This is a genomic window from Achromobacter sp. MFA1 R4 (assembly GCF_900156745.1).
In the GTDB taxonomy this organism is placed as follows: Bacteria; Pseudomonadota; Gammaproteobacteria; order Burkholderiales; family Burkholderiaceae_B; genus Achromobacter.
This window is the reverse complement of record NZ_LT707065.1, coordinates 2,270,555-2,325,813: the sequence shown is the minus strand read 5'-3', so window position 1 is coordinate 2,325,813 and position 55,259 is coordinate 2,270,555. Positions and strand designations below refer to the sequence as shown.

General features: G+C 67.7%; 56 protein-coding genes and 1 riboswitch (1 of these 57 cut by a window edge). Of the genes, 35 read left to right on the top strand and 21 right to left on the bottom strand.

Annotated features, from left to right (window positions below; genetic code table 11):
• Window positions 1-58: 58 nt before the first annotated feature.
• Window positions 59-1,111 carry a LacI family DNA-binding transcriptional regulator gene (locus tag BXA00_RS10595; RefSeq protein WP_076518460.1) on the top strand — a complete coding sequence of 351 codons (1,053 nt, stop codon included), beginning with the start codon at window positions 59-61 and terminating at the stop codon, window positions 1,109-1,111.
• A gap of 211 nt (window positions 1,112-1,322) precedes the next feature.
• Window positions 1,323-2,321, top strand: coding sequence for a tripartite tricarboxylate transporter substrate-binding protein (locus BXA00_RS10590; RefSeq protein WP_076518459.1), 999 nt, complete (start codon window positions 1,323-1,325; stop codon window positions 2,319-2,321).
• 93 nt (window positions 2,322-2,414) lie between these two features.
• Here BXA00_RS10590 and metF read toward each other — a convergent pair whose 3' ends face one another.
• From metF to BXA00_RS10545, 9 genes are all read right to left on the bottom strand, one after another.
• Window positions 2,415-3,257: a methylenetetrahydrofolate reductase [NAD(P)H] gene (gene metF / locus BXA00_RS10585; RefSeq protein WP_076518458.1), complete on the bottom strand. Its 843-nt coding sequence runs from the start codon at window positions 3,255-3,257 to the stop codon at window positions 2,415-2,417.
• 134 nt (window positions 3,258-3,391) lie between these two features.
• Entirely contained in the window at window positions 3,392-3,727 is a 336-nt protein-coding gene (locus BXA00_RS10580) for a phage holin family protein (protein WP_076521895.1), read from the bottom strand.
• Between the two features lie 123 nt (window positions 3,728-3,850).
• Window positions 3,851-5,269: an adenosylhomocysteinase gene (ahcY, locus tag BXA00_RS10575; RefSeq protein WP_076518457.1), complete on the bottom strand. Its 1,419-nt coding sequence runs from the start codon at window positions 5,267-5,269 to the stop codon at window positions 3,851-3,853.
• A 100-nt stretch (window positions 5,270-5,369) separates the two neighbouring features.
• Window positions 5,370-5,504: riboswitch (S-adenosyl-L-homocysteine riboswitch) on the bottom strand.
• Window positions 5,505-5,565: 61 nt separating this feature from the next.
• A complete protein-coding gene (locus BXA00_RS10570) occupies window positions 5,566-6,612 on the bottom strand; it encodes a glycosyltransferase family 1 protein (RefSeq protein WP_076518456.1) in 1,047 nt (348 codons plus the stop codon).
• A 124-nt stretch (window positions 6,613-6,736) separates the two neighbouring features.
• The gene (locus BXA00_RS10565; protein ID WP_076518455.1) at window positions 6,737-6,973 is read right to left on the bottom strand and encodes a DUF1289 domain-containing protein; all 237 of its coding nucleotides are present in this window, start codon (window positions 6,971-6,973) and stop codon (window positions 6,737-6,739) included.
• 88 nt (window positions 6,974-7,061) lie between these two features.
• Window positions 7,062-7,949: an alpha/beta fold hydrolase gene (locus BXA00_RS10560; protein ID WP_076521894.1), complete on the bottom strand. Its 888-nt coding sequence runs from the start codon at window positions 7,947-7,949 to the stop codon at window positions 7,062-7,064.
• Between the two features lie 40 nt (window positions 7,950-7,989).
• Window positions 7,990-8,640: a 3-isopropylmalate dehydratase small subunit gene (gene leuD, locus BXA00_RS10555; RefSeq protein WP_076518454.1), complete on the bottom strand. Its 651-nt coding sequence runs from the start codon at window positions 8,638-8,640 to the stop codon at window positions 7,990-7,992.
• Entirely contained in the window at window positions 8,637-10,058 is a 1,422-nt protein-coding gene (leuC, locus tag BXA00_RS10550) for a 3-isopropylmalate dehydratase large subunit (protein WP_076518453.1), read from the bottom strand. The genes leuD and leuC overlap by 4 nt, the downstream gene beginning before the upstream one ends.
• A 98-nt stretch (window positions 10,059-10,156) precedes the next feature.
• The gene (locus tag BXA00_RS10545) at window positions 10,157-11,137 is read right to left on the bottom strand and encodes a tripartite tricarboxylate transporter substrate binding protein (protein WP_076518452.1); all 981 of its coding nucleotides are present in this window, start codon (window positions 11,135-11,137) and stop codon (window positions 10,157-10,159) included.
• Window positions 11,138-11,262: 125 nt separating this feature from the next.
• Here BXA00_RS10545 and BXA00_RS10540 point away from each other — a divergent pair, with 125 nt between their 5' ends.
• Window positions 11,263-12,186, top strand: a complete 924-nt coding sequence (locus tag BXA00_RS10540) for a LysR family transcriptional regulator (RefSeq protein WP_076518451.1) — start codon at window positions 11,263-11,265, stop codon at window positions 12,184-12,186.
• Window positions 12,187-12,190: 4 nt separating this feature from the next.
• Here the strand turns inward: BXA00_RS10540 and BXA00_RS10535 are convergent, their stop codons facing one another.
• The 3 genes from BXA00_RS10535 to BXA00_RS10525 all read right to left on the bottom strand — a co-directional run bounded on the left by BXA00_RS10535 (window position 12,191) and on the right by BXA00_RS10525 (window position 14,687).
• Complete coding sequence (locus BXA00_RS10535) at window positions 12,191-12,832, bottom strand: flavin reductase family protein (RefSeq protein WP_076518450.1); 642 nt, start codon at window positions 12,830-12,832, stop codon at window positions 12,191-12,193.
• Between the two features lies 1 nt (window position 12,833).
• Window positions 12,834-13,649 carry a GntR family transcriptional regulator gene (locus BXA00_RS10530; protein ID WP_076518449.1) on the bottom strand — a complete coding sequence of 272 codons (816 nt, stop codon included), beginning with the start codon at window positions 13,647-13,649 and terminating at the stop codon, window positions 12,834-12,836.
• 81 nt (window positions 13,650-13,730) lie between these two features.
• The gene (locus BXA00_RS10525; protein WP_076518448.1) at window positions 13,731-14,687 is read right to left on the bottom strand and encodes a polysaccharide deacetylase family protein; all 957 of its coding nucleotides are present in this window, start codon (window positions 14,685-14,687) and stop codon (window positions 13,731-13,733) included.
• 232 nt (window positions 14,688-14,919) lie between these two features.
• On the opposite strand from BXA00_RS10525, the gene BXA00_RS10520 reads away from it, so the two are divergent.
• Genes BXA00_RS10520 through BXA00_RS10510 form a run of 3 tightly spaced genes read left to right on the top strand, consistent with a single transcriptional unit; the run spans window position 14,920 to window position 19,505 of the window.
• Window positions 14,920-16,110, top strand: coding sequence for an ABC transporter substrate-binding protein (locus BXA00_RS10520; RefSeq protein ID WP_076518447.1), 1,191 nt, complete (start codon window positions 14,920-14,922; stop codon window positions 16,108-16,110).
• Between the two features lie 27 nt (window positions 16,111-16,137).
• On the top strand, window positions 16,138-17,016 hold the full coding sequence (locus BXA00_RS10515; protein ID WP_076518446.1) for a branched-chain amino acid ABC transporter permease: 879 nt from the start codon (window positions 16,138-16,140) through the stop codon (window positions 17,014-17,016).
• Window positions 17,016-19,505 (top strand): branched-chain amino acid ABC transporter ATP-binding protein/permease, encoded by a 2,490-nt coding sequence (locus BXA00_RS10510; protein ID WP_076518445.1) that lies wholly within the window; start codon window positions 17,016-17,018, stop codon window positions 19,503-19,505. The genes BXA00_RS10515 and BXA00_RS10510 overlap by 1 nt, the downstream gene beginning before the upstream one ends.
• A 102-nt stretch (window positions 19,506-19,607) precedes the next feature.
• On the opposite strand, the gene BXA00_RS10505 is transcribed toward BXA00_RS10510, so the two are convergent.
• Window positions 19,608-20,630, bottom strand: coding sequence for an Lrp/AsnC family transcriptional regulator (locus BXA00_RS10505; RefSeq protein ID WP_076518444.1), 1,023 nt, complete (start codon window positions 20,628-20,630; stop codon window positions 19,608-19,610).
• 80 nt (window positions 20,631-20,710) lie between these two features.
• Here BXA00_RS10505 and BXA00_RS10500 point away from each other — a divergent pair, with 80 nt between their 5' ends.
• On the top strand, window positions 20,711-22,015 hold the full coding sequence (locus BXA00_RS10500) for an MFS transporter (RefSeq protein WP_076518443.1): 1,305 nt from the start codon (window positions 20,711-20,713) through the stop codon (window positions 22,013-22,015).
• Between the two features lie 80 nt (window positions 22,016-22,095).
• A complete protein-coding gene (locus BXA00_RS10495) occupies window positions 22,096-23,523 on the top strand; it encodes an amidase (RefSeq protein WP_076518442.1) in 1,428 nt (475 codons plus the stop codon).
• A 122-nt stretch (window positions 23,524-23,645) separates the two neighbouring features.
• On the opposite strand, the gene metK is transcribed toward BXA00_RS10495, so the two are convergent.
• Window positions 23,646-24,809 (bottom strand): methionine adenosyltransferase, encoded by a 1,164-nt coding sequence (gene metK / locus BXA00_RS10490; protein ID WP_076518441.1) that lies wholly within the window; start codon window positions 24,807-24,809, stop codon window positions 23,646-23,648.
• 277 nt (window positions 24,810-25,086) lie between these two features.
• Between metK and BXA00_RS10485 the strand changes: the two genes are divergently transcribed.
• Genes BXA00_RS10485 through xerC form a run of 5 tightly spaced genes read left to right on the top strand, consistent with a single transcriptional unit; the run spans window position 25,087 to window position 29,525 of the window.
• Window positions 25,087-25,953, top strand: coding sequence for a lysophospholipid acyltransferase family protein (locus tag BXA00_RS10485; RefSeq protein ID WP_076518440.1), 867 nt, complete (start codon window positions 25,087-25,089; stop codon window positions 25,951-25,953).
• Between the two features lie 39 nt (window positions 25,954-25,992).
• Window positions 25,993-26,883: a lysophospholipid acyltransferase family protein gene (locus BXA00_RS10480; protein ID WP_076518439.1), complete on the top strand. Its 891-nt coding sequence runs from the start codon at window positions 25,993-25,995 to the stop codon at window positions 26,881-26,883.
• A 30-nt stretch (window positions 26,884-26,913) separates the two neighbouring features.
• Window positions 26,914-27,825 carry a diaminopimelate epimerase gene (gene dapF, locus BXA00_RS10475; protein WP_076518438.1) on the top strand — a complete coding sequence of 304 codons (912 nt, stop codon included), beginning with the start codon at window positions 26,914-26,916 and terminating at the stop codon, window positions 27,823-27,825.
• Between the two features lie 4 nt (window positions 27,826-27,829).
• Complete coding sequence (locus tag BXA00_RS10470) at window positions 27,830-28,507, top strand: DUF484 family protein (RefSeq protein ID WP_076518437.1); 678 nt, start codon at window positions 27,830-27,832, stop codon at window positions 28,505-28,507.
• A gap of 28 nt (window positions 28,508-28,535) precedes the next feature.
• Window positions 28,536-29,525, top strand: coding sequence for a tyrosine recombinase XerC (gene xerC / locus BXA00_RS10465; RefSeq protein WP_076518436.1), 990 nt, complete (start codon window positions 28,536-28,538; stop codon window positions 29,523-29,525).
• 81 nt (window positions 29,526-29,606) lie between these two features.
• On the opposite strand, the gene BXA00_RS10460 is transcribed toward xerC, so the two are convergent.
• Genes BXA00_RS10460 through BXA00_RS29080 form a run of 6 tightly spaced genes read right to left on the bottom strand, consistent with a single transcriptional unit; the run spans window position 29,607 to window position 34,159 of the window.
• Entirely contained in the window at window positions 29,607-30,737 is a 1,131-nt protein-coding gene (locus BXA00_RS10460; protein WP_076518435.1) for a nickel/cobalt transporter, read from the bottom strand.
• Window positions 30,728-31,411, bottom strand: a complete 684-nt coding sequence (locus tag BXA00_RS10455) for a DUF1007 family protein (RefSeq protein WP_076518434.1) — start codon at window positions 31,409-31,411, stop codon at window positions 30,728-30,730. The genes BXA00_RS10460 and BXA00_RS10455 overlap by 10 nt, the downstream gene beginning before the upstream one ends.
• The gene (locus tag BXA00_RS10450; RefSeq protein ID WP_076518433.1) at window positions 31,372-32,385 is read right to left on the bottom strand and encodes a metal ABC transporter substrate-binding protein; all 1,014 of its coding nucleotides are present in this window, start codon (window positions 32,383-32,385) and stop codon (window positions 31,372-31,374) included. Before BXA00_RS10450 ends, BXA00_RS10455 begins: the two co-directional genes overlap by 40 nt.
• A 21-nt stretch (window positions 32,386-32,406) precedes the next feature.
• Window positions 32,407-33,273: a metal ABC transporter permease gene (locus BXA00_RS10445; protein ID WP_076518432.1), complete on the bottom strand. Its 867-nt coding sequence runs from the start codon at window positions 33,271-33,273 to the stop codon at window positions 32,407-32,409.
• Window positions 33,270-33,992, bottom strand: coding sequence for a metal ABC transporter ATP-binding protein (locus BXA00_RS10440; protein WP_076518431.1), 723 nt, complete (start codon window positions 33,990-33,992; stop codon window positions 33,270-33,272). Before BXA00_RS10440 ends, BXA00_RS10445 begins: the two co-directional genes overlap by 4 nt.
• Window positions 33,989-34,159: a hypothetical protein gene (locus BXA00_RS29080; protein WP_172805870.1), complete on the bottom strand. Its 171-nt coding sequence runs from the start codon at window positions 34,157-34,159 to the stop codon at window positions 33,989-33,991. Before BXA00_RS29080 ends, BXA00_RS10440 begins: the two co-directional genes overlap by 4 nt.
• A 160-nt stretch (window positions 34,160-34,319) precedes the next feature.
• On the opposite strand from BXA00_RS29080, the gene BXA00_RS10435 reads away from it, so the two are divergent.
• From BXA00_RS10435 to hslU, 5 genes are all read left to right on the top strand, one after another.
• The gene (locus tag BXA00_RS10435) at window positions 34,320-34,823 is read left to right on the top strand and encodes a Fur family transcriptional regulator (protein WP_076518430.1); all 504 of its coding nucleotides are present in this window, start codon (window positions 34,320-34,322) and stop codon (window positions 34,821-34,823) included.
• Between the two features lie 330 nt (window positions 34,824-35,153).
• A complete protein-coding gene (locus BXA00_RS10430; protein WP_076518429.1) occupies window positions 35,154-36,281 on the top strand; it encodes a GTP-binding protein in 1,128 nt (375 codons plus the stop codon).
• Between the two features lie 125 nt (window positions 36,282-36,406).
• On the top strand, window positions 36,407-36,871 hold the full coding sequence (gene dksA, locus BXA00_RS10425) for an RNA polymerase-binding protein DksA (protein ID WP_056327244.1): 465 nt from the start codon (window positions 36,407-36,409) through the stop codon (window positions 36,869-36,871).
• Between the two features lie 125 nt (window positions 36,872-36,996).
• Window positions 36,997-37,536 carry an ATP-dependent protease subunit HslV gene (gene hslV, locus BXA00_RS10420; protein ID WP_056327243.1) on the top strand — a complete coding sequence of 180 codons (540 nt, stop codon included), beginning with the start codon at window positions 36,997-36,999 and terminating at the stop codon, window positions 37,534-37,536.
• Between the two features lie 70 nt (window positions 37,537-37,606).
• On the top strand, window positions 37,607-38,941 hold the full coding sequence (gene hslU, locus BXA00_RS10415) for an ATP-dependent protease ATPase subunit HslU (protein ID WP_076518428.1): 1,335 nt from the start codon (window positions 37,607-37,609) through the stop codon (window positions 38,939-38,941).
• A gap of 85 nt (window positions 38,942-39,026) precedes the next feature.
• On the opposite strand, the gene BXA00_RS10410 is transcribed toward hslU, so the two are convergent.
• A complete protein-coding gene (locus BXA00_RS10410) occupies window positions 39,027-39,332 on the bottom strand; it encodes a copper-binding protein (protein WP_076518427.1) in 306 nt (101 codons plus the stop codon).
• Between the two features lie 227 nt (window positions 39,333-39,559).
• On the opposite strand from BXA00_RS10410, the gene BXA00_RS10405 reads away from it, so the two are divergent.
• The 17 genes from BXA00_RS10405 to BXA00_RS10325 all read left to right on the top strand — a co-directional run.
• Window positions 39,560-40,120, top strand: coding sequence for a cob(I)yrinic acid a,c-diamide adenosyltransferase (locus BXA00_RS10405; protein WP_076518426.1), 561 nt, complete (start codon window positions 39,560-39,562; stop codon window positions 40,118-40,120).
• A gap of 167 nt (window positions 40,121-40,287) precedes the next feature.
• Window positions 40,288-41,349 carry a dTDP-glucose 4,6-dehydratase gene (gene rfbB / locus BXA00_RS10400; RefSeq protein ID WP_076518425.1) on the top strand — a complete coding sequence of 354 codons (1,062 nt, stop codon included), beginning with the start codon at window positions 40,288-40,290 and terminating at the stop codon, window positions 41,347-41,349.
• 191 nt (window positions 41,350-41,540) lie between these two features.
• The gene (locus BXA00_RS10395) at window positions 41,541-42,464 is read left to right on the top strand and encodes a glycosyltransferase family 2 protein (protein ID WP_076518424.1); all 924 of its coding nucleotides are present in this window, start codon (window positions 41,541-41,543) and stop codon (window positions 42,462-42,464) included.
• A 5-nt stretch (window positions 42,465-42,469) separates the two neighbouring features.
• Complete coding sequence (gene rfbD / locus BXA00_RS10390; protein ID WP_076518423.1) at window positions 42,470-43,366, top strand: dTDP-4-dehydrorhamnose reductase; 897 nt, start codon at window positions 42,470-42,472, stop codon at window positions 43,364-43,366.
• A complete protein-coding gene (rfbA, locus tag BXA00_RS10385) occupies window positions 43,363-44,244 on the top strand; it encodes a glucose-1-phosphate thymidylyltransferase RfbA (protein ID WP_076518422.1) in 882 nt (293 codons plus the stop codon). The genes rfbD and rfbA overlap by 4 nt, the downstream gene beginning before the upstream one ends.
• Window positions 44,244-44,789: a dTDP-4-dehydrorhamnose 3,5-epimerase gene (gene rfbC / locus BXA00_RS10380; RefSeq protein ID WP_076518421.1), complete on the top strand. Its 546-nt coding sequence runs from the start codon at window positions 44,244-44,246 to the stop codon at window positions 44,787-44,789. The genes rfbA and rfbC overlap by 1 nt, the downstream gene beginning before the upstream one ends.
• A complete protein-coding gene (locus tag BXA00_RS10375; protein WP_076518420.1) occupies window positions 44,776-45,819 on the top strand; it encodes a glycosyltransferase family 2 protein in 1,044 nt (347 codons plus the stop codon). Before rfbC ends, BXA00_RS10375 begins: the two co-directional genes overlap by 14 nt.
• Window positions 45,816-47,069, top strand: coding sequence for a glycosyltransferase family 4 protein (locus BXA00_RS10370; protein ID WP_076518419.1), 1,254 nt, complete (start codon window positions 45,816-45,818; stop codon window positions 47,067-47,069). The genes BXA00_RS10375 and BXA00_RS10370 overlap by 4 nt, the downstream gene beginning before the upstream one ends.
• The gene (locus BXA00_RS10365; protein WP_197685572.1) at window positions 47,057-48,007 is read left to right on the top strand and encodes an NAD-dependent epimerase/dehydratase family protein; all 951 of its coding nucleotides are present in this window, start codon (window positions 47,057-47,059) and stop codon (window positions 48,005-48,007) included. The genes BXA00_RS10370 and BXA00_RS10365 overlap by 13 nt, the downstream gene beginning before the upstream one ends.
• Window positions 48,008-48,009: 2 nt before the next feature.
• Window positions 48,010-49,050 (top strand): rhamnan synthesis F family protein, encoded by a 1,041-nt coding sequence (locus tag BXA00_RS10360; protein WP_076518418.1) that lies wholly within the window; start codon window positions 48,010-48,012, stop codon window positions 49,048-49,050.
• Between the two features lie 81 nt (window positions 49,051-49,131).
• Window positions 49,132-49,923, top strand: a complete 792-nt coding sequence (locus BXA00_RS10355; RefSeq protein ID WP_076518417.1) for an ABC transporter permease — start codon at window positions 49,132-49,134, stop codon at window positions 49,921-49,923.
• 27 nt (window positions 49,924-49,950) lie between these two features.
• Entirely contained in the window at window positions 49,951-50,694 is a 744-nt protein-coding gene (locus tag BXA00_RS10350) for an ABC transporter ATP-binding protein (protein ID WP_076518416.1), read from the top strand.
• A 49-nt stretch (window positions 50,695-50,743) separates the two neighbouring features.
• The gene (locus BXA00_RS10345; protein ID WP_083714237.1) at window positions 50,744-52,570 is read left to right on the top strand and encodes a DUF563 domain-containing protein; all 1,827 of its coding nucleotides are present in this window, start codon (window positions 50,744-50,746) and stop codon (window positions 52,568-52,570) included.
• Between the two features lie 67 nt (window positions 52,571-52,637).
• Window positions 52,638-53,078, top strand: a complete 441-nt coding sequence (locus tag BXA00_RS10340) for an FdtA/QdtA family cupin domain-containing protein (protein ID WP_076518414.1) — start codon at window positions 52,638-52,640, stop codon at window positions 53,076-53,078.
• Window positions 53,075-54,175 (top strand): DegT/DnrJ/EryC1/StrS aminotransferase family protein, encoded by a 1,101-nt coding sequence (locus tag BXA00_RS10335; protein ID WP_156902785.1) that lies wholly within the window; start codon window positions 53,075-53,077, stop codon window positions 54,173-54,175. The genes BXA00_RS10340 and BXA00_RS10335 overlap by 4 nt, the downstream gene beginning before the upstream one ends.
• An 11-nt stretch (window positions 54,176-54,186) precedes the next feature.
• Window positions 54,187-55,146 (top strand): glycosyltransferase, encoded by a 960-nt coding sequence (locus BXA00_RS10330; RefSeq protein ID WP_083714236.1) that lies wholly within the window; start codon window positions 54,187-54,189, stop codon window positions 55,144-55,146.
• A 65-nt stretch (window positions 55,147-55,211) separates the two neighbouring features.
• A protein-coding gene (locus tag BXA00_RS10325; RefSeq protein ID WP_083714235.1) for a CDP-glycerol glycerophosphotransferase family protein crosses the window boundary here: on the top strand, window positions 55,212-55,259 show its 5' portion. The gene runs 1,425 nt beyond the window's last position; the window shows 48 of its 1,473 coding nt (coding positions 1-48); it begins with the start codon at window positions 55,212-55,214; its stop codon lies beyond the right edge, outside the window.

Sequence of the window (55,259 nt, the reverse complement as noted above, 5' to 3'; positions counted from 1 at the left end):
TGGTTTATGATGGCCGCGCTGCCATCGCCCTGATGGTGTCTTGCGAGCCTGTTCCCGCATGCGCCCCACCATTTCCCTCATTGCCCGAGAAGCCGGCATGTCCACCGCCACCGTGGACCGGGTGCTGAACGACCGCGACGGCGTGCGCGGCAAGACGCGCGACCGCGTGCTGGCGATTGCCAACCGCCTGGGCTACTTCGTCCAGGGCGCCGATGCCACCCGGCAGGACGTGCGGGTCGATTTCGTTTTGCCCGCCGGCACCAACAGCTTCATGACCGCGTTGGGCCGGCACCTGCTCGAAGAAGCCGCCGCCCGCCCAGACGTGCAGGCCCGCCTGCATCTGATCGAGGGATTCGACGCCAATAAGCTCGCGAAAAAGCTCTATGAGCTGCGCGAGCAGACGCAGGCCGTTGGCCTGGTCGGGCTGGACCATCCCCAAGTGCGCGACGCCATCATGGCGCTGCGCGACAGCGGCGTGCATGTGAGCACCCTGGTGTCGGACATTCCGATTTCGGCGCGCCTGGGGTACGTGGGCATCGACAACCGCGCCGCGGGCCGCCTGGCCGCGCTGTTGCTGGGCCGGTTTCTGCCGCAGCACACCGAACGCAAGGTCGCGGTGTTCGTGGGGTCATTGGCCTATCGCGGCCACGAAGAGCGGGAGATGGGTTTTCGCTCGCTGCTGAGCGAAGAGTTTCCGCACCTGCGCATCGCCCACATCCTGGAGATCGGCGACGACCGCGACCGCGCCTTTGCCGTCACCCAGGATCTGCTGCGCAAAGATCCTCCGCACGCGATCTACAACATCGGCGCCGGCAATCAGGGCATCGCGCGGGCGCTGAAAGAGGCGCGGCCGGCTGAGGCGCGGCCGGCCGAGGCGCGCTCAAGTCAGGGCGCCTTCGCCCCACGCATTGTCTTCGTGGGCCACGACCTCACCGAAGCCACGCGCCGCCTGCTGCTCGATCGCACCATGGACGCCGTGATCGACCAGAACCCGCGCGTCGAGGCGCGCGAGATCGTCAAACTGCTGGTGGCCGCCGTGAAGGGCGCGCCCGAACCCAGCTACCTGCCGCGGCTGCAGGTGATCTTCCGGGAAAACATTCCCGAGCCGTGATGGCCGAGGACCGGGCAAGGACCCAGCCCGGGCCCTACATGCACGATTTGTAGCGCTTCTGTGGGCAAGTCCGCGTAAACCCGCCTTTCCGCGCGCCGAAGCCCGGCTTGCGAAACCGCGAATTCCCCTCCTCGCCCGTCTCGCGCCACACTGCTGATGCCTGCCCGCCCTGCGCGGCATCGCGGGCCGAAAAGACCACAAGGAGCGAGACATGTCCCACCGATACGCGCGCGCGTTCAAGCGCGCAGCCTGGCCCATGCTGGCCCTGTCCTGCCTGGCTGTTGGCAACGCCAGCGCGCAAGGGGCCTACCCGAATCATCCGATTTCCCTGGTGGTGCCGTTTGCGGCCGGCGGTCCGACCGACGTCGTGGCCCGCAGCCTGGGCGCGTCCATGGCCAAGACGCTGGGCCAGAGCATCGTCATCGAAAACCGCACCGGCGCGGGCGGCACGCTGGCTTCGCAACACGTGGCGCGCGCCGCGCCGGACGGCTACACCTTCCTGATCCACCACAACGGCATGGCGACCGCGCCTGCGCTGTACCGCAAGCTGCCGTTCAACCCGCTGACCGATTTTGCCTATGTCGGCCAGGTCGCGGACGTGCCCATGACCCTGCTGGGCCGCAAGGACCTGCCGGCCGACGGCATGGCGGCCTTCATCAAGTACGCCAAGGACAACGGCAACAAGATCAACCTGGCCAACGCGGGCCTGGGCGCCGTGTCCCAGCTTTGCGGCATGCTGCTGCAGGAGTCGCTGGGCGTGCAGTTCACGACCGTGCCCTACGCCGGCACCGCCCCCGCCATGACCGCCCTGCTGGGCGGACAGGTGGACGTGCTGTGCGACCAGACCACGCAGACCATCCCCCAGATCAAGGCCGAGCGCGTCAAGCTCTACGGCGTCACCACGCAGGAACGCATCAAGGCCCTGCCCGACGTGCCCACGCTGCGGGAAGGCGGCCTGAAGGACTTCGAGGTCAAGGTGTGGCACGGCGTCTATGCGCCCAAGGGCACGCCCCCCGAGGCCATCGACAAGTTCAATGCCGCGCTGCGCGCCGCGCTCAAGGACCCGGCCTTCACGCAGAAGATGGCCGAGCTGGGCGCCGAGATCGTGCCCGAGTCCAAGCAGACGCCGCAGGGCCTGCAGACGTGGCTCCAATCCGAAGTCGACAAATGGGGCGGTGTCATCCGCAAGGCGGGCGTGTACGCCGACTGAGTTTCACGCGCAAAAAAACAAGGCCGGCGACGTCGCCGGCCTTGCCATTTCTGCTTGCGGTATGCGGTGTGCGGCGCCGAACGCCGCCGCCCTTTACACCGACAGTTCCTTCCAGATCGCCAGCGGCGCCTCGGCGTGGTTCAGGGTGTAGAAGTGCAGGCCCGGCGCGCCGTTGTCCAGCAGCGTCTGGCACAGCTCGGTCACGACGTCCACGCCGAACGCGCGGATGGACGCCTTGTCGTCGCCGAATTCGGCCAGGCGCAGGCGGATCCAGCGCGGCACTTCCGCGCCGCACATTTCCGAGAAGCGCAGCAGTTGCGTGTGGTTCGTGATGGGCATGATGCCCGGCACGATCGGCACGTCCACGCCCTTGGCCCGCGCCCGGTCGACGAAGTCGAAATAGGCGTCGGCGTTGAAGAAATACTGCGTGATGGCGGCGTTGGCGCCGGCCTTCACCTTGGCCACGAAATGCGTCAGGTCGGCCGAAGGGTTGGTCGCCTGCGGATGCATCTCGGGATAGGCCGCCACTTCGATGTGGAACCAGTCGCCGGTTTCCTCGCGGATGAACGACACCAGTTCGTTGGCGTAGCGCAGTTCGCCGGCGTCGCCGCCCATGCCCGAAGGCAGGTCGCCGCGCAGCGCCACCACGCGCCGCACACCTTCGTTCTTGTAGGCCTGAAGGATGTCGCGCAGGTCCTGGCGCGACGCGCCCACGCACGACAGGTGCGGCGCCGCGTCGCAGCCCAGGTTGCGCAGCGTGCGCACGGCGTCCGCCGTGCCGGCGCGCGTGGAACCGCCCGCGCCGAACGTCACGCTGACGTACTTGGGCTGGATGGCCAGCATCTGCTTGGCCGCGCGCACCAGCCGCTCTTGACCGGCCAGGTCGCGCGGGGGGAAGAATTCCAGGCTGAAAGCGGGAGAGTTGGATTCGGACATATCAGTAATCGATGACGCTACGCGCCGCAAGCAACAGGCGTCTCACCCCTCGGGGTGCCGCGGAGCCGGCTTTGCCGGTCCGCAGGCACGCCCCCTTGAGGGGGAAGCGCGAAGCGCTTCGGGGGTGGGTCCCATCAGGGGATGAGTTTGGTCAGGAGGCCGGAAATGATGCTGTACAGGACTGCGCCGCCCACGGCCCACCAGAACCCGTTGACCTGGAAGCCCTTGAGCACGGAGCCCACGAACCAGAACAACAAGGCATTGATGACGATGAGGAACAGACCCAGGGTGACAATCGTGATGGGCAGCGTCAGCAGCACCAGGACCGGCTTGACCAGCATGTTCACCAGCCCCAGCACCAGCGCGGCGATGAGCGCCGACCCGAAGCTGGCCACCGTGATGCCCGGCAGCAGGTAGGCAACGGCCAGCAGGGCCACTGCGTTCAGGATCCAGACGAGTATCAGTGTCACCATGTTCGAACTCCTGTATTGACGCTCCGCGGACCCGTCGCCAACAGGCAAGGACGGGCGTGCCCCGCGGACCGGAAAACCCGCGCCGACATGGCGCGGCATTTCCCTATTGTGCTACATCGATCAATAGCGGTAGTGGTTAGGCTTGTAGGGGCCTTCGACCGGCACGCTGATGTAGTCGGCCTGATCCTGGCGCAGGGTCGTGAGCTTCACGCCCAGCTTCTTCAGGTGCAAGCGCGCGACCTTCTCGTCCAGGTGCTTGGGCAGCACGTAGACCTGGCCGGACTGGTAGGCGTCGTTGCGCGTGAACAGTTCGATCTGGGCGATCGTCTGGTTGGCGAACGAGGACGACATCACGAACGAGGGGTGGCCGGTGGCGCAACCCAGGTTCACGAGACGGCCCTGGGCCAGCAGGATGATGCGCTTGCCGTCCGGGAAGATGACGTGGTCGACCTGCGGCTTGATCTCTTCCCACTGGCAATCGGCCAGGCTGGCGACGTCGATTTCGTTGTCGAAGTGGCCGATGTTGCAGACGATGGCCTGGTCCTTCATGGCGTTCATGTGCTCGCGGGTGATCACATGGTAGTTGCCGGTGGCGGTGACGAAGATGTCGCCGTGGGCGGCGGCTTCTTCCATGGTCACGACCTTGAAGCCTTCCATGGCGGCTTGCAGCGCGCAGATCGGATCGATTTCGGTGACCCACACCTGGGCACGCAGCGCGACCAGCGCCTGGGCGCAGCCCTTGCCCACGTCGCCGTAGCCGGCCACGACGGCGATCTTGCCGGCGACCATCACGTCGGTGGCGCGCTTGATGCCGTCCACCAGCGATTCACGGCAGCCGTACAGGTTGTCGAACTTGGACTTGGTGACCGAGTCGTTCACGTTGATGGCGGCAAACGCCAGCTCGCCCTTCTGCGACATCTGGTAGAGGCGATGCACGCCGGTCGTGGTTTCTTCGGTCACGCCCTTGATCAGCGCCAGGCGGGTCGAGTACCACTTGGGATCGCGCTTGAGGGTTTCCTTGATGGCGGCGAACAGGACGCGCTCTTCTTCGCTGCCCGGGTTGGCCAGGACCGAGATGTCCTTTTCGGCCTTGGTGCCCAGGTGCAGCATCAACGTGGCGTCGCCGCCGTCGTCGAGGATCATGTTGGCGTTCTGGCCATTGGGCCATTCGAAGATCTTGTGGGTGTACTGCCAGTACTCTTCCAGGGTTTCACCCTTGACGGCGAAGACCGGCGTGCCGGACGCGGCGATGGCGGCGGCGGCGTGGTCCTGCGTGGAGAAGATGTTGCACGAGGCCCAGCGCACTTCGGCGCCCAGCGCCACCAGCGTCTCGATCAGCACGCCGGTCTGGATGGTCATGTGCAGGCTGCCGGCGATGCGCGCGCCCTTGAGCGGCTGCGACGCGGCGAATTCCTCGCGGATGGCCATCAGGCCGGGCATTTCGGTTTCGGCGATGGCGAGTTCGCGGCGGCCCCAGCCGGCCAGCGACATGTCGGCGACGAGGTAGTCGGAGAAGGATTTATCGGTCACAGCGTTCATGGTGTGTAGGCTCCACGTGAATATCGAACGGCGCACGATATGGCCGGACAACGCGAATACACCACGACAGTCGAGTGCTCGCCTTTCCCGCCATACGCGACAAAGGTGAGCGCCGTTGCTGTAGCGACGCGCGGGGCGCGGCGCTTGAACAAGGATTCCTGAGCCTGGCGAGCCGGGGTCCGCATGGGAAAGCCACATGGGGGACCGCAGGGTCGTCGCAACGCTCCTCAGGATTGCCGGGCATTGTACAAGGTTGGCGTGCGCCAGGGGTAGCGAAAACAGGGCTTCCGACGGTATCAGGGGGTGGGAGCCCAAACGCGCGCCGCGCCTTGCGGGTCGCCCTGGGTCAGCGGCACCAGTGAATCCAGCAGGTCCGCCGCCACCGAGTCCCAGCTGCGCGTCAGCGCCCGGGCGCGCACGGCGTCGCGGTCCAGCGCCAGCGCCGTCCGGCAGGCGCGTCCCAGGTCGTTGTCCAGGAACCCCGTCACGCCCTCCTCGACCACCGCCAGCGGCGCCTCGCTGCGAAAGGCCGCCACGGGCGTGCCGCAGGCCATGGCCTCCAGCATGACCAGGCCGAAGGTGTCGGTCAGGCTGGGAAACACGAACACGTCGGCCCCTGCATAAAAGCCGGGCAAAGCGCCGTCCTGCTGCATGCCCAGGAACACCGCGTCCGGGAAGCGCTTTTTCAGGCGGGCCTCGTCGGGCCCCGCGCCCACCACCACCTTGCTGCCCGGCAGGTCCAGGGACAGGAAGGCGTCCAGGTTCTTTTCCTTGGCCACGCGGCCCACGCTCAGCCAGACGGGCCGCGGCAGGTCCTGGAACGCCAGGCTGGGACCGGGCTGGAACTTGCGCGGATCGACCCCGCGCGACCAGACGCGCAGGTTCTGCAGCCCGCGCCGCACCAGGACGTCGCGGACCGTGGGCGTGGGCACCAGCACGCATTGCGACGGCCGGTGGAACCAGCGCAGGTAGCGCCACGGCAGCGCGGCGGGAATGCCCATGCGCGCCTGCAGGTAGTCCGGGAACATGGTGTGGAAGGACGTGGTGAAGCGCCAGCCCCGCCGCAGCGCCATCCGGCGCGCGGCCAGGCCCAAGGGGCCTTCCGTCGCGATGTGCAGCGCATCGGGAATGGTGTCGCCCAGGATGCGGCGCAGCTGGCGGCCGGGCTGCAGGCACAGCCGCAGGTCGGGCTCGGACGGCGCGGGAATGGTCCGGCTGCCCTGGGGGCTGACCACGATCAGCTCGTGCCCCCATTCGCCGAGGATCTGCTGCATGGTCGTCCAGGTGCGGACGACGCCGTTGACTTGCGGATGCCAGGCATCCGTGACCAGAACGATGCGCATGAGGGAGCCCGGAAGGTGGGCCCGGAAGTGGGCGATGGCGCTATTCAGCCTGCGCCATGTGACACGACCAAGACGGGGACGAGGTCCGCTTTCCGCGCGGCGGGAAATGCGCGATGCCGGGCGTTCAGTTGTTGCGCCGCGGATACCCCTGCGCCTTGATGCGGATCCAGACCTCGCGCTTTTCCGCTTCCGTCATGAACACCCAGTTGGCGACTTCCATGGCCGTGCGGCCGCAGCCGCGGCAGATGTCGTCGAACAGCGTGGAACACACGGCCACGCAGGGGGAATCCGAGGCCTTGAAGGCGCGTTGCGCGTCCTCGGCGTCGGGCAATTCGGAAAGATCGGCGAAGTAACGATTCATGGGCCGAAGGTTAACACCGGGGTTGCGTCCCTTTTTGCATATCCCTGGCGTCAGCCCAGGCTTGGCCCCCCTGTCACCGGCCGCCGCCTCAGCGCCAGCCGAAGAACGTTCCTGCGTCTGCCAGCAGCGCGTCAGGCGTTTCCTCCGCCAGATAATGCGCCCCGGGCAGCGGACCGCCCGTCACCTCGTCGGCCACCGCGCGCCACAGCGCCAGCACGTCGAAGTTGCGGCCCACGGCCCCGCGTTCGCCCCACAGCACGCGCACCGGCATGCGCAGGCGTTCGCCGAAGGCGCGTCCCGTCCGGTCGTGCTCCAGGTCGATCGTGGCGGAGGCGCGATAGTCCTCGCAAAGGCCCGTGGCCCAGCCCGGCTGGCGCGCCGCGCGTTCGTATTCGGCCATCGCCTCGGCGGAGAAATGCGCCAGCCCGCCGGGGCGCCCGCCCATCACCGACCGCAGGTAGAAAACGGGGTCGTGCTCGATCATCGTTTCGGGGACCGGTGCGGGCTGGATCAGCCAGAACCAATGGAAATAGGCCTGCGCGAAGGCGCGCGTCGTGCCCTCGTACATGTCCAGCGTGGGCGCGATGTCCAGCAGCATCATGCGGCTCACGGCGGCGGGATGATCGAGCGCCAGGCGATGCGCCACCCGGGCGCCCCGGTCATGCGCCAGCACCTCGAAGCGCGCATATCCCAGCCCGCGCATCAGGTCCACCATGTCCGCCGCCATCGTGCGCTTGGAATGCGCGGAGTGATCGGCGCTGGCGGCGGGCTTGCCGCTGTCTCCATAACCGCGCAGGTCGGCGGCCACGCAGGTGCGATGCCGCGTCAGCTCCGGCCACACCCGATGCCAGATGGCGTGGGTCTGCGGATGCCCGTGGAGCAGCAGCAGGGGCGGCCCCGCGCCGTCGATGCGGGCGGCGATGTCCATGCCGTTGGCCTGGAAGCGGCGCACGGGCAGGTCGAAAAAAGCGGTCATCTGCATGGTCTCCTGAAGTCGTCGCGCCGCACTGCCGGGATCAGGCGGCGTCCAGCCGGTCGCGCACCCGGCGCGCCACGTCCTTCATCCACGGAAAGCGCGCCCAATGCCGGGCCTCGAAACGCTCCACGTCGGACAGGTGCTGCAGCGTCGCGCCCACCATGTCCTGGCCCTGGGCGAACATGCGGCGATGCCGGTCGGGCAGGTCAAAGCCCGTACACCAACCATCCGCGGCGCGCACCTGGCCCGCCATCACGTCGATGCCGACCCGGTTGCCCTGCGCCACCGCCGTATTGGACACCCGCGCGAGCAAGGCGTCGACCGCCTCGGGCGGCAGGGTCACCAGCAAGAGGCCGTTGTTGAGCGCATTGAAGTAGAAGATCTCCCCGAAGCTGGAGGCGATCACGGCGCGGATGCCGAACTGCTGCAGGCCCCACACGGCGTGTTCGCGGCTGGAGCCGCAGCCGAAGTTGGGACCGGCCACCAGGATGGAGGCGCCCGCGTAGGCGGATTGGTTCAGCACGCAGTCGGGCCGGGGCGCGCCATGCTCGTCAAAGCGCAGGTCGTACAGCAGGCCCTGGTCCAGGCCCGCCTTGTCGATGATGCGCAGGAACTGCTTGGGCATGATCTGGTCGGTGTCCAGGTTGGAATACGGCAGCGGCGCGGCGACGCCTTCGATCATTGCGTTCATTTGGCATCTCCCCAGGTGCGCACATCCACGATGCGGCCGGCCAACGCGGCGGCGGCGGCCATGGCCGGGCTCATCAGGTGCGTGCGCCCTGCCCGCCCCTGCCGTCCCTCGAAATTCCGGTTGGTGGTCGACGCGCAGCGTTCGCCGGGACGCAGCACGTCGTCGTTCATGGCCAGGCACATGGAACAGCCGGGCTGGCGCCATTCAAAGCCCGCAGCGATCAGGTCGGCCGCCAGCCCCTCGGCTTCGGCCTGCGCGCGCACCGCGCCGGAACCCGGCACGACCATGGCGCGCACGCCGGGCGCGACCTTCCTGCCGCGCGCCAGCGCCGCCACCACGCGCAGATCCTCGATGCGGCCGTTGGTACAGGAACCGATGAACACGCGATCGATGGGCAGCCCGGCAATCGGCGCGCCCGCGGCCAGGCCGATGTAGTCCATGGCCTTTTCCAGCGCCAGCCGGGCCAGCGCGTCGGGTTCGTCGCGCGGATCGGGCACCGCGCCGTCGATCGGCATGGCCTGGTCCGGACTGGTGCCCCAGGTCACGAAGGGCGCGATCCGGCCCGCGTCAAAGACGTGCTCGACGTCGAAACGCGCGTCATCGTCGGAGCGCAGCGTGGCCCACCAGGCGCGGGCGTCTTCCAGCGCGTCGCCGCGCAGTTGCGGCGCGTGCGCCACCACATAGGCGTCGGTGACGGCGTCCGGGGCGATCAGCGCCGCGCGCGCGCCGGCCTCGACAGTCATGTTGCACAAGGTCATGCGGGCCTCGGCGGACAGCGCGGCCACCGCCTCGCCGCAGAACTCCACCGCATGCCCGCGCGCGCCCTGCGCGCCGATGCGATGCACGACGTAGATGACCAGGTCCTTGGCCGACACATGGGCGGGCAGCGCCCCGTCGATGCGGATCCGCATGTTGCGCGCCACGCGGTACACCAGCGTCTGCGTGGCCAGGATGTGCTCGACCTCGCTTGTTCCGATGCCAAAGCCCAGCGCCCCCAGCGCACCATAGGTGGTGGTGTGGCTGTCGCCGCACAGCACCACCATGCCCGGCAGGATCATGCCGTGTTCCGGCGCGATGACGTGCTCGATGCCCTGCAGCGGATCGGTGGTATCGAAAAGCGCGATGCGCTGCGCGTCGCAATTGCGCTTCAGGTTCAGGGCCTGCCGCGATGACGCATCGTCGGCAATCACGCGCAACGCCGCCGGGACCGGATGCGTGGGGATGATGTGGTCCACCACCGCCATCTGCTGACCGGGGCGCAAGACATCGCGGCCGCGCGCGGCCAGGCCGCTGAAGGCTTGCGGGCTGGTGTATTCGTTCATGATGTGCAGGTCGACGTAGAGCAACACGTGCTCGGCGTCGATCCGGGCCACTTCATGGCTGGCCACCAGTTTGTCGTATAGCGTCATGCCGGGCATGTCTGTGCTTCCTTGGTGTATGGGCGCCGCCCGCGGCGCGCGCGGGCGGCTTCCGGGTACTGCATCTGCATGGGCGTCGATGGGCGGATGGCAGCCGCTCAGTTCGCCTGGATTCCCGCATCCTTCACGATGCCGGCCCAGCGCGCCATCTCGGCGGCGACCATGGCGTCCGTCTTGGCGGGCGTGGAGATGAGGGGTTCATATCCCTCTTTCTGCATGCGTTGCGTGAGCGCGGCCGATTGCAGGGCCTGCGTCAGCTTCGCGTTCAAGGTGTCGATCACCGCCTGCGGCGTGCCGGCGGGCGCGCTGACGACGAACCAGGTATTGAATTCGTAGCCCGGCAGGCCGGATTCGGCGATGGTGGGCACGTCCGGCAGCAGCGGCGAACGCGTCGTGCCGGTCACCCCCAGCGCGCGCAGCTTCTTGCCGTCGACTTGCGGCTTGGCCGCGGACAGCACCGGAAAGCTCATCTGCACCTGACCGCTGATGGTGTCCAGCATGGCCGGGCCGCCGCCCTTGTAGGGCACGTGCATGATCTGCGTCTTGGACACGGACTTGAACAGCTCCGCGGCCATGTGGAAGGTGCTGCCGGTGCCGGCCGAGCCGAAACTCAGGTCATTGGCGTGGCGGGCGCGCACATAGGCCAGGAGCTCGCTCACCGAGGCCACGGGCAGCGAGTTGGTGACCGTCAGCACGTGCTGGGAAGTGCCCACCGTGCCCACCGAGCGCAGGTCCTTCGCGGTGTCGAACGGCATGGTCTTGAAGAGCGCCGGGTTGATGGCCAGCGACATGGTGTTGATGCCCAGCGTGTAGCCGTTGGGCTCGGCGCGCGCCACGGCCGTCATGCCGATGTTGCCGGAGGCGCCGGCACGGTTTTCCACGATCACGCTCTGCCCCAGTTCCCGCGCCCAGGCGTCGGAGATGAGGCGTGCGGCGATGTCCACGCTGCCGCCCGGCGCGAAGGGGACGATCAGCGTCACCGCCCGTTCGGGAAAGGCGTTGGCCGCTGCGGCGGAAGGGGCCCAACAGGATACGGCGAGGGCCGCGCACAATGCGCCGGCCATTCTGGCTATCTTCATTTCCTGGTCTCCTCGGTTGGCCGCGTTGTGCGGCTCTGTATCGGTAAGCCCAGTGTATAGACCGTAGTGGCTCTTATAATTCTTCGGATTTATAAAGCTTTATTAAATTCAATTTATAAATAGTCATGGACGCGCTCTCGGATCTCGCCTTCTTTTCGCTGGTGGTCAAGCACGGCAACCTGTCCGCCACGGCGCGCGAACTGGGCCTGACGCCCCCGGCGGTCAGCACGCGGCTGGCCAAGCTGGAGCAGCGGCTGGGGGTGCGCCTGCTCAACCGCACTACCCGCCGCGTCAGCGTCACCCAGGAAGGCGAGCTGTACCTGGCTGAAGGGGTCCGCATCCTGGCCGACCTGCAGGCGCTGGAGCGCTCGGTGTCCAGCGCGCGCGCCCAGCCGCAGGGCCTGCTGCGCCTGAACGCGACGTTCGGGTTCGGGCGCGCCCATATCGTGCCGGCCGTGTCCGACTTCTGCCGCCAGTTCCCGGACGTCGAAGTGCAGATGCGCCTGACCGACAGGCCGCTGAACCTCATCGAAGAAGGCTTCGACGTGGCGGTGCGGTTCGGCGACCTGCCGGACGCGCGCCTGACCGCGCGCAGGATCGCGTCCAACCGGCGCCTGCTCTGCGCCTCGCCGCGCTATCTGGACACCCACGGGGAGCCGCGCACGCCCGGCGACCTGCAGCGCCATCGCTGCATCGTCGTGCGCGAGAACGACGTGGCCTATGGCACCTGGCGGCTGGAATCCGGCGCGCGCGCGGAAACCGTGAAGGTGCGCGGGCCGGTCAGCTCCAACGACGGGCAGAGCGCGCTGGAATGGGCGCTGGACGGCCACGGCATCGTGATGCGGTCCGAATGGGAAACCGCGGCGCACCTGCGCGCCGGCCGGCTGCGCGAAGTGCTGGCCGATTGGCGCACCCCGCCCGCGGATATCCACGCGCTGTATCCGGAGCGGTTGAACCTGCCCGCCAAGACACTGGCGTTCGTCGACTTCCTGTCGCGGCGCTTCTCGCGCCACGTGCGGGCGCCGGGGTCCGACGCCGCGGTGTGGTGAGGCGTCAGATTTCGTCGATGGGCGTGCTGGCCGCCGCGCCCGCCGGCGCGCTGCCGGCGTCGATGGCGTAGCGGTCCCGCGTCCTGACGTAGAAGCTCGCCCCGAAGCGCCCCACCGGAAAATAGTCCTGCAGCCGCACGCGCCAGGTGTCGGTGTCGATCAGGCCGTCGCGCGCATGCAGCCAGCGCACCTGGCCGATGAAGATCTGGCGGCTGGCGGTCTCCAGCGTTTCGAACAGCGTGCATTCGAACGCGACCGGCGCCTGCACGATGCGCGGCGGCGCCACGCGATGGCTCGGCGCGGCGTCCAGGCCGGCGTGCGCCAGCTCGCTGACATCGGACGGCAGCCGGTCGCCGCAGCGGTGCATCTTTTCCGCCATGGCCTCGTCGGTCAGGTGGACCACGAATTCCTTGTCGCGCACGATGTTGACCGCCGTGTCCTTCAGGCCGCCGTCTTCCAGGCGATTGATGCTGACCATCACGATGGGCGGGTCCTCGCCAAGCATGTTGAACATGCTGAACGGCGCGGCGTTCACCACGCCGGTCGCGGACAGGGTGGTGATCAGCGCGATCGGCCGGGGCACGATCAGGCTGGCCATCAGCTTGTAGCGCTGGTATTCGGTGATAGCGTCGAAGTCGATTTCCATGTCAGGCCAGTCCCAGCATCTGGGCAAGGGTTTGCGCGGGCTGCGGGCGCTCAAGGCTGATGCGCCGCTCCAGGTCCGCCAGGTGGTTGTCGTTGATCCGCACGGCTTCGGCCACGTCGCCGCGTTCCATCATGTCCACGATCAGCACGTGTTCGCCGTGCTCGCAGGCGGCATTGCCGGGCGGCTCGTACAGGGCCACGATGAGCGAACAGCGCGACACCAGCTCGGCCAGGTAGCCGTGCAGGATGGTGTTGCCGGACAGCTCGCCCAGGCGGACGTGGAAGGCGCTGGCCTGCCGCGCCCACGCGGGCTGGCCGGCGCGGTGCAGCAGCGCGTGCTCGTCGCGCAGCTGCTTGCGCAGCGACGCGTAGTCCGCCTTGGTGGCGCGGGCCGCGGCCAGGGGCACCAGCGCCGCCTCCAGCGCGCGGCGCGCCTGGAAGATCTGGCGCGTGTCCTCGGGCGTGGGCTCGGCCACGACGGCGCCGCGATTGTGGTGCAGGTCCACCACATGCTCGTGCGCCAGCCGCTGCAGCGCCTTGCGCGCCACCGACCGCGACACGCCGAACAGCTCGCAGATCGCGGCCTCGGGCAGTTTGGTGCCCGGCGTCAGGCGCTGGCTCATCACGCTTTCGTATACGGCTTCGCAGATGCGCCGCTCCATGTCGGCGTCGGGGCTGCCTTCGGACGGCGGGGCGGGCGTGCCCTCGTCCAGCAGGGCGTTGACCCTGTCGTGGCGGGCGCGGGCCGCGGACGGCTTGGCGGTCTTGGGCCGGGCGGTGCCGGGGCTGCGGGGCTTGGCGGGGCTTCGGGTGGACATGCGTGACTCGGTTCAACAAAAGAAGGGTTCATCGGGACGGCGGCGGCCTGGGTTCACGCGGGGCCGCGCGCCGCGCCGACGCTAGGCGACGACGCCCGGGGGCAGGCCGTCCACGTGCCGGCAGATCTCGCCGGGCGTGGTGAACCAGATCTCGCCGCGGTCGCGGGCCGCAGCCAGCGGCGCCAGCGCGCGCCGCAGGTGCCGCAGCCGATACGGCTGGCCGACGATGTAGGGGTGCAGCGCAATGCCCATGACCAGCGGCTGGCGGACCGCCTGCGCGCGCATTTCCTCGAACTGGTCAAGGATCATATCGGCAAAATCGCGCGCGTCCATCTTGCGGCCCATGATCATCGGGATATCGTTGAGTTCCTGCGGATAGGGGATCGCCCACAGGTCGCCGGCGCGCGTGCGCATGCGCATCGGCTGGTCGTCGTGGCACCAGTTCAGCGTGTAGCGGTAGCCCGCCTCGGCCAGCAGGTCGGGCGTGGCGTGGCTTTCCGAGATCCATGGCGACAGCCAGCCGGCCGGCTCGCTGCCGGCGTGCCGCAGGATGCGCTCGCGGCAGTGCGCCAGCAGCGCCTTTTCCTCGCTTTCGGGCATCCCGCCCTGCCGGTGCGCGTTGCTGTAGCCATGCCCGATCAGTTCGTCGCCCCGCGCGAGGAAGGCATCCACCAGGTCGGGGCAATGGTCATACAGCGCGGTGTTGATCAGCACGCCAGCCGGCAGGCGCAGGGCGTCGAAGAGTTCCAGGCAGCGCCAGGCGCCCACGCGGTTGCCATATTCGCGCCACGCGTAATTGAGCACGTCCGGATGGGGCGACGCCGGCCCCAGTTCCGCGCCCAGCCCTTCCCCGAAAGCGAAGTGCTCGATATTGAATCCCAGGTAGACGGCCAGGCGGGCGCCGTTGGGCCAGACGTAGTCGGGCCGGCCAGCGATGGCCCAGTAGGGAAATCTGCCGTGGCAGGCGAGCGGCTCCGGCGTCCACGCGGCCTGGCTGCCGCGCCCCGGATTAGTGCCTTGTAGCGAGGATGGATTCATTTTGGTGCAAATCCTGATGCATGATTGTGAACAAAACTGAGGATATTTTGGCGACAAAAACTCGGTTCTATGTGCGCAATTCCCGTCCCTGCGGCCCCGCCTGCCCCGTGGCGGCACGGCGTTGGCGGCGGCGAACACCAGGCACGAAGCAGGTGGCATGGATCTTGCATGAGGGAACGGCGCAGCACTTAACCCCATGCAAGATTCATTCCACTTTTTCCAGGAGTGCCCGATGACCCCGACCCGTCGTTCCTTCATGCTCCGCGCGACCGCCGCCGCCCTCTTCGCCGCGGGCCTGGCCATGCAGCCGGCGCTGGCCGCGGACCCGATCAAGATCGGCCTGATCACCGCCCTGTCCGGGGAGTCGGCGCGCGCCGGCGAGGCGCTCACGCGCGGCATGACCGTGGCCATCGACGAGATCAACGCGCGCGGCGGCCTGCTGGGCGGCCGCCAGATCGTGCTGGTGCGCCGCGACGACGAGGGCAATCCCGCCAAGGGCATGGCCGCCGCGCGCGAGCTCATCTACAAGGAAAAGGTCGCCGTGCTGTTCGGCGGCCTGGACACGCCGGTCTCCATGGCCATCGTGCCGATCGTCAACCAGGAGAAAGTGCCTTTCGTGGGCCCCTGGGCGGCGGGCACCGCCATCACGCACAACAAGGGCAATCCCAACTTCGTGTTCCGCGTGTCCGCCATGGACGAGATCGTCGACAGCGCGATGGTGAAGTACGCGCAGAAGACTTTCCAAAGCGCCAAGCCCGGCATGATCCTGGTGAACAACCCCTGGGGCGAATCCAACGAGAAGGGCTTGAACGCCGCGCTGGCCGCGGCCAAGGTCACGCCCGCCGGCGTCGAGAAGTTCCAGCCCAACGATCTGGACATCGTGCCCCAGCTCAGCCGCCTGAAGGCCGCGGGCGCCGACACGCTGTTCCTGGTCGGCAACGTCGGTCCCTCGGCGCAGGTCGTGAAGTCGCTGGACCGCATGGGCTGGAAGGTGCCCGTGGTGTCGCACTGGGGTCCCGCCGGCGGCCGCTTCACGGAGCTGGCCGGCCCCAACGCCAAGAACGTGCACTTCGTGCAGACCTACAGCTTCTTCGGCAAGCAGGGCCCGGTGGGCGAGAAGGTCATGCAGGCGCTCAAGACCAAGTATTCCGACATCAAGGGGCCGCAGGACATCACGCCCGCGGTGGGCGTGGCCAACGCCTATGACGGCATGCAGCTTGCCGCGCTGGCCATCGCGCAGGCCGGCTCCACCGACGGCGACGCGGTGCGCCAGGGCTTCTACAAGATCGGCAAGTACGACGGCCTGATCAAGACCTACGAGCAGCCCTTCACGCCGGCCTCGCACGACGCGCTGCGCGAGGACGACTACGTCTGGACGCATTTCATCGACAACCGCATCCTGCCCGTCAAGGGCGTGCAGTAAAGCGGCCGGACCCCGCGGGAGACGCGCATGTTGTTGATGTCCGCCATCGTCAGCGGCCTGGGCCTGGGTAGCATGTACGGCCTGATGGCCCTGGGCTTTTACCTGACCTACGCCGTGTCCGGCACGGTGAACTTCGCCCAGGGCAGCTCAATGATGCTGGGCGCCGTGCTGACCTATACGTTCGCCCAGACGCTGGGCTGGCCGCTGGCGGCCGCCCTGGCGCTGGCGCTCGCGCTTTGCGCGCTCTATGGCCTGGTCGTGGAGCGGCTGGCGGTCAGGCCATTCGCCAGCCGCGGTTCCAACGCCTGGCTCATGTCCACGGTGGCGCTGGGCATCGTGCTGGACAACGTGGTCATGTTCACGTTCGGCAAGGAGCCGCGCAGCCTGCCTTCGCCGCTGGCCCAGGCGCCGCTGGAGATCGGCGGGCTGGGCCTGGGCATCTACCCGCTGCAGCTCCTGATCCCGGTGGTGGGACTGACGCTGGCGGCCGCGCTGCACACGCTGTCGCGCCGCACCCGGTGGGGCGTGGCGCTGCTGGCGGTGGTGCAGAACCAGAACGCCGCGCGGCTGATGGGCATCCCCGTGCGCCGCGCCATCATGGCCGCCTTCGCCGTGTCCACGCTGTTCGCGGGCGTGGCTGGCGCGCTGGTTGCGCCGCTCTTTAACGTGCAGGCCGACATGGGCACGCTGTTCGGCCTGAAAGCCTATGTGGTTGCGATCCTGGGCGGCATCACCAGCGCCTGGGGCGTGATGATCGCGGGCCTGCTGTTCGGCGTGGTCGAAGCGCTGATCACCGTGGCGCTGGGCTCGGGGTACACGCAGATCATCAGTTTCACGCTGGTGATCATCATGTTGGCCGTGCTGCCCAATGGCCTGTTCGGGCGCGCCGATGTGAGGAAGGTCTGATGAACAAGCAATCCGCAACGCGCTGGCTGCCGCCGGCGATCTATGCCCTGCTGGCGGCCGCGGCCCTGGCGCTGGCGGCCACCGTCAACGGCTACTACGTTTTCGTGCTGGGCAACGTCGCGCTGCTGGCGCTGGCCGGCATCGGCCTGAACGTGCTGCTGGGCCTGACCGGCCAGATGTCGTTCGGGCATGCGGGCTTTTACGCCATCGGCGCCTACACGGTCGCCATCCTGACCGGGCAGGCGGGGTGGAGCTTCTGGCTGGCCTGGCCGGCCGCCGCGCTGGTCTGCAGCGCCTTCGGCCTGCTGCTGGCCGTGCCGGCGCTGCGCGTGAAAGGGCCGTACCTGGCGATGATCACGATCGCCTTCGGCTTCATCGTGGAACACGCCCTGATCGAGGGCGGTTCGCTGACGGGCGGCCAGAATGGCCTGATGGGCATCGTGCAGCCCGCGATCGGCAGCCTGGGCGGCGACCGCGGCGTGGCCATGCTGGCCATCGTGGCCGTATTCGTGGCGCTGGCCGCCTATGCGTTGCTGTCGCGCGGCGCCTGGGGCGCCGCCATGCGCGCGGTCAAGGACAGCGAGACGGCCAGCGAGTCCATCGGCATCAATCCGCTGGCGGTCAAGGCGGTCGCGTTCATGGTGTCGGCCGCGCTGGTCGGCCTGGCGGGCGGGCTCTACGCACCGCTGACCGGCATGATCACGCCGCACAACTTCAACTTCATGCAGTCGATTCTTTTCGTGCTGGCCGTGACGATCGGCGGCGCGGGATCGCTTGCCGGTCCGCTGCTGGGCGCCGTGGTCGTGGGCCTGCTGCCCGAGATGCTGTCCAGCCTGGAGGAATACCGCCTGCTCTTTTTCGGCGTGTTCCTGCTGGTGGTGCTGTGGGCCGCGCCCGAAGGCGCCGCCGGCCTGCTGGCGCGCTGGCGGCGCGGCGCGCCGGCGCACGGGCTGGCGCCTCGCCACGGGGCCATGCCCACGTCCGCGCGCGCGCGCCGCACGCTGCGCGCCGACGCCCTCACCATGACCTTCGGCGGCGTGCGCGCCGTGCAGGGCGTGTCCTTCACCGTCCCGCCCGGCGCCGTGACCGCGCTGATCGGGCCCAACGGCGCGGGCAAGTCCACCGTCATCAACATGCTGAGCGGCTATTACCAGCCGACCAGCGGTGCCGTGGCGCTGGGCGACGCGCCGCTGGCCGCGCTGGCCGCCCATCGCGTGGCGCGCAGCGGTATCGCGCGCACCTACCAGACCTCGCAGCTCTTTGACACGCTGAGCGTCGAGGACAACGTCGCGCTGGGCCTGCTGCGCGGGCGCCTGGGCGGCCTGCTGGCCTCGCGCCGCTACCTGGCCGCCGACGCGCGCGAACGCGCCCGCGCCCTGCTGGCGTTCTGCGGCTACGAAGGGGCGCTGGACATCGCGGCGGCCGACCTGCCCCACGTGGACCGCCGGCTGGTGGAGATCGCCCGCGCGCTCGCCACCGACGCCGACATCCTGTTGATGGACGAACCGGCGGCGGGACTCTCGCGCGAAGACAAGACGCGGCTGGCCGGATTGCTGCGCCGCATTGCCGAAGCGGGCGCGGGCGTGCTGCTGGTCGAGCACGACATGACGCTGGTGATGGGCGTGTCCGACCACATCGTGGCGATCGACGCCGGGCGCGAGCTGGCGCAGGGCAGCGTCGCCGAGATCCAGCAGTCCCCGGAAGTGCGCCAGGCCTACCTGGGCGACGAGGCGGCCCGCCGGGCGCCCGCCGCGCGGCGCCGGCCGGCGGGCGAGACCCTGCCGCCCGAGGTGCTGGGCGTGGGCAGTCTGACGACGGGATACGGCGCCAATCCGGTGCTGCATGGCATCGACCTGCAGGTCCGGCAGGGCGAGATGGTGGCGCTCCTGGGCGCGAACGGCGCGGGCAAGTCCACGCTGATGCGCACGCTGGCCGGGCTGCACCGGCCCGCGCAGGGCGGCATGCATCTGCAGGGCCAGGAACTGCAGGGCCTGTCCGCCGACCGGATCGTGGCGCGCGGCCTGGTGCTGGTGCCCGAAGGCCGCCAGGTGTTTCCCGGGTTGAGCGTGCTGGACAACATCCGGCTGGGCGCCTTCCTGCATCCGCAGGACCGCGAGGCGCGGGTCGAAGAAATGCTCACGCGGTTTCCGCGGCTGCGCGAACGGCTGCACCAGCGCGCCGGCCTGTTGTCGGGCGGCGAACAGCAGATGCTGGCGATTGCGCGCGGCCTGATGTCCAGGCCCGTGATCCTGCTCCTGGACGAGCCGTCGCTGGGCCTTGCGCCCAAGATCATCGACGAACTGTTCGAGGCCCTGGACCGGCTGCGCCAGGAATCGATGACCATCCTGCTCGTGGACCAGATGGCGGCGCTGGCGCTGTCGCTGGCCGACCGGGCGTACGTGCTGGAATCCGGCCGGGTCGCGGCGCATGGCGCGGCGGCCGACATCGCGCAGGATGGGGCGCTGGCGCGCGCGTACCTGGGGGCCTAGCCTGAGCGCCCCGGCCGCGTGGCGGCCGGCGCGGCGTACTTGTGCGTTATGTGACTGGCATTACTTGCCTGGCATTGCTTGCCTGGCATTGCTTGCCTGACATCACGTACCTGCTGGACCCGGGTCGGCTTCGGGTCCCAGCCGCGTCCCCGCGCGCACGATGCCGCAACGCTTGTGCGCGCGCATCACCACGCCGACCTCGCTGTTCAGCACGCCGTCCAGCTCGCCCAGGCGCCGCGTCACCACCTCCCATAGATGCAGGCTGTCGCGGCACAGCACGTGCCAGAAGAGCTGCGACGCGCCGCTCGTGCCGAACAGGCAGCGCGTGTGCGGATCGAGCGCCAGATGCGCGGCCAGCGCGTCCACCGCCTGCGGCCGCACCTGCACCGAAATCACCGCCTCCACCGGAAAGCCGACCAGCGCCGGCTCGACTTCCACCCGAAAGCTCAGCGCCCGGCGCTCCACCAGGTTCTGCAGCAGCCGATGCGCCGTGGGCTCGCTCACGCCGGCCCGCTCGGCCAGCTCGGCCAGGCTGGCGCGCCCGTCCCGCATCAGATGGGCGACCATGCGCTGTTCGGCATCCGACAGCGCCGACGGCGGCGGCAGCGGCGGCGCGTCCGCACCGCCGCCGGGCTGGGGCTGGATGCGCCACTGGCCCGCGCGCCGGAACGGCCGCAGCACCAGCCGCGCCTCCACGTGTTCCACGCCATCGATCGACGGCAGCACCCGCGTCACGACGTCCGGCATATCCGCGGCGTCCGCCAGCGTCAGCTCGGCCATCAGGTCGGCCGACCCGGCCAGCGTCACGACGAGCTGGCTGATGTCCAGCCGCGCCAGCCGTTCGGCCACGTCCGGCACCCGGCCCGACCGGCAGCGCACCCACGCATGCAGCACCACCCCGCGGCCGGTGGCCAGCGGGTCCGGTTCGGCGATGACGCGCAGCGCATCCGCGTCCATCAGGCGCTTGATGCGCCGCGCCACGGTCCGCTCGGCGATGCCCGTTGCCGCCCCCAGTTCGCGCCACGAGGCGCGGGGCTGGGCCTGCAGCGCCACCAGGCACGCGAGATCCGTGTCGTCGAGCTCGGCGTTTAGGGGGTTACCCTTACTTGACGTGACCATATCCATTAATCTAACGTTCGCGCATTGATAAAAACACAAATTTATTTGGTCTATTTGACCAAAAATAAAAACACTTTGAGGACGTCATGAGCAGCACATCCGCAACCTTGCGCCAGGCGCAAGGGGCAAGCGCCCCGCCCGTCTCGCGCGGTCGCACGATTCTGGCCGGTAGTGTAGGCAATGCGGTGGAATGGTTCGATTGGACCATCTACGCGTCGTTCGCCATCTTCTTTTCCAGCCAGTTCTTTCCCCCGGGCAACGAGACTACCGCGCTGCTGGCGTCCTTCGGCATTTTCGCGGTGGGCTTTTTCATGCGTCCGGTGGGCGGATGGGTGCTGGGCATCTTCTCCGACCGCTATGGCCGCAAGGCCGCGCTGGGCCTGACGATCCTGATGATGGCGGGCGGTTCGCTCATCATCGCGATCACGCCCACCTACGCCGCCATCGGCATTGCCGCGCCCCTGCTGCTGACCGCGGCGCGCCTCCTGCAAGGCCTGTCGCTGGGCGGAGAGTATGCCTCGGCCACGACCTTCCTGGCGGAAATGGCGCCGCCCAACAAGCGCGGCTTCTATTCCAGCTTCGTGTTCTTCAGCGCCGCGGTCGGCATCCTGGCCGCCTCCGCCGTCGGCTGGGTCCTGACCACCGTCCTGACCAAGGCCGACATGGCGGCCTGGGGCTGGCGCATTCCCTTCCTGCTGGGCGCGCTGGGCGGCCTGGCCGGCATGTGGATCCGCCGCGCCATCCCGGAAACCGAGGCCTTCTCGCACGCCAAGAAGGCCGGCGTCGAAAAGCAGCCCCTGCGCACCCTGCTGCGCGACCATCCGCGCGAAGTGCTGCGCATCGTGGGCTTTTCGGTCCTGACGACCTTCGCGTTCTACATCTTCGTGGCCTACGTGCCCACCTACGCCATCCGCCAGGTCGGCGCCGACCCCAAGACCGCGTTCGCCGCCAATACCGTCGCGCTGATCGTCTTCATGCTGGTGCAGCCCCTTTTCGGCATGCTGTCCGACCGCATCGGCCGCAAGCCGCAGCTCATCTTCTTCGCGGCCGGCTACCTGCTGTTTTTCTATCCGCTCATGACCACGCTGGGCCCGTCGTTCGGGTCGATCCTGGCGGTGGAGCTCTTCGGCCTGGTGCTGTACGCGATGTACACCTCGATCGCGCCGGCCATCATGTCCGAGCAATTCCCCACCAGCGTGCGCGCCGTCGGCATCGGCACGCCCTACAACCTGGTCGTCGCGCTGCTGGGCGGCACCACGCCCTATCTGCTGACCTGGCTGCAAAGCAAGGGCATGGAGCGCTGGTTCTTCTATTACGTGCTGGCGGGCGCCGTCATCACGCTGGTCACCTTCATCCGCATGCCCGAAACCCGGGGCCAGGTCCTGAAATAGCCATCGCAGGACGCACCCCGCCCCGAACGCTTTCCGGTCCCGCAACGGACCGGAAGGCTTTTTCATTTCGAGAAGACGCCATGCCCGCCCAAGACACCCCCCTGCACTTCCAAGACGCCGGCCAGTTGGCCCGCGCCATCCGCGAACGCAAGATCCGCTCGCGCGCGCTCACCCTGCATTTCCTGGACCGCATCGAGCGCGGCGGGGCGCTGGCCGCCTACAGCGTGGTCACCGCCGAACGCGCGCTGGCGCAGGCCGACGCGGCGGACCGGCTGCTGGACGCGGGCATCTGCCTGGGACCGCTGCATGGCGTGCCGGTGGCGATGAAGGACAGCATCCAATGGGCGGGCACGCTGGCCACCGGCGGCTCGCAGACGCGCGCGGAGGTTGTCAGCGCGCAGACCGCGGCCGCGACGCAGCGGCTCACGGCGCAGGGCATGGTCATCCTGGGCAAGACGCGCATGACGGAATTCGCGTTCGGCCTGTCGGGCCAGAACCCGACCCAGGGCACCGCGCGCAATCCCTGGGACGCCAGCACGGCGCGCGCGCCGGGCGGCTCGTCCAGCGGCTCGGGCGTCGCCGTCGCGGCGGGCCTCGCACCGCTGGCGCTGGGCGGCGACACCGGCGGCTCCGTGCGCGCCCCCGCGGCGCTGAACGGCGTGGTCGGCTACAAGCCGTCGTCCGGCCTCATCAGCCGCGCGGGCTGCCTGCCGCTGTCCGACACGCTGGACGTGCTGGGCCCGATCACGCGCACCGTCGCCGACGCCCGCCTCTTGACCCAACTGCTGGCCGGGCCCGACGTCGACGACCCGGCCACGCTCGGCCTGCCCGCCGACCGCTTCACGGCGCTGCGCGACGCGCAGACGCGCAAGCCGGGCGCCGTCGCCGTGCTGGCGCCGCAAGCCTGGCCCGCCCCGCTCACCGACGAGGCGCTGCAGGCCTGGCATGAAGCGCAGGGCCGGCTCGCGCAGGCCGGCTACACCCCCACGGCCTGGCACCCGCCCGCGTCCCTGTCCTTTGCCCGCATGGCTGACGACAATTCGGTGGTGCTGGCGTACGAGGCTTTCCGCTACTACGGCGCCCTGGCCGACGACCCCGCGCAACCGCTGTGGGACGTGGTGCGCGCGCGCATCGCCGCGGGCGGCCGGATCACGCAGGCGAGCTACGAGGCCGCGCTGCGGCGCCGCCATGCCGACATGGCGAACTTCGCGCAGGCCATGCGGGGCGTGGACGCCCTGCTCATGCCCGCCTGCGACCAGGCCGCGCAGGAACTGGACCCGCAGGACACGCGCCACGCCGGCCTGGGCAAGCTGTTGCGCCCGGCCAATTTCCTGGGCGCGGCGGCGATCGCGCTGCCGGCGGGCCTGGATGCGGATGGCATGCCATGCGCGGTGCAGTTGCTGTCGCCCGCGGGCGGCGACGCGGCGCTGCTGGACTGCGCGGCGGCGTTGGAAAGCGTGCTGTCTCCGGTTGCGAATCGCCCCGACCTGTCGGCCTGGGGTCTTTGAATCGCGCGCCCCTGAACCGCGCGCCCCGCGCGCACGCCTCACCTGACAGCCTGCGTCCACACGAAAAAAAAAGCGCCCCGTCGGGGCGCCTTTTTGTTGAACCGGGCAGGGATGATCCGGCGTCAGGCGGACTTCTTCAGTTCCTGCACCTTGTCCGTGGCTTCCCACGAGAACTCCGGCTCCGAGCGGCCAAAGTGGCCGTACGCGGCGGTCTTGGTGTAGATCGGGCGCAGCAGGTCCAGCATGTTCACGATGCCCTTCGGACGCAGGTCGAAGTGCTCGCGCACCAGCTTGGCGATCTGGTCGTCGGGGATGACGCCCGTGCCTTCGGTGTAGACGGTGATGTTGATGGGCTCGGCCACGCCGATGGCGTAGCTGACCTGCACCTGGCACTGGCGCGCCAGACCGGCGGCCACGATGTTCTTGGCCACGTAGCGGGCGGCGTAGGCTGCCGAGCGGTCGACCTTGGACGGATCCTTGCCCGAGAACGCGCCGCCGCCGTGCGGGCATGCGCCGCCGTACGTGTCGACGATGATCTTGCGGCCGGTCAGGCCGCAATCGCCTTGCGGGCCGCCGATGACGAAGCGGCCGGTCGGGTTGACCAGGAACTTGGTCTTGGGCGTGATCAGGCCTTCGGGGAAGCTGGGCTTGATGATGTCTTCGATGACCGCTTCGCGGATGGTCTCTTGCGAGACCTCGGGCGAATGCTGGGTCGACAGCACGACGGTGTCGACTTCGGCGGGACGGCCGTCGATATAGCGGAACGTCACCTGCGACTTGGCGTCGGGACGCAGCCACGCGAGGCGGCCATCCTTGCGCAGCTCGCTCTGGCGCTGCACCAGGCGGTGCGCGTACCAGATCGGGGCCGGCATCAGGTCAGGGGTTTCGTCGCAGGCGTAGCCGAACATCAGGCCCTGGTCGCCCGCGCCCTGGTTCAGGTAGTCTTCCGAGCTGCGGTCCACGCCCTGCGCGATGTCGGGCGATTGCTTGTCGTAGGCGACGAGCACCGCGCAACCCTTGTAGTCGATGCCGTATTCGGTGTTGTCGTAGCCGATACGGCGGATCGTGTCGCGCGCGACCTGGATGTAGTCGACGTTGGCGGTGGTGGTGATTTCGCCAGCCAGCACGACCAGGCCCGTGTTGCACAGCGTTTCGGCTGCGACACGCGCGTTCGGGTCTTGCGTGAAGATGGCGTCGAGGATCGAATCGGAGATCTGATCGGCAACCTTGTCGGGGTGCCCTTCGGAGACGGATTCGGAAGTGAAGAGAAAATCGTTGTTGGCCACAGATGCGTCCTTGCTTGTCCGGGATTCCCGGCACATAGGTTCACGAGGCGCGCTGCACCCCGGTCTGCACTGCGAATGCCAACTGGGCGCGACGCTTTAGCGGATTTGGCAATGGCCGCGCAGAACGCCGCACCTTTGCCGTCGCCCCGCAAGTTGTCGGTTAACTCGGCGACTGGTCGGATTTTAAGCGAAAATGCCGTTCTTATGCTTGCGGCGAGGGTGTATGCATATACCCCGAGCAGCGGCACGACCCGGCCCGATTTCCTCCTTTTGACGCATGCTGCTGCCTCTGTTTCGACTATTTGCCGCCCTGCCGCTCCCCGTCGCGCATGCCGTCGGCCGGCTTGCCGGGCGCGCCGTGTATGCCTGGCCGGGCAAGTACCGGCGCCGCCTGCAGGCCAACGCGGCCCAGGCGGGCTATCCCGGCGCGGCGTTCGCGCGCCGCGCGGCGGCCGAAGCCGGCGCCATGATCCTGGAGAATCCCCGCGTCTGGTTCCGCAACCAGGAAAGCCTGGCGCAGGTGGTGTCCGACGATGACCACGTGGTCGCGGCCGCGCGCGCCGAAAACCGCGGCATCCTGTTCCTCACCCCGCACCTGGGCTGCTTCGAGATCACGGCGCGCTACCTGGCGCGGCAGATGCCCATGACGGTGATGTTCCGCCCGCCGCGCAAGGACGTGCTGGCGCCCTTGCTGGAAACGGCGCGCAACAGCTCGGCGGTCAATGCCGTGCCCGCCACCATGCAGGGCGTGCGGGAATTCGTGCGCGCCCTGCGCCGCGGCGAATCGGTCGGCATGCTGCCCGACCAGGCGCCCAGCGTGGGCGACGGCGTCTGGGTGCCGTTCTTCGGCCGCCTGGCCTACACCATGACGCTGCCGGGCAAGCTGGCGACCCAGACGAACGTGCCCATCATCCTGACCGCCGGCGAGCGCCTGCCCAAAGGCCGCGGCTGGCGCATCCACTACGTCCGGGTCCCCGAGCCGCTGCCCGCCGATCCGGAGGGCCAGGCCGCCCTCATCAACGCCGCGATGGAAACGCTGATCCGCCGCTGCCCCGAGCAGTACCTCTGGAGCTACAACCGCTACAAGACCCCGCGCGGCGCCCCCCCGGCGCCCGACGCCGAACCGGCGCCCCCGGCCGCCTGACGCCCCGCCGATCCCGCCGCCCGGTCTCATTCCACATCCATGAACGATAGAAAAACGCGCACGCTGGTCTCCCTGTTGAAATGGTTCGGCCGCATCAAGCCGGCGACGCGCCTGCGCATCGGCGCCTGCCTGGGCTGGCTGGCGCCCCGCCTGGCCAAGTCGCGCGCGCGCATCGTGCGCCGCAACCTGGAACTGTGCTTTCCCGACCAGCCGGCGGCCGTGCGCGAACAATGGGTGGCCGACCACTTCCGCGCGCTGGCGCAATCCATCGTCGACCGCGGCGTCCTCTGGTACGGCACGCCCGAGGCCATCCGGGAGATGGTCACGCAGACGGGCGCCGAGCGCATCAATGCCCTGACGGCCGAGGGCCGTTCCGTGATCCTGCTGGCGCCGCACTTCATCGCGCTGGACGCCGCCGCCACCCGCCTCACCATGGAAGTGCCCAGCGCGGCCACCATGTACACCCCGCAGAGCGATCCGCACATCGACGCCGTGGTGGCCGCCGGCCGCGCCCGCTTCAACGAAGTCTTCCTGGTCAGCCGCAAGGACGGCGTGCGCGACCTGATCCGCCACCTGCGAGCCCCCCGGCCGGTCTACTACCTGCCCGACATGGACTTCGGCCGCCAGGGCTCGGTCTTCGTGCCGTTCTTCGGCGTCCCGGCCGCCACGCTGCTCGCCACCGCCCAGCTCGCGCAGAAGTGGAACGCCGCCGTGCTGCCGATCGTGGGTTTCTGGAATCCGGACACCGGCAAATACCACGTCGACGTCCTGCCGCCGCTCGAGGACTTCCCGGGCGACGACGGCCTGGAAGCCGCCACCGCCCGCCTGAACCGCGAACTGGAAGCCTGGGTGCGGCGCTGCCCCAGCCAGTACTACTGGGTCCACCGCCGCTTCAAGACGCGGCCGCAAGGCGAAGCCAAGCTGTACTGACGCCGGGCGCGCGCCCGCCGCGCCACGATAATGGGCGATAATCCCGTGATGAACTGGAACTTCACCAAAATGCATGGCGCGGGCAACGATTTCGTTGTGCTGGACGGGGTCCGCCAGGCCATCGACATGACGCCCGAACGCGCGCGCGCGTTGGGCGACCGCCATTTCGGCATCGGCGCCGACCAGATCCTGCTGGTCGAACGCGCCACGCGGCCGGACGCGGACTTTCGCTACCGCATTTTCAATTCCGATGGCAGCGAGGTCGAACACTGCGGCAACGGCGCCCGCTGCTTCGTGCGCTTCGTGCACGAACAGGGCCTGTCCGACCGCAACCCGCTGCGCGCCGAGATCGCCACGGGCATCCTGATCCTGGACGAAGGCGACGACGAGCAGGTCACCGTGGAAATGGGCAGCACCCGCTTCGACCCCGCCGCCCTGCCCTTCGATCCGGCCGGCCTGCCTTCGCGCACGCAGGGCCAGGACACGATCTGGGAACTGGACCTGGACGCGCCCGCCGGCATGCCCCGCACGGTTGCCATCTCAGCCGTCGCCATCTCCAATCCGCACGCGGTTCAGGTCGTCGATGACGTCGACACCGCGCCCGTCGCCGTGCTGGGTCCGCTCATCGAGCACCACCCGCGCTTTGCGCGCCGCGTCAACGCCGGCTTCATGCAGGTCGTCGACCGCCACAACATCCGCCTGCGCGTCTTCGAACGCGGCGCCGGCGAAACCCTGGCCTGCGGCACGGGCGCCTGCGCCGCCGTCGCGGCCGGCATCCGCCGCGGCCTGCTCGATTCGCCCGTGCGCGTGCAGACCCGCGGCGGCGTCCTGACCGTCGCCTGGAACGGCGAACAGCTCCGCATGACCGGCCCCGCCGAATCCGTCTTCACGGGCCAGGTCGACATCGACAAGCTCGTCTTCTCCATGGCGCTGAACCGATAACCCTATGACCGATACCGCTTTCACCGCCCAGGACATCGCAGCCTTCCTGCAAGAGAACCCCGGCTTCTTCGACGAGCACGCCGACGTCTTCGCCACCCTGCAGGTGCCGCATCCGCACGGATCGCGCGCCATTTCGCTGGGCGAACGCCAGATCCTCACGCTGCGCGAACGCACCCGCGAACTCGAATGGCGCCTGAACGAACTGGTGCGCAACGCCACCGCCAACGAGACCATCGGCTCGCATGTGGCCAAGTGGTGCTGCCGCCTGCTGTCCGAATGCGATCCGCAACTGGTGCCGGGCGAAATCGCGCTGGGGCTGGCCGAACAATTCGAGCTCAACCACGTGGCGCTGCGCCTCTGGAACCTGTCCGACCTGCCCGACCACGGCTACGGCGAACCCGTGTCCGAAGACGTGCGCACCTTCACCGACAGCCTGAAGACGCCGTATTGCGGCACCGACACGGCCTTCGAGGCGGTGTCCTGGCTGGACGCCAAACCCAAGTCGCTGGCGCTGGTGCCCCTGCGACTGGAGGCCGACGGCCCGGCCGTGGGCCTGCTGGTGCTGGGTTCCGACGACCCCGAACGTTTCACGCCCGAAATGGGCACGACGTTCCTGGAGTCCGTCGGCCAGCTCGCGTCCGCGGCCCTGCACCGGCTGAATCCGGCCTCGCCCAAGGTCTAGGCCCAACGGGGCGGACAAGGACCACGCCATGCCCAGCGACGCGCACGACGCCCATCCGCCCCCCGTCGCCCTGCCCGACCCGATGCGCGCCTGGCTGCGCCATCTGGAAACCAACCGGCGCTATTCACCCCACACGCTCGATGGCTACCGGCGCGAGCTGCAATTCCTGCGCGAACTGGCCGACAAGTCCGGCCTGCCGCTGGACAAGCTCAGCAACGGCCATATCCGCCAGTTCGTGGCGCGCCTGCACGCGCAGGGCCGCGGCCCGCGCAGCCTGGCGCGCACCCTGGCGGCCTGGCGCGGCTTTTACCAATGGTGGGCGCCGGCGGCGGAACTGGCCGGCAACCCCGTCGCGGGCGTGCGCGCCCCCAAGGCGCCCCGCGGCCTGCCCAAGGCCCTGTCCGTGGAGCAGACCCAGGCCCTGCTGGACCGCGCGCCGGCGCAGGTCGCCACCGAACCGGCCGCGCTGCGCGACCAGGCCATGCTCGAACTGCTGTATTCCAGCGGGCTGCGGCTGTCGGAACTGGTGGGCCTGGATCTGCGCTACGAACGCGCCGCCGGCTACGAATCGCGCGGCTGGCTGAACCTGGATGAAGCCGAGGTCGTGGTGCTGGGCAAGGGCGGCAAGCGCCGCTCGGTGCCGGTCGGCCAGCAGGCCCTGGCGGCCCTGCGCAAGTGGATCGAAGCCCGCCCGCAGCTTGCCCTGCCAGCGCCGCCGCCCGAGGATGCGGCCGCGCTGTTCCTGGGCGCGCGCGGACGCCGGATTTCGCCGCGCGTGGTGCAACTGCAGCTCGCGCGCATCGCCCAGACGGCCGGCGTGCCCACCCACGTGCATCCGCATGTGCTGCGCCACAGCTTCGCCAGCCACGTGCTGCAGTCGGCGCAGGATCTGCGCGCGGTGCAGGAGATGCTCGGCCACGCCAATATCTCCACGACCCAGATCTACACGCGGCTCGATTTCCAGCATCTGGCCAAGGCCTACGACCAGGCGCATCCGCGCGCCGGCCGCAAGTCCTGAAGGGCTGACGGCCGCCCGGCGGCGCGGCCGGGACCCGCGCGAACCTTGTGTACGAACGGACGGGGCCGCGACTTACCGCGCTTAGCCGCCGGCGGCCACCATGCCGCCCAGCAGCATCACCCCCAGCAACAGCACCGCCAGCGCCGCCAGCGCCTCGATGGCATAGCGCAGCCGCGCCGCGCCCGCGCCGGACAGGCGGCCGCCCAGGCGCGTGGCCACGCCGCCCGCCGCCACGGCCAGGCAGGCCAGCGCCGCCACCGTCAATCCGGTGCCCAGGCCCATCGCCAACGCCGAGGCCACACCCGCCGCGAAAAACCCCTGCGACAGCGCGAACACCAGCACGATCAGCGCCCCGCTGCAGGGCCGCAGGCCCACCGCCAGGATGGCCGACCCCGCGCGGCGCCAGTCCAGCGGACCGGCAACCTGCTCCGGCGCCGGCACATGCGCATGGCCGCAGCCGCAATCGAGGCCGTGGTGGGCGTGGGAGTGGGCGGGGATGTGGCTGGCCGAGCGGTCATGCGAGTGACCGCGCGCGTGGTCGTGGGTGTGGCTGTGGGTGTGGCTGTGGGTATGGCCGTGGTCATGATCGTGATCGTGGCTGTGGCTGTGCCCATGGTCATGATCGTGGCCGTGCCCGAGCCCGCCCTTCGCGCCCGCCGCCCGCCGCACCAGCGGCCGCACCGCCTTGATCCACACCAGCCAGGCTCCCAGCAGCGTCACCAGCCCATAAGACGCCAGTTCCAGCCAGCGCGTGGCCGCGTTCATCGTCGCCGCGGTCGCGTTGAACACCATGGCCAGGACGGCCACCATCAGGATCGCCACCAGCGCCTGGATCAGCGAGGACGCCAGCGCCAGCAGCGCGCCATTGCGCGCGGTCTGCCGGTTGGCCAGCACGTACGAGGAAATCACCGCCTTGCCATGACCGGGCCCCAGCGCATGAAAAACGCCATAGGCGAAAGACAGGCCCACCAACGCCCACGCCGCGCCGCCGTCTGCCTGCCAGGCCCGCACCGCGCCCGTCAACTGCCGGTAGAAATGCGACTGCCAGACGGACACGCTGCCGAAGAAGCTGGAAAGCCAGCCGGGGCCGGCAAGGCCCGCGCCGCTTTCCGGCACGCCGAACGGATGCGCGCCCTGCGCGAACGCGGCGGAGATCCCGCCCAGCATCGCAAGCAGGAGCACCAGCGCCGCCGCGCGACGGCCTAGGGGCACCGCACGTCGATCCGGTGCGTGAGTCCCTTGGTGATGGCAAAGAGTTCGTCCGGCAACGCGTCCGGGTCGGCCGGGATCGCGGCCAGCTGCTGCATGGTTTTCCAATCCAGTTCCTTGGGCTTGCGATAGTCGGCGGTGCAGGCCGCGCTCCGCGGACCGCCCAGCGACACCGCGCCCTTCTCGTCAAAAGCGTAGGCCACGAAATAGGTAGGGTCGTAGATATCCACCTGCGCGCCGCCCGCGCCCGGCGCAACGGGCTGGGCCAGCGGCAGCGTGAACGTCAGCGTCAGCCGCGAGGTCTTGGGATTCCATTCGACGCGGGCATCGCGCGGCGCGCCGAAGGCGGCGCTTTTGCCGTCCACCGTCACCCGCGTGAAGTAATGGGAGATCGGCTCGCCCAGCGCCTTCATCCAGTCCTGGGCCATGCCCTTCAGCGTCTCGGCGGGCAGCGAACCGTCCTTGCCTTTCTTCAGCCCCTGCGTGGCGTAGGCGCCAAACATGTCGTCGAACCGCCAGACCTGCCGGACGGCAGTGATGCGCTGCTCGGCATTGATCTCGATCTGCGCGCGGGCGTCGATCCACATGTGCGGATGCGCGCTGGCGGCGCCCGCCGCCAGCAGCGCCGCCACGGCGCTCAGGGCTGCAAGGCCGTGGCAAGCTGACGTGCGTTCCATTCAAACATTTCCAGGTAGGTGGCGCCCGGCTGTCCGGGCTTGGACAGGGCATCGGAGTAAAGCGTACCACCCACCTTGGCGCCGGTCTCGCGCGCGATCTGCTGGACGAGCTTGGGGCTGCTGATGTTCTCGACGAACACCGCGGGCACCTTCTCGCGCCGCACCTGCTCGATGATGGCGGCCACCTCGCGCGCCGACGGCTCGGCGTCGGTCGACACGCCCATCGCGGGAATGAACGTCACGCCGTAGGCATCGCCGAAATAGCCGAACGCGTCGTGCGAAGTAACGACCTTGCGGCGATCGGCGGCGATGGCGTCGAAGGCCTTGCGCACGCTGGCGTCCAGCGCATTGAGCCGCGCGATGTACGCGTCGGCGCGCTGGCGGTAGGCCTGCGCGTGCGCCGGATCGGCCGCGGCCAGGCCATCGGCCACATTGCGCGCGTAGATCACGCCGTTCGCCAGATTCTGCCAGGCGTGCGGATCGGCGCCGCCATGGTGATGATGATGGCCATGCTTGTGATCGTCATCGTGATCATGGCCATGATCGTGGTCGTGATCGTGATCGTGATCATCGTGGTTGTCGGTGCCGCCTTGGCCCTCGCCCTGGCTCCCGAACGCGCGCGGCTTGACGCCCTTCGATGCCGTCACCGTCTGCCCGGAAAATCCGGACGCCTTGGTCAGCCGGGGCAGCCAGGTCTCGAAATCCAGGCCATTCACGATCAGCACGCGCGCCTCGGCCAGCTTCCTGGCGTCGCCAGGCGTGGGCTCGTAGCCGTGGGCATCGCCGTCCGGCCCGACCAGCGTGGTCACGCTGACGTCGGCGCCCCCGACCTCGCGCACGATGTCGCCCAGGATGGAAAAGCTGGCCACCACCTTCAGCGGCTCGGCCGCCTGCGCGGTCCCCAGGATGGCCGACAGGCACACGCCGGCCATGGCCAGCAACGCCCGGCGGCGGGCCGGCGAATTCGAACGCATAGCGAATCTCCTTAAGTAGTCTCAGGCAGGGCGCGCGCGTCGCGCCGCCCGCAGCAGGCCGCCTTGCGGGCCGCCCACGATGGAAAACAGATAGCAGGCGCCCGCCGCCAGGATGATGGCGGGCGAGGCCGGCACGTCGAAGTGATAGGAGACCAGCAGGCCGGCCACCGACGCGGCGACCCCGATCGCCGCCGACAGCGGAATCTGGCGGGCCGCGCTGCGCACCCAGAAGCGCGCCGCGGCCGCGGGCAGCATCATGATGCCCACCACCATCAGCGTGCCCAGCACCTGGAAGCCCGCCACCAGGTTCACCACGACCAGCACCAGAAAGCCCATGTGCACCACGCCGCCGCGCCCGCCGCTCGCGCGCAGGAAACCGGGGTCCAGGCACTCGGCCACCAGCAGGCGGTAGATCGCGGCCAGCGCCAGCAGGGTCACGCTGGCCGTGGCCGTCACGAGCAGCAGCGCCGCGTCGTCCAGCCCCAGCACCGTGCCGAACAGGACATGCAGCAGGTCCATGTTGGAGCCGCGCAGCGATACCAGCAGCACGCCCAGCCCCAGCGATATCAGGTAGAACGCGGCAAAGCTCGCGTCTTCGCGCAGCGGCGTCAACCGCGCCACCAGCCCGGCCAGCAACGCCACGGCCAGACCGGTGACGATGCCTCCCAGCATCATCGCCCCCAGCGACAGGCCCGCCATCAGGAAGCCGACGGCCACGCCGGGCAGGATGGCGTGCGACATCGCATCGCCCATCAGGCTCATGCGCCGCAGCACCAGAAAGACGCCCAGCGGCGCGGCGCCCAGCGACAGCGCGCAGGCGCCCGCCAGCGCGCGACGCATGAAGCCAAAATCCACGAACGGCGACACCACCCACTGCGCCAGCGTCATGCCCAGGCCCCCGCCTGCCGCTGCCGCGCGGCTTTCAGGTGCGCGTCGCTCAGCGTCGTGCACGTATCGCCCCAGGCCACCACCGACCCGGACAGGAGCAGGCATTCCGGAAAATGGTCGCGCACCAGGTCCAGGTCGTGCAGGACCGCGATCACGGTCCGGCCCTGGCCATGCAGGCCGCAAAGCAGCGCCATCAGTTCCTCGGCCGTGTGGCTGTCCACCGCGGCGAAGGGTTCGTCCAGCAGCAGCACCGGCGCGTCCTGCACCAGCATCCGGGCAAACAGCGTGCGCTGCATCTGCCCGCCCGACAGCGTATCCACGCCCCGGTCCGCGGCATCGGCCAGGTTCACGGTTTCCAGCGCCTGCATGCAGCGGTCCAGCTCCTCGCGGCCGAACCCGCGCCATCCGCCCACGCGGCGCCACGCGCCCATCGCAACCAGATCCAGCACGGTGGTGGGAAACGACCGGTCCAGCTCCGCCGCCTGCGGCAGCCAGGCCAGCGCAGAGCGTCCCGCGCCGCGTATGCGCACGCTGCCCGTCATCGGGCGCAGCACGCCCATGATGCCCTTGATGAGCGTCGACTTACCCGCGCCGTTGGGTCCGACCACGGCCGTCATGCCGCCGGGCGCGAAGCTGCCCGACACCGAACGCAGCGCCGCGCGCCCGTGCCAGCCGAACGATGCGTCGGCCAGCTCCACCGTGATGGGCGCCGCATTCATCGCGGCCACCAGTCCAGCGCCCAGCCGGTCAGGCCCCACAGCAGGACCGACGCGGCCAGCGCCCAGGCCATGCGCCGCCAGGCGGAAACGAGAAACGCGGATCGGGGCGGCGTGCCCCGGCCGGGCGCGGCGCCGGGCCGCGGGGGCAGGAGCGTGAAATGAGACATGGGGGACGACGGGGAAAGCGGCAATGACAGTTTTATTATGTTATATCATAACCAAACTATCCGGACGCCGGCGCCGGCTCCCGCACGCCGGGGTTTTCTGCTACCTTCCAGGCATCTCACGCGCGCGTCGCGCGCGTTTTCCATTCAGATAAAGCCCGCCATGTCCGCTCCGTCCCGTCCACCCCGCAGCGATACCGTAGGCGCTCAGCTCAGCGTCGCCGAAACGCTCTGCGCGCAGCGCGGACGCCGCCTCACGCCCATCCGCCGCAAGGTGCTTGAACTCCTGCTGCGCCACGGCCGCAGCCTGAAAGCCTACGAACTGCTGGACGCGATGCGCGCCGTCCATCCCGGCGCCGCGCCCCCCACGGTGTACCGCGCCCTGGATTTCCTGATGGACGAAGGCCTGATCCACCGCCTGGACGCCGTGAATGCCTGGAGCGCCTGCCACGACGCCGGCGGCGCGCCCCACGACCTGCTGGTGGTCTGTACCGGTTGCGGCGCGGTGGCCGAAGTCTCCGATCCGGCCATGAGCCGGCAACTGGCCGAACGCGTCGCCCAGACGGGCTTTGCGCTTGCCACCCACGAAACCGAAATCCGCGCGCTGTGCCCGCAGTGCCAGAAGAAGCAGCCGGCCGACGCCGGACACCATCACCACCACCACTGAACGGCTGACCCCGCGCCGCCCCGCTCATCCTTTGGATGCGTCCCGACGGCCGGGCCATCCGCGCCCGCCGCGCAAGCCGCCCTTGAAAGCCGGCAAACCGCCCCCAAATAGAGTTATCGCCTGATATCTTGACGGCGTACGGCTGCCATCTGGCGGCCTCGGCCCCCCGGGTTGGCCCGGGGTTTGCCCCCTGCCCCCGACTGTGCTGTAATCCTGCGTCCGGCCGCCATCGGCGGCCTTCGCAGCCTGTGGCAGACATCAATCGGCAGGGACTGAAAACCCCGTCAGGCGCTGTGTTCCACGCCCTGACTTCACGCTAGCAGCTTCGCCATGAATACCCCGCGCAGTTTGGACAAAATGGTTCCCGTCACCATCCTCACCGGCTTTCTCGGTGCGGGCAAGACCACCCTGCTCAAACGCATCCTGACCGAATTCCACGGCCGCCGCGTCGCGGTCATCGAAAACGAATTCGGACCGGAAAGCATCGACAACGACCTGCTCGTGCAGGACAGCGACGAAGAAATCATCGAACTGTCCAACGGCTGCGTCTGCTGCACGGTGCGCGGCGACCTGATGCGCACGCTGTCCGACCTGCGCGCCAAGCGCGAAGCGGGCGAACTGACTTTCGAACGCGTCATCCTCGAAACGACCGGCATGGCCAACCCCGGCCCCGTCTGCCAGACGTTCTTCATGGATGACGACATCGCCGAGTACTACCGCCTGGACGCGGTGGTCACCGTGGTCGATGCCAAGCACGGCATGGCCACCCTCGACAACCAGCCCGAAGCCCAGAAGCAGGTCGGTTTCGCCGACCGCATCCTGATCTCGAAGAAAGACCTGGTCAACGACGTCGACTACGAAGCGCTGCGCCACCGCCTGGTTCACATGAACCCGCGCGCGCCCATCACCGCCGTCAACTTCGGCGACGTCGACCTCAAGTCCATCATCGACATCAGCGGCTTCAACCTGAATTCCATTCTGGACATCGACCCGGAATTCCTGGCCGATGAGCATCCGGACGCCGCCCACAGCCATGCCCACGATCACGACCATGGGCACGATCACGGCCATGACCACGGTCACGACCATGACCATGACCACGATGGCGAATGCGGCGCGCACTGCAATCATGCCCATCATCACCACCCGAAGCACGACGACGAAATCGGCGCCTTCGTGTTCCGTTCGAACAAGCCGTTCGACCCCGCGCGCCTCGAGGAATTCCTGGGCGGCGTCGTGCAGGTCTACGGCCCCGACCTGATGCGCTACAAGGGCATCCTGTACATGAAGGGCATCAACCGCCGCATGTTGTTCCAGGGTGTGCACATGATGATGGGCGCCGAACCCGGCAAGCCGTGGACCGCGGCCGAGAAACCGTCCACCAAGATGGTATTCATCGGACGTAAGCTGCCCCAGGAGATTTTCACCCGGGGCTTGGAGCAGTGCCTGGCGGGGTAATCCCCATTCCTGCGTGACGTGATGCGACGAAGGCAGTACTGTGAGGTACGGATAGCGTAGGCAACAAGTAACACGGACCGGGAATGGACGCCCGCGCCAGGATCGATTCATAGTGGAGTGTTTACATGGCTACCAAGGCAGCAACCAAAAAATCAAGCAAGTCGACGAGCGATACGGCGATTGATCTGCCCAGCGAGAAGGAATTGCTGGCCATGCCCGAGTCCGACTACATGAACGACCGCCAACTGGCGTTCTTCAAGGAACGGCTCAAACAACTCGAGCAGGACATCCTGGCCAACGCCGGCGAAACCACCGAGCACCTGCGTGAAACGCAATTCGTGCCGGATCCCGCCGACCGCGCCACCATCGAGGAAGAGCACGCCCTGGAACTGCGCACCCGCGACCGCGAGCGCAAGCTGCTCAAGAAGGTGCAGCAGTCCATCGCCCGCATCGACAGCGGCGAATACGGCTGGTGTGAAGAAACCGGCGAGCCCATCGGCATCCCCCGCCTGCTCGCCCGCCCCACGGCCACCCTGTCGCTGGAAGCGCAGGAACGCCGCGAGATGCGCCAAAAGCTGTACGGCGACTGACCCGTCCCGCATTCGCACCGCCACTGCAAGGCCATGCTGATTCAGCATGGCCTTTTTTGTCGCGCTGGCCAGACCTTGATATCCCTGCGACCGCCCCCAGCTAATCCTTTCAAAGGAAGGAACGCATGGAACAATTTCACGCCACCACCATCGTGTGTGTGCGCCGCGGCAACCGCGTCGCGCTCGGCGGCGATGGCCAGGTCACCCTGGGCAACATCGTCATCAAGGGCACGGCCCGCAAGATCCGCCGCCTCTACCACGACAAGATCCTCGCTGGCTTTGCCGGCGCCACCGCCGACGCGTTCACCCTGCAGGAACGCTTCGAAGCCAAACTCGAAAAGCACCAGGGCAACCTGATGCGCGCGGCCGTCGAGCTGACCCGCGACTGGCGTACCGACCGCGTCCTGCGCCGGCTGGAAGCCATGCTGATCGTGGCCGACGCCGAGCACACGCTGGTGCTCACCGGCAACGGCGACGTCCTGGAGCCCGAGCACGGCCTGGCCGCCATCGGCTCCGGCGGCGCCTATGCCCAATCGGCCGCGCTGGCGCTCTTGCGCAACACCGATCTGCCGCCCGAAACGATCATCAAGCAATCGCTCGAGATCGCCGGCGACCTGTGCATCTACACCAACCAGAACCACGTCATCGAAACGCTGGGCGACTGATGCCCGCCGCGCGGCGCAGCCAGCGCCGCGGCGCCCTCCCAGCCTGCCCTAGCTCCAAGGATCCGCCCTCATGTCCGCATCCAACATGACGCCCGGAGAGATCGTCTCCGAACTCGACAAGTACATCGTCGGCCAGAACCGCGCCAAGCGCGCCGTCGCGGTGGCCCTGCGCAACCGCTGGCGCCGCCAGCAGGTCGCGGAACCCCTGCGCCACGAAATCCACCCCAAGAACATCCTGATGATCGGCCCGACCGGCGTCGGCAAGACCGAAATCGCGCGCCGCCTGGCCAAGCTGGCCAACGCCCCGTTCATCAAGATCGAAGCCACCAAGTTCACCGAAGTCGGCTACGTGGGCCGCGACGTGGACACCATCATCCGCGACCTGACGGAATACTCCATCAAGCAGACGCGCGAGCTGGAAATGCGCCGCGTGCGCACCCAGGCCGAGGACGCCGCCGAGGACCGCATCCTGGACGCCCTGGTCCCGCCCCCCCGCGGCGCCTCCGGCGAACCGCTGCGCGGCGAAGACAACAGCGCCCGCCAGACCTTCAGGAAGCGCCTGCGCGAAGGCAAGATCGACGATCTTGAAATCGAGATCGAAGTCGCCCAGGCCGCGCCCCAGATGGACGTCATGACGCCGCCCGGCATGGAAGAAATGGCCGAACAGCTGCGCGGCATGTTCGCCGGCCTGGCCCGCGACAAGAAAAAGCCCAAGAAGATGAAGGTCCGCGAGGCCTTCAAGCTGATCGTCGACGAAGAAGCCGCCAAGCGCGTCAACGAAGAAGACCTGCGCGCCGTGGCGATCACCAACGTCGAGCAGAACGGCATCGTCTTCCTGGACGAAATCGACAAGATCGCCGCGCGCCAGGAATCCGGCGGCGCGGATGTGTCCCGCCAGGGCGTGCAGCGCGACCTGCTGCCGCTGGTCGAAGGCACCACCGTCAACACGCGCTACGGCATGGTCCGCACCGACCACATCCTGTTCATCGCATCGGGCGCCTTCCACCTGTCGCGTCCGTCCGACCTGATCCCGGAACTGCAAGGCCGCTTCCCCATCCGCGTCGAACTCGAATCGCTCACCGCCGAAGACTTCGTGCGCATCCTGTCCGACACGGACGCCTCGCTGACCAAGCAGTACACGGCGCTGATGGCCACGGAAGACGTCGCCCTGGAATTCACCGACGAAGGCGTGCGCCGCCTGGCCGAACTGGCCTTCGAGGTCAACGAGACCACCGAAAACATCGGCGCCCGCCGCCTGTACACGGTGATGGAAAAGCTGCTGGATGAACTGTCCTTCGACGCCACCTCCAGCCAGGACAAGCATGTGAAGATCGACGCCGCCTACGTCAATGCGCAGTTGGCCGAAGCGGCCAGCAGCCAGGACCTGGCCCGCTACGTGCTCTGACGGCCCGGGGCTCCGGCCCCGCCCCGGACGCAAAAAAGCCCTGCCGCAATCGCTTGCGGCAGGGCTTTTTCTTCCGGGTCCGGCGTCAATTCGTAATTGCCGTCACCACATACTTGCCGTCCTTGCGGGTGGCGGTGAAACGGACCTTGTCCCCCGCCTTGATATTGGCCAGCAGCGCCGGATCGGCCTGATAGACCAGCGACATGGCCGGCAGGTCCAGCGCCTTGATGGCACCGTGCTTGATCGTGACCTTGCCCGCGGCGGCATCCACGCGCCGCACCTCGCCGGTGGCGTCCGCCTGCTGCGCGAACGCCAACGGCGCCGCCAGCGTCACCACGGCCATCGCCGTGGCAATGGCCACGGGCGCTGCGTACTTGCGGTTAAAACCCATATGTAACCTCCATCTGTGGGGTAAGCCGGAATCAGGCCAGGCCCCTTCCACTTTCTACAGTGCTAGGATACTGCGCGAATGCAACAGTTCCAGGGCCAGAGCGCAACAATCCTGACGGTTGTTTGCCGACCGCGCCGCGCCGGCCGCAGGCGCTTACCGCCGGACGCAAGCCTCCTGGCTCCAGGTTCCTGGCTCTTAATTCATTGACTCACCAGATCGGGACATCCATGGCCAACCGCTTATCCGTCATTGCCACCCGCACCGGCGACGACGGCACCACCGGACTCGGGGACGGATCGCGCCTGCCCAAGGACGCGCCGCGCATCGCCGCGCTGGGCGACGTGGACGAGCTCAACAGCGTCATCGGCCTGCTGCTGACCGAGACCCTGCCCGGCGACGTGGCGGCGGACCTGCTCGCCATCCAGCACGACCTGTTCGACATGGGCGCGGAGCTGTGCATTCCTGGCCATGCCGCCATCACGGACGAGCAGGTCGCCCGCCTGGATGCGCGCCTGGCGCACTACAACGCCGCGCTGCCGCCCCTGCGCGAATTCATCCTGCCCGGCGGCTCGCGCCCCGCGGCGGTGGCGCACATGGCGCGCACGGTGGCCCGGCGCGCCGAGCGCGCGGTGGTGGCCCTGGCGCGCGAAGAAGCCGTGCATGCGCCCGTGCGCCAGTACCTGAACCGGCTGTCGGACCTGATGTTCGTGCTGGCGCGCCATCTGAACAAGACGCTGGATATCGGGGACACGTTCTGGACCAGCCCGAGCGCCCGTAAGGCCACGTAACCCCTGAGAGGAATTGCAAGCCGGGGGCCGCAAGCAGGTCGGGATTCAAAATGCTGCTACCGACACTCTGTTTCATTTATAAGCTCGCCGAGGCCCAGTTCCGGCATAATTACGGGTTAACGAGCGGGTTTGCGCAACGCGCTCACGGCTCAAGGATCCAATAAAGAATGAGTATTATTGTCACCGGCGGCGCCGGCTTCATCGGTTCGAATTTTGTCCTGGACTGGTTCGGCGAAAGCAGCGAGCCCGTTATCACGCTCGACAAGCTCACCTACGCGGGCAACCCCGAAAACCTGGCATCCCTGGCCGGCAATCCCAATCACCAATTGGTGGTGGGCGACATCGGCGACACCAAGCTCGTCGCCGAGCTGCTCGCCAAGCACAAGCCGCGCGCCGTGCTGAACTTCGCCGCGGAATCGCACGTGGACCGCTCGATCCACGGCCCCGGCGAATTCATCCAGACCAACATCGTCGGCACCTTCCACCTGCTGGAAGCCGTGCGCGCCTACTGGTCCGAATTGCCCGCGCAGGAAAAGCAGGACTTCCGCTTCCTGCACGTCTCGACCGACGAGGTCTACGGTTCGCTCGCCAAGGACGACCCGGCCTTCCGCGAAACGAACCCCTACGAGCCCAACAGCCCCTATTCCGCCAGCAAGGCCGCCAGCGACCACCTGGTCCGCGCGTATCACCACACGTACGGCCTGCCGGTGCTCACGACCAACTGCTCGAACAACTACGGGCCGTACCACTTCCCCGAAAAGCTCATCCCGCTGGTCATCCACAATGCCCTGGCCGGCAAGCCGCTGCCCATCTACGGCGACGGCCAGCAGATCCGCGACTGGCTCTACGTGAAGGACCATTGCAGCGCCATCCGCCGCGTGCTGGACAAGGGCGTGCTGGGTGAAACCTACAACGTGGGCGGCTGGAACGAAAAGGCCAACCTGGACGTCGTGAATACGCTGTGCGAGCTGCTCGACGAGCTCAGCCCGCGCGCTGACGGCCAGTCCTACAAGCAGCAGATCACCTTCGTGAAGGACCGCCCCGGCCACGACCGCCGCTACGCGATCGACGCCGGCAAACTGGAACGCGAACTGGGCTGGCGCCCGGCCGAAACCTTTGAAAGCGGCATCCGCAAGACGGTCCAGTGGTATCTGGACAATGCCGCCTGGGTCGCCAACGTGACCAGCGGTTCGTACCGCAACTGGGTCGATACCCAATATTCCTCGTGATATAAGCCGGGCCGGGTTGCAGCCCTAAAAGGAAAAGCGCGCTGCCGCGCTTGACTTATCAACGCTGCAACCCGAATCCGGTTTCGGAGCCTGCCCGCAACGCATCGGATTTCAGGCAGTTCCATCCCTGAAATCATCACGCCGCCCCAGCCTCGCAAAGGCTTGCAATCATTATCAGTACAGGTGGCCCAGTGAGCCAGAAAGTCGCCATTCTCTTGTGCACTTATGAGGGCCAGCAATATCTGCCTGAACAGCTGGATTCCTTCGAAGCGCAAACCTACAACGATTGGATCGTGTGCGCATCGGACGACGGGTCCAAGGACGACACGCGCGCCATTCTTGCGCGCTACGCGGACAAGTGGGCGCCCGGCCAGCTCACGGTGGTGGAAGGCCCCCGCAAGGGATTCGTCGCGAACTTTCTTTCGCTGACCTGCAATCCGCAGGTCCAGGCCGACCTGTACGCCTATTCCGACCAGGACGACATCTGGCATCCGGAAAAACTGGAACGCGCCGTCCAATGGCATGCCGGCGTGGCGCCGGGGACCCCGGCCCTGTACTGTACGCGCACCGAACTGGTGGACGGCGCCGGCGCGCCCATCGGCTATTCGCCGCTCTTCAAGCGCCCGCCGTCCTTCGCCAACGCCTTGACGCAGAACGTGGGCGGGGGCAACACCATGGTGTTCAACGACGCCGCGCGCCAGTTGCTGCTCAATGCGGGCCCGCAGCCCAAGGCGGTCGCGCACGATTGGTGGGTATATTTGCTGATCAGCGGCTGCGGCGGCCAGATCCATTATGATCCGCGCCCTTCGCTGCTGTATCGCCAGCATGGCGGCAACCTGATCGGGGCCAACGCCAGCATGAGCGCGCGCGTGGAGCGGGTCCGCATGCTGCTGCAGGGCCATTTGCGGGACTGGAATGACCGTAACATACAGATGCTTTCCCCGCTGCAGGCGCAGTTGACAGAAAAGAACCGCGAGACGTTCAATCGCTTTGCGTCAGCCCGGAAAAAGGGCCTGTTCGGCCGCGTCTTCGGCGTTGCCACGTCGGGAATCTATCGCCAGACCATGCTGGGCAACCTAGGCCTGCTCGCCGCAGCCGTCTTCAACAAAATATAGCCATCATGCGGATAGTTCTATTAGGCAAGAATGGACAGGTAGGCCACGAGCTGCAGCGCGCATTGCTGCCGCTGGGCGAAGTGCTGGCGTTCGGCCGCGATGAATGCGACCTGGCCAGCCCCGCCAGCCTGGAAGCCGTGCTGCGCGACGCCGCGCCGCAGGTCATCGTCAACGCCGCGGCCTACACCGCCGTCGACAAGGCCGAAAGCGACCAGGACACCGCCCGCCTGGTCAATGCCGACGCGGTCGGCGTGCTGGCCGATTATTGCGCCAGCACCGGCGCACTGCTGGTGCATTATTCGACCGATTATGTGTTCGATGGAGAAAAATCGAACGCCTATATCGAAAGCGACGCGCCCAATCCCCAAAGCGTTTATGGCGCCACCAAGCTCGCCGGCGAATCCGCGATTATCAAGTCCGGCTGCCCGGCCCTGGTTTTTCGGACGAGCTGGGTGTATTCCACCCATGGCGGCAATTTCCTGAAAACCATGCTGCGCCTGGCGCGCGAGCGCGACGCCCTGAACGTCGTGGCCGACCAGCACGGCACGCCGACCGGCGCCGAACTCATCGCCGACGTGACGCTGCTGGCCATCGCCGCGCACCGCAAGGGCGATCTGCCCAGCGGCATCTACCACCTGACCGCCAGCGGCTCCACGTCGTGGCATGCCTTCGCGCGCCACATCATCGGCCGCGCCCTGCACAATGGCGCGCAACTCAAGCTGACGGCCGATGACGTTCACGCCATCGGCACGGCGGATTACCCGACGGCGGCCCGGCGGCCCCGGAATTCCACGCTCGACGCGACGGCGCTGTCGCAGGCGCTTGGCCTGCAACTGCCGGACTGGCGCGTCCACGCCGACCGCGTAATTGATCAATTGACGAAACTGGAAACGCTTAAATGAAACGCAAAGGCATCATCCTGGCCGGGGGTTCCGGCACCCGCCTGCACCCCGCCACGCTCGCCATCAGCAAGCAGCTCTTGCCGGTTTTCGACAAACCGATGATCTATTACCCGCTCAGCACGCTGATGCTGGCGGGCATCCAGGACATCCTGATCATCTCCACGCCGCAGGACACCCCGCGCTTCCAGCAGTTGCTGGGCGACGGCGCGCAATGGGGCCTGAACCTGCAGTACGCGGTCCAGCCCTCGCCGGACGGCCTGGCGCAGGCCTTCATCATCGGCGAACAGTTCATCGGCAACGACGTGTCGGCGCTGGTGCTGGGCGACAACATCTACTACGGCCACGACTTCCACCAGTTGCTGGACAACGCCAACGCGCGCACCGACGGCGCCAGCGTGTTCGCCTACCACGTGCATGATCCGGAACGCTACGGCGTCGCCGAATTCGACCAGGACGGACGCGTGCTGTCGCTCGAGGAAAAGCCCAAGGCGCCCAAGTCCAACTACGCCGTCACCGGCCTGTACTTCTACGACCGCCAGGTCGTGGACATCGCCAAGAACATCAAGCCCTCGGCCCGCGGCGAGCTCGAAATCACCGACGTGAACCGCGCCTACCTCGAACAGGGCAAGCTGTCCGTGGAAATCATGGGCCGCGGCTACGCCTGGCTGGACACCGGCACGCACGAATCGCTGCTGGAAGCCAGCCAGTTCATCGCCACGCTGGAAAACCGCCAGGGCCTGAAGGTGGCCTGCCCCGAGGAGATCGCGTTCCGCCGGAAATGGATCTCCGCCGAACAACTTGAAGCATTGGCCGTGCCGCTGTCCAAGAACGGCTACGGCAAGTATCTGCAGCGACTGCTGGTCGAGAAGGTCTATTGATGAAAGCCACCCCACTTGCCATCCCCGACGTCGTACTCATCGAACCCAAGGTGTTCGGGGATGCGCGTGGCTTTTTCTACGAAAGCTACAACCAGAAAGCCTTCGAGGACGCCATTGGCATGGGGCTCGATTTCGTACAGGACAACCACTCGCGCTCCGTGAAGGGCGTCCTGCGCGGCCTGCACTACCAGATCGAACAGGCGCAGGGCAAGCTCGTGCGCGTCGTCCAGGGCAGCGTGTTCGACGTGGCGGTGGATATCCGCAAATCGTCGCCCACCTTCGGCCAATGGGTCGGCGCCATCCTCTCCGAGGACAACAAGCACCAGCTCTGGGTGCCGGCGGGCTTTGCCCACGGCTTCCTGGTCCTGAGCGACACCGCCGAGTTCCTCTACAAGACGACCGACTACTACGCGCCCGAGCATGAGCGCTGCATCGCCTGGAACGATCCCACGCTCAAGATCGACTGGCCCCTGGACGGCGAGCCCACGCTGTCGGCCAAGGACAGCCAGGGCCAATCCCTGACGGAGGCGCATGTCTACGCCTGAGCAGAGCGCTGCGCCCTCCGCGGCCACCGGCGCCCTGAAGGCCTCGGTGGTGATCCCGACCAAGAACCCCGGCCCGATCTTCAGGCAGGTGCTCACGGCCGTCTGCAGCCAGGACACCCCGTTCGACTACGACGTCCTGGTCGTGGACTCCGGATCGACGGATGGCAGCGTGGAATTCGTGCGCGACTTCGCGGATCCGCGCGTGCGGCTGCTGCAGATCCCGCCCACCGAGTTCGGCCACGGCAAGACGCGCAACCTCGCCGTGGCAAGCACCACGGGCGAATATGCGGCGGTCATCACGCACGACGCGCTGCCCGCCGACGCCCACTGGCTGCGCGCGATGGTGCAGACCGCCGAGTCCGATCCGCGGATCGCGGGCGTGTTCGGACGGCACATCGCGTATCCCAGCGCCAGCCCCTACACCCAGCGGGACCTGGTGGGCCACTTCAACAACTTCTCGGCCGAGCCCGTCGTCGCGCTGGACGACCGGGAACGCTACGACCGCGACGAAACCTACCGGCAGCGCCTGCATTTCTTCTCCGACAACAACGCGCTGCTGCGCCGTTCGGTGTGGGAAGCGCATCCGTACCCGGACGTGGATTTTGCCGAGGACCAGATCTGGGCCAAGCAGATCATCGAAGCCGGCTGGAAAAAGGCCTATTGCGCGGACGGCGTCGTCTACCACTCGCACGATTACGCGCTATTCGAGAAGCTGCAGCGCAGCTTCGATGAGTCCTACGCCCTGTACCGCCTGTTCGGCTACGTGCTGTCGCCCGGCATCCTGCACATGCTCAAGAGCTGCATCGGCCATACGATCAATGACCTGCGCTATGCGAAGCACACGGGCATGCTGCGCACGCACCGCAGGACCGTGGCCAGGATGCCGTTCGACAACCTGGCCCGCGCGCTCGGCCATTACCTCGGTTCGCGCGCGGACCGACTGCCCGTCCGGTTGCGGAACTGGCTGTCCCGCGACCGCCGTCTATTGCTCGGCCTGCCCATGGCCGCAGGGGGAGCCAAGCAGCGATGAAACTGTCGAAAATCCCAAAGCTGGTCAGGAGCGCAAACCGATACCGGGCCCAGCACGGCCTGGTGGCGACGTACCGGTACGCCATGCAGCGGGCGCGCCGCCGCGCGCTCGGCCAAAGCGACATCTTCAACCAGTTCTCGTTCGTGCTGGAAAAGCCGGTCGGCAAGCCCTATCGGGACGGCGACGCGGCGGCCAACACCGTCAACTGGTTCATCCCGGCGGTGGGCCGCGGCTCGGGCGGACACCTGAACATCTTCCGTTTCGTCCGCTATCTGGAAGAACAGGGGTTCGACTGCAGGATCGTCATCACCAATGCGCCCGGACAGGATCCGGCCATGGTCGAGCGCGAGATCGCCGCGTGGTTCTTCCCGCTGAAGGCGCGCGTCTACATCGGCGCCGACAAGGCCCCGCCCGCGCACATCACTTTCGCGACCGCCTGGCACACCGCCTACGACGTCCGCAATTTCCAGTCCACGCGGCACAAGTGCTACTTCGTGCAGGACTTCGAGCCCTGGTTCTTCCCCTCGGGCTCGTCCAGCACCTTCGCCGAAGAGACTTACCGCTTCGGCTTCACGGGCGTCACAGCCGGCACCTGGCTGGCCTCGGTGCTCAACCGCGACTACGGCATGACGACCCACGCGATCGGGTTCTCCTACGACCGCGATCTCTACAAGCCGCTGCCGCGCCGCAATCCTGAGCTCAAGCGCGTGTTTTTCTACGCGCGGCCCAATACGCCGCGGCGCTCCTTCGAACTGGGCATCATGGTGCTGGCCGACGTGGTGCGCGAACTGCCGGGCACGCAGGTCGTGCTGGCGGGCGCGGACCTCTCCGAATTCGCCATTCCCTTCCCCTACGAAAACCCCGGCATCGTCGACCTGGCCGATCTGCCCGAGCTCTACTGCCAGTGCGATGCGGCGCTGGTGCTGTCGTTCTCGAACCTGTCGCTGCTGCCGCTCGAATTGATGGCTTGCGGCGTGCCCGTCGTCAGCAACCGCGCGCCGTACACGGAATGGCTGCTGACCGACGAGAATTCCCGCCTGGAAAGGCCGACCGTGCCGGCGTTGGCCGGCGCCATCTGCGATCTGCTCCGGCACCCTGAACAGGCCCAGCGCCTGAAGGCCGGCGGCTTTGCCACGTGCTCCGCAACCGACTGGGCCGTTGAAGGCCGTCGGCTGGGCGCCATTCTTTCCAGCCTGCCAGGCACGGCGCCTGCGTCTCCCACCACGAGGTCAGACCGTTGCCCCACCTGAACAACATGCGGTGCGCGGTGCTCGGCGCCGGCGGGTTTCTCGGCACCAATCTCTGCCTGGCCTTGCGGCCCCGGGTCGCGTCCCTGCGCGCCTTCGGCCGCCGCCAGTCCTTTCCGTCGGCCCTGCATGGGATTGAATGGATATCGGGCGACTTCGCCGATCCCACCAGCGTGGCCGCGGCGATCTCGGGCTGCGACACCGTCTTTCACCTGGTCAACGCCACCACGCCGGCCAGCGCCAACATCGACAAGCTCGCCGACCTGCAATCGAACGTGGCGCCCACGCTGCGCCTGCTGGAAGCGTGCCGCGAGGCCGGCGTGACGCGGATCGTCTTCGTATCCTCGGGCGGCACCATCTATGGCATGCCCCGGCAGGTGCCCACCCCGGAGACCGCCCCGACGGATCCGGTCACGGCCTACGGCATCTCCAAGCTCGCCATCGAGAAATACCTGGGCCTGTATGAATACCTGCATGGCCTGCAGTACCGCGTGCTGCGCGTGGCAAACCCCTTCGGGCCCTATCAGACGTCCCTGAAAGGCCAGGGCGTCATCGCGGCCTTCATGCATCAATGCGCCGCGCATGAACCGATCCACATCTGGGGCGACGGCCAGACCGTGCGCGACTATGTGTACGTCACCGACGTGATCGACGCGCTGCTGTGCGCCGCCGAGCACGAGGGCGCTTCGCGGGTGTTCAACATCGGCGCCGGCCAGGGCCGCAGCCTGCTCGAAATCCTGGACGCCATCAAGCAGGTGTCCGCCCAGTCGCCCGAGGTCCAGTTCTCGCCCGGCCGGTCCGTCGACATTCCCCGCAGCGTGCTGGACATCTCGCTCGCCCGCGAAGAGCTGGGCTGGCAGCCGCAGACGTCTTTCGACGAAGGCATGCGCCGCACGTGGGCGTGGACAATCGCGCAGCAACAAGAAGGAACCGCTCCCTGACCATGGCTCTCAGCAAGTATTTCTCAGCGCTACGGCGCGCCCGCCAGCTGGCGCGGGCGGAAGGCGGGCTCTTGCCGGCCGCCGCCAAGGCGCTGCGGCTGTTCCGCCAGGGCGGCGTACAGGGCATCAAACAGGCCTTGCGCCCCCCCGCCCCGGCCGCGCCGGCGCCGTCCAACCGGCCCGCGGACAACGAGGATTACGCCTTCGAAGTGCCGTTCCGCGCGCCCGCCGAGCGCGACGGACGCCGGGCGTGCGCCATCATCCATGCGTTTTACCCGGAGCTGTGCGCGGAAATGCGCGGCTACCTTGAAAACGTCCCCGGACAGCTCGACCTGTACATCTCGACGACCTCCGACGAAAAGCGCCAGGCCATCGAAGCCGCTTTCGCGGGCTATGACAAAGGCTCCGTCGAAGTCCGCGTGTTCGAGAACCGCGGCCGCGACATCGCGCCCAAGCTGTACGGGTTTGCGGATGTCTACGACCGCTATGACCTGGCCCTCAGCCTGCACACCAAAAAATCGCCGCACGGCGGCACGCCGCTCGCCGACTGGCGCCACTACCTGTACGAGCACCTGCTGGGCTCGCCGCAGATCGTGGCCTCCATCTTCGAACTCCTCAAGCACGACCGCGTGGGCATGGTGTTTCCGCAGCACCTCTTTTATCTGCGCCCGATCATGGGCTGGGGCGCGAACTACGCCTCCAGCCGCGCGCTGCTCACCAAGATGGGCGTGGAGATCCACGAAGGCATTTTCCTGGAATTTCCCACCGGCTCGATGTTCTGGTGCCGCACCGATGCGCTGCGCGGCCTGCGCAACCTGGACCTGTCGTTCGCCGACTTCGACGACGAAGCGGGCCAGATCGACGGCACGCTGGCGCACGCCGTGGAACGGGCCTTTCTGTATTCGGTGGAAGCCAGCGGCTACCAATGGGCCAAGGTGTCGGTGCGCGCCCTTTACCCCCTGCCTGACACGCTGATTCCGGTGAACACCCCCGCCGACATCCCGTCGGGCCTGGCGCGCGTGTACAGGCCGCTCTTGTCCTGATCCGCGGCGCCCGGCCACGCGCCGTGTTTCGCCCAACCCCCTTGACCTGCTCTCGCGTTACTTACCGTTCCTGATCCCATTATGTTTATCACCCACGCAATCGCAGACATCGCCACTGCCCTCAAGCGTTACCCGCTGGTCGGAACGCTGGGCTGGCAGGACGTGCGCCAACGCTACCGGCGCTCGGCCCTGGGTCCTTTCTGGCTCACGATCAGCATGGGCGTGATGATCGGCACCATCGGCATCGTGTTCGGCCAGATCTTCAAGTCCCCTATCGACGAGTTCCTGCCGTTCCTGGCGATCGGCCTGATCCTGTGGGGTTTCATTTCCACCGCGATCACCGAAGGCTGCACCAGCTTCATCGCGGCGGACGCCGTCATCAAGCAGCTTCCCATCCCGCTGGCGGTGCACGTGTTCCGCCTGCTGTGGCGCAACATGATCATCCTGGCGCACAACATCGTGATCTTCCCGCTGGTCCTGCTCGCCGTGCAAAAGCCGGTCACCTGGGACGCGTTCCTGGCCGTGCCTGGCTTTCTGCTGCTGCTGTTGAACCTGACCTGGATTTCGCTGCTGCTCGGCGTGGTCTGCGCCCGCTATCGCGACATTCCCCAGATCATCGCCAGCGCGATGCAGGTCATCTTCTACCTGACCCCGATCATGTGGCTGCCCAGCCTGCTGCCCGAGCGCGCCGGCACGTACATGCTGACGCTCAACCCCTTCTATCACCTGCTCGAGATCGTCCGCGATCCCTTGCTGGGCTATGCGCCCGAGGCCGTGAACTGGCTGGCTTCCCTGGGTTTCGCCGCCGTCGGCTGGCTGGTCACGCTGGCCCTGTACGGCCGCTATCGCCGCCGCATCGCCTACTGGCTCTAAGCATTCACTCCACAGATTCTGGCTACCATGGCATCCATCAAATTCGACCAGGTTTGCGTCGACTTTCCCATCTATAACGCCAGTGCGCGCTCGCTGAAGAAACGCCTGTTCCAGGTCGCCACCGGCGGCCAGATCAGCGCCGACCAATCCGGCCGCGTCGTGATCCGCGCACTGGAGAACCTGACCTTCCAGCTCAACGACGGCGACCGCGTCGGGCTGCTCGGCCACAACGGCGCGGGCAAGAGCACGCTGCTGCGCGTGCTGAGCGGCGTGTATGCCCCGTCCAGCGGCACCGCCACGATCGACGGCGAGATCGGATCGCTGATCGACATCGGCTTTGGCATCGACGCCGAATCCACCGGCCGCGAGAACATCTTCCTGCGCGGCGCGCTCCTGGGCCTGAACCGCAACGAGATCAAGGACAAGGTCGAAGAGATCATCGAGTTCTCGGAACTGGGCGACTTCATCGACATGCCCATTCGCACCTATTCCGCGGGCATGCATTTGCGCCTGGCGTTTTCCGTCTCCACGGTCATCCGCCCCCAGATCCTGCTGATGGACGAATGGCTGTCGGTCGGCGACGAAGGCTTCAAGGCCCGCGCAGAGCAGCGCCTGAACGAACTGGTGGCCTCCACCCGCATCCTGGTCATCGCCAGCCATTCCAAGGACCTGATCCTGCACACCTGCAACCGCGTGCTGTGGCTGGAGCATGGCCGCATCAAGATGGACGGCTCGCCCCAGGAAGTCAGCCAGGCCTATTTCGGCCATTGAACCCTGAAGCCATCACCATGACCCCTGTCCGGCCCCCTGGCGCTACCCGATGATCAAGGCACTACCCAGACTATTGAAGCGGGCGCTCGCGCGCCTGTCCCGCCGGCCGGCCGCGCAGGGGCCCGCGCTCGCGGACTTCTTCGATGCCGACTGGTACCGCACGCAACGGCCTGACCTGGCCAGCTTGGAAAACCCGATTGCCCATTACCTGTCCGAGGGCGCCGACCAGGGCCTGAATCCGCATCCGCTGTTCCACACCACCTGGTATCTGGAACACAACCCGGACGTGGCGGCCGCGGGCACGAATCCGCTGCTGCATTACGTCAGCGCGGGCGCCATGGAAGGGCGCAGCCCGTGCGCCTACTTCAGCGCGCCGTGGTACGTGCACAAGTACCCGATCGTCCGCGTCCAGGACGGCGGGGCGCTGCGCCATTACATGACGACGGGTTTTCGCCAGGGCTGCAACCCCAACCCCTATTTCGATACGGTCTGGTATCTGAAGACCTATCCGGAAGTCGCGGACTATCCGCGCGATCCGCTCACCCACTTCGTGCAGATCGGCGAAGCCGCGGGCTATCGCCCGGGGCCGGGATTCGACCCGAAGTGGTATCTGATGCGCAATCCGGACGTGGCCAAATGGCCGGGTACGCCCTTCACGCATTATGTGCTTGCCGGCGCCCGCGAGGAACGCACCGCCGTGCGCGGCCCCTACGATTTCGCGGACGAGCAAGCCCTGGCGCGCCTGCTTGCCGCGCCCGTGGTCTCGCAGGAAAGCGTCGCCAGCACGCTGGAACTGCCGCTGGCCAGCGTCGAGGCGCTCGTTGCCACGCCCGAAGGCGGGCAGCGCGTGTTCCAGGCCGCCGAACGCAGCGTGCAGGGCGTAACCACCCCGCTCGCGCCCTACCCGGGACTGCCCTATGTCGCCAAGGTGGAAAACGCCCTGGCGCTGGGCGGCACGCGGTACCTCGCCTCGCGCGGACACATCCGGCACGATGAAATGGCCGCGTTCCGCGACGTGAAGGACGCCGCCGTCAAATACCGCCATGCGCATCTGGATGCGGACGGCAAGGTGATGCTGGATTTCCTGCTCAAGCCCGCGAACTGGGTCGAGGCCGGCATCGACCTCATGCACGAGTACTCCAACAACTACTTCCACTTCGTCGTGGAAACGCTGCCCCGGATGATATTGGCCGAGGAAGCGCAACTGCCTGCCAGCGTGCCGTATCTGGTCGAGCGCGCATTGCACAATAATATGTTGCAGTTGCTGGAACTGGCCAATACGCCGGGCCGTCCGATCCTGCCCATGGAATCGGAAACCATGTATCGGGTGGGTACGCTTTTTTACCCATCGGACGTCTCGTCGGTGGTCGACTCCTACGAAGCTGGCGAGGCGAACCGGTTGTCGGTCCTGGACGTGCCCCGCATCCGTGCCGCGGTCGAACGTTGCAAGGCGCACTTTCCGGCCCAGCCGGGCGGGCGCCGGCGCAGGATCTACGTGGGTCGCAGCGGCGGTTTGCGGCAGCTCACGAACCAGCAGGAGCTGGAGGCTGCCCTGGCGGCGCGCGGATTCGAGATCATGCGCACGGAGAACCTGGACATCCCGACGCAGATCGCGATTTTCCGCGAAGCGGATGTCATCGTCGCGCCCACGGGCGCCCAGCTCACGAACATGGTGTGGGCCGAGCCGGGCGCGCAGGTCATCGTGCTGGCGTCGGATCATCCGAGCCACCAGCTGTACCTGTGGGAACTGCTGGGCCGCGTGTCGCAGGCACGGGTGTCCTGCGTGCTGGGCCCGCGGGCCTTTGTGCGCGACGACAAGTACAGCGTGCACGACGATTATTCGATTGACGTCCAGAAAATACTGGATCAGATTTAGACCCATCCCATGGCAACGCAGCAACGCAGCAACGCAGCAACGGATGCTATAGAAAATGAGAAACGACATGAACTCCAAACCCTCGCAGTCGCTCGATGACGCCATCCAGCTCATCGATCTCACGAAGATTACCGATCCGCGCGGCAACCTGACCTTCATCGAAGGCAACAAGCACATTCCGTTCGATATCCAGCGCGTCTACTACCTGTACGACGTGCCCAGCGGGGAAATGCGCGCCGGCCATGCGCACCACAACCTGCAGCAGCTCGTCATCGGCATCTCCGGCAGTTTCGACCTGCTGCTGGACAACGGCTACGAGAAGCGCACGATTACGTGCAATCGTCCGTTCCAGGGCGTGCTCATGAAGTCGCTGGTGTGGCGTGAGCTCAATAATTTTTCGTCCGGCGCCGTCTGCCTGGTGCTGGCGTCCATGCATTACGAAGAATCCGACTACATCCGCAACTATGCGGATTTCCTGAAAGCCGTTGCCGAGAAGAACCCATCATGATCTCCTTTTTTGACATCAACGCCGGCCACGCCGAACTGGGCAACGGCCTGCAAGACGCCTTCGCGCGTGTGCTGGCAAGCGGCAGCATCATCATGGGCCCCGAGCTGCAGGCGTTTGAAGAAGAATTCGCCGCCTATTGCGGCGTCAAGCACTGCATCGGCGTCGGCAACGGCCTGGACGCCCTGGCGCTGGCGCTGCGCGCGCGCGGCATCGGTCCCGGCGACGAAGTCCTGGTCCCGTCGCAGACGTTCATCGCAAGCTGGCTGGCCGTCTCCATGACCGGCGCCACGCCGGTGCCCGTCGAGATCGACCTGGCCACTTACGGCATCGACGCCAAGCGTCTGCGCGACCACGTGACCCCGCGCACCAAGGCCATCATGCCGGTGCATCTGTACGGGTCGCCGGCCGACATGGACGCCATCAACGCCGTCGCGCGCGAGTTCGACCTCTTCGTGCTGGAAGACGCGGCCCAGGCGCACGGCGCCTACTACAAGGGCAAGCGCGCCGGCTCGCTCGGCCACGCGGCCGGCTTCAGCTTCTATCCCAGCAAGAACCTCGGCGCCCTGGGCGACGGCGGCGCGATCGTCACCGACGACGACCAACTGGCCGCCGACATGCGCCGCCTGCGCAACTACGGCTCGAACAAGAAGTACGTGCACGAAGTGGCGGGCGTGAACTCGCGCCTGGACGAACTGCAGGCCGCCATCCTGCGCGTCAAGCTGCCCGCGCTGGACCATGGCAATGAACGCCGCCGCGCCATCGCCGAGCGCTACACCGCCGCCCTGCAAGGCATCGCCGACCTGCACACGCCCCAATCGGTCGACGGCGCCACGCCGGTTTATCACCTGTACGTGATCCGCACGAGCAAGCGCGACGAGCTGGCCGCCCACTTGGCCGCGCAGGGCGTCACGTGCCTCATCCACTACCCGATCGCCCCGCACCAGCAAGGCGCGTACGCAGACCTGAAAATCGCCGCCGACAGCCTGCCGCTGGCCAACCAGGCCGCCGCGCAGACCCTGTCGCTGCCGATCTGGCCGCAGATGCCCTTGTCCCAGGTGGACGAAGTCATCGCGCACATCAAGCAGTTCATGCGCTGACGCGTTTCACCATGCAAGCCCCTCTCGTCTCGGTGATCATCCCTGTCTACAACCAGGGAGAGCTTGCCGTGCAGGCGATCGACAGCGTGCTGTCGCAACGCTATCCCAACGTGCAAGCCATCGTCGTGGACGACGGCTCCACGGACGGCACCGCCGATCTGGTCGCCAGCCGGTTCGGCGAACGCGTCCTGCTCATCCGCCAGCAAAACCGGGGACCCAGCGCCGCCTCCAATGCGGCGCTGCGCGTGGCCCAGGGCGAGATCATTGCCCTGATGGGCGGCGACGACCTGTGCACGCCGGACCGCCTTGCCCATCAGGTGTCGATCCTGTCATCGGGCGAGTGGGACATCGTGTTCTCGCGCCCGGACCTGATCGACGACGACGGCCAGCCGTTGGACGACGCGGGCTACCCCGTGTTCTTCGACCCGCGCCGGCACGATTCCGTGTTCGTGAGCCTGTTCTTCGACGACAACTACTTCTGCGCGCCGTCCGCCACGATGCACCGCCGCGTCACCGACGCGCTCGGCGGCTTCCATGAGGGGCTGATCCAGCTGCAGGATTACGACTACTGGCTGCGCGCCACGGGCCAGGGTTTTCGCATCGGGCTGTTCGATCACCGGGTCGTGAAGTACCGGCGCCACGTCGGCAACCTGTCCGCCGTCCGGCGCGACTTCGCGGCGCGCGCCGAGATCCCGGTGGTGCTGAAGCGGGCGTTGCGCCTGGCGCGGCCCGAGGTGATCCGGCCGCTGTTTCCCGGGCTGTTGAGCCCGGTGGCCGATCCCGCACAGCCGCTGTCGGATTTTGAGCTGAGCGTGCTGCTGCTCGCCCACCAGCGCGAGGAGGTGAAGCTGGCGGGGATGGAACGCGCCATCTCGCTGCTGGACCACCCCGAGCGCGGCGCAGCCGCAGCCGCGGCAGCGGGAGTCGATTATTTCCGTTTCCTGTACGCCGCGGGCAGCCGCGAGGGCTAGGCAATTGCTCCGGCTCGCGTACCCTGAATCCATCGTCCCCGGACGTTACCGCCAATACCTGTGTCATGCGACTTACGTCCTTCCTTCGCAACATCCGCAACAAGATCCTCGGC

What these genes read in the sequence shown, in the direction of transcription:
- BXA00_RS10405 (WP_076518426.1), top strand. Translation starts at nt 39,560, where the DNA reads ATGGCCAACCGCTTATCCGTCATTGCCACCCGCACCGGCGACGACGGC.
- BXA00_RS10335 (WP_156902785.1), top strand. Translation starts at nt 53,075, where the DNA reads ATGATCTCCTTTTTTGACATCAACGCCGGCCACGCCGAACTGGGCAAC.
- BXA00_RS10440 (WP_076518431.1), bottom strand. Translation starts at nt 33,992, where the DNA reads ATGAATGCGGCGCCCATCACGGTGGAGCTGGCCGACGCATCGTTCGGC.
- BXA00_RS10530 (WP_076518449.1), bottom strand. Translation starts at nt 13,649, where the DNA reads ATGTCCACCCGAAGCCCCGCCAAGCCCCGCAGCCCCGGCACCGCCCGG.
- BXA00_RS10430 (WP_076518429.1), top strand. Translation starts at nt 35,154, where the DNA reads ATGAATACCCCGCGCAGTTTGGACAAAATGGTTCCCGTCACCATCCTC.
- BXA00_RS10495 (WP_076518442.1), top strand. Translation starts at nt 22,096, where the DNA reads ATGCCCGCCCAAGACACCCCCCTGCACTTCCAAGACGCCGGCCAGTTG.
- BXA00_RS10520 (WP_076518447.1), top strand. Translation starts at nt 14,920, where the DNA reads ATGACCCCGACCCGTCGTTCCTTCATGCTCCGCGCGACCGCCGCCGCC.
- BXA00_RS10410 (WP_076518427.1), bottom strand. Translation starts at nt 39,332, where the DNA reads ATGGGTTTTAACCGCAAGTACGCAGCGCCCGTGGCCATTGCCACGGCG.
- BXA00_RS10345 (WP_083714237.1), top strand. Translation starts at nt 50,744, where the DNA reads ATGATCAAGGCACTACCCAGACTATTGAAGCGGGCGCTCGCGCGCCTG.
- BXA00_RS10590 (WP_076518459.1), top strand. Translation starts at nt 1,323, where the DNA reads ATGTCCCACCGATACGCGCGCGCGTTCAAGCGCGCAGCCTGGCCCATG.
- rfbC (WP_076518421.1), top strand. Translation starts at nt 44,244, where the DNA reads ATGAAAGCCACCCCACTTGCCATCCCCGACGTCGTACTCATCGAACCC.
- BXA00_RS10535 (WP_076518450.1), bottom strand. Translation starts at nt 12,832, where the DNA reads ATGGAAATCGACTTCGACGCTATCACCGAATACCAGCGCTACAAGCTG.
- xerC (WP_076518436.1), top strand. Translation starts at nt 28,536, where the DNA reads ATGCCCAGCGACGCGCACGACGCCCATCCGCCCCCCGTCGCCCTGCCC.
- BXA00_RS10505 (WP_076518444.1), bottom strand. Translation starts at nt 20,630, where the DNA reads ATGGATATGGTCACGTCAAGTAAGGGTAACCCCCTAAACGCCGAGCTC.
- leuC (WP_076518453.1), bottom strand. Translation starts at nt 10,058, where the DNA reads ATGCCCGGCATGACGCTATACGACAAACTGGTGGCCAGCCATGAAGTG.
- BXA00_RS10525 (WP_076518448.1), bottom strand. Translation starts at nt 14,687, where the DNA reads ATGAATCCATCCTCGCTACAAGGCACTAATCCGGGGCGCGGCAGCCAG.
- BXA00_RS10560 (WP_076521894.1), bottom strand. Translation starts at nt 7,949, where the DNA reads ATGACCGCTTTTTTCGACCTGCCCGTGCGCCGCTTCCAGGCCAACGGC.
- BXA00_RS10510 (WP_076518445.1), top strand. Translation starts at nt 17,016, where the DNA reads ATGAACAAGCAATCCGCAACGCGCTGGCTGCCGCCGGCGATCTATGCC.
- BXA00_RS10540 (WP_076518451.1), top strand. Translation starts at nt 11,263, where the DNA reads ATGGACGCGCTCTCGGATCTCGCCTTCTTTTCGCTGGTGGTCAAGCAC.
- BXA00_RS10480 (WP_076518439.1), top strand. Translation starts at nt 25,993, where the DNA reads ATGAACGATAGAAAAACGCGCACGCTGGTCTCCCTGTTGAAATGGTTC.
- metF (WP_076518458.1), bottom strand. Translation starts at nt 3,257, where the DNA reads ATGTCCGAATCCAACTCTCCCGCTTTCAGCCTGGAATTCTTCCCCCCG.
- BXA00_RS10595 (WP_076518460.1), top strand. Translation starts at nt 59, where the DNA reads ATGCGCCCCACCATTTCCCTCATTGCCCGAGAAGCCGGCATGTCCACC.
- hslV (WP_056327243.1), top strand. Translation starts at nt 36,997, where the DNA reads ATGGAACAATTTCACGCCACCACCATCGTGTGTGTGCGCCGCGGCAAC.
- BXA00_RS10340 (WP_076518414.1), top strand. Translation starts at nt 52,638, where the DNA reads ATGAACTCCAAACCCTCGCAGTCGCTCGATGACGCCATCCAGCTCATC.
- BXA00_RS10355 (WP_076518417.1), top strand. Translation starts at nt 49,132, where the DNA reads ATGTTTATCACCCACGCAATCGCAGACATCGCCACTGCCCTCAAGCGT.
- BXA00_RS10470 (WP_076518437.1), top strand. Translation starts at nt 27,830, where the DNA reads ATGACCGATACCGCTTTCACCGCCCAGGACATCGCAGCCTTCCTGCAA.
- leuD (WP_076518454.1), bottom strand. Translation starts at nt 8,640, where the DNA reads ATGAACGCAATGATCGAAGGCGTCGCCGCGCCGCTGCCGTATTCCAAC.
- BXA00_RS10515 (WP_076518446.1), top strand. Translation starts at nt 16,138, where the DNA reads ATGTTGTTGATGTCCGCCATCGTCAGCGGCCTGGGCCTGGGTAGCATG.
- dapF (WP_076518438.1), top strand. Translation starts at nt 26,914, where the DNA reads ATGGGCGATAATCCCGTGATGAACTGGAACTTCACCAAAATGCATGGC.
- BXA00_RS10330 (WP_083714236.1), top strand. Translation starts at nt 54,187, where the DNA reads ATGCAAGCCCCTCTCGTCTCGGTGATCATCCCTGTCTACAACCAGGGA.
- dksA (WP_056327244.1), top strand. Translation starts at nt 36,407, where the DNA reads ATGGCTACCAAGGCAGCAACCAAAAAATCAAGCAAGTCGACGAGCGAT.
- rfbD (WP_076518423.1), top strand. Translation starts at nt 42,470, where the DNA reads ATGCGGATAGTTCTATTAGGCAAGAATGGACAGGTAGGCCACGAGCTG.
- BXA00_RS10455 (WP_076518434.1), bottom strand. Translation starts at nt 31,411, where the DNA reads ATGGAACGCACGTCAGCTTGCCACGGCCTTGCAGCCCTGAGCGCCGTG.
- hslU (WP_076518428.1), top strand. Translation starts at nt 37,607, where the DNA reads ATGTCCGCATCCAACATGACGCCCGGAGAGATCGTCTCCGAACTCGAC.
- BXA00_RS10435 (WP_076518430.1), top strand. Translation starts at nt 34,320, where the DNA reads ATGTCCGCTCCGTCCCGTCCACCCCGCAGCGATACCGTAGGCGCTCAG.
- BXA00_RS10570 (WP_076518456.1), bottom strand. Translation starts at nt 6,612, where the DNA reads ATGCGCATCGTTCTGGTCACGGATGCCTGGCATCCGCAAGTCAACGGC.
- BXA00_RS10370 (WP_076518419.1), top strand. Translation starts at nt 45,816, where the DNA reads ATGAAACTGTCGAAAATCCCAAAGCTGGTCAGGAGCGCAAACCGATAC.
- BXA00_RS10375 (WP_076518420.1), top strand. Translation starts at nt 44,776, where the DNA reads ATGTCTACGCCTGAGCAGAGCGCTGCGCCCTCCGCGGCCACCGGCGCC.
- BXA00_RS10450 (WP_076518433.1), bottom strand. Translation starts at nt 32,385, where the DNA reads ATGCGTTCGAATTCGCCGGCCCGCCGCCGGGCGTTGCTGGCCATGGCC.
- rfbB (WP_076518425.1), top strand. Translation starts at nt 40,288, where the DNA reads ATGAGTATTATTGTCACCGGCGGCGCCGGCTTCATCGGTTCGAATTTT.
- BXA00_RS10360 (WP_076518418.1), top strand. Translation starts at nt 48,010, where the DNA reads ATGGCTCTCAGCAAGTATTTCTCAGCGCTACGGCGCGCCCGCCAGCTG.
- BXA00_RS10350 (WP_076518416.1), top strand. Translation starts at nt 49,951, where the DNA reads ATGGCATCCATCAAATTCGACCAGGTTTGCGTCGACTTTCCCATCTAT.
- BXA00_RS10545 (WP_076518452.1), bottom strand. Translation starts at nt 11,137, where the DNA reads ATGAAGATAGCCAGAATGGCCGGCGCATTGTGCGCGGCCCTCGCCGTA.
- BXA00_RS10485 (WP_076518440.1), top strand. Translation starts at nt 25,087, where the DNA reads ATGCTGCTGCCTCTGTTTCGACTATTTGCCGCCCTGCCGCTCCCCGTC.
- BXA00_RS29080 (WP_172805870.1), bottom strand. Translation starts at nt 34,159, where the DNA reads ATGTCTCATTTCACGCTCCTGCCCCCGCGGCCCGGCGCCGCGCCCGGC.
- ahcY (WP_076518457.1), bottom strand. Translation starts at nt 5,269, where the DNA reads ATGAACGCTGTGACCGATAAATCCTTCTCCGACTACCTCGTCGCCGAC.
- BXA00_RS10565 (WP_076518455.1), bottom strand. Translation starts at nt 6,973, where the DNA reads ATGAATCGTTACTTCGCCGATCTTTCCGAATTGCCCGACGCCGAGGAC.
- BXA00_RS10500 (WP_076518443.1), top strand. Translation starts at nt 20,711, where the DNA reads ATGAGCAGCACATCCGCAACCTTGCGCCAGGCGCAAGGGGCAAGCGCC.
- BXA00_RS10445 (WP_076518432.1), bottom strand. Translation starts at nt 33,273, where the DNA reads ATGACGCTGGCGCAGTGGGTGGTGTCGCCGTTCGTGGATTTTGGCTTC.
- rfbA (WP_076518422.1), top strand. Translation starts at nt 43,363, where the DNA reads ATGAAACGCAAAGGCATCATCCTGGCCGGGGGTTCCGGCACCCGCCTG.